Here is a 53571-nt window from a genome sequence, read left to right as displayed (position 1 = left end):
TGCTCGGCGCGCAATCGATCAACCCGAACTTCAAGGCCAAGATCGTCTGGGTGAACTCCTGGTTCGATCCAGGCAAGGAAGCCGACGCCGCCAAGGCGCTGTTCGACCAGGGCGCCGACATCATCGTCCAGCACACCGATTCCACCGCTGCCCTGCAGGTGGCGGAAGAGCGCAAGCTGCACGGCTTCGGCCAGTCCTCCGACATGATCAAGTTCGCGCCGAACGCCGCATTGACCTCGCTCACCGACGAATGGGGTCCGTACTACATCAGCCGGGTCCAGGCCGCACTCGACGGCACCTGGAAGCCCGACAATGTCTGGCTTGGCATCAAGGACGGCGCCGTCAAGCTCGCTCCGTTCACCAACATGCCCGACGACGTGAAGGCGATGGCCGAGGCAACGTCGAAGAAGATCGCCGACGGCTGGAACCCCTTCACCGGGCCGGTCGCCAAGCAGGACGGCACGCCGTGGCTCAAGGACGGCGAAGTCGCCGACGACGGCACGCTGCTCGGCATGAACTTCTATGTGAAGGGCGTCGACGACAAGCTGCCGCAGTAAGCCGGCAACACATCGAACGGGAAGGGCGCCGCAAGGCGCCCTTTTTCATTCTGCGGGTTGGGTGCCGGAAGGGGTCGGACGAAACCGCACCAGCACGGCATCGACCGCTTGGCCGAGCCAGATCTTGACCATGCGTTGGGCCGGTCGTTCGAAATGGTGCCAGATCGCCCACGAAACCTGGAGCATGAGAGCGACGCAGCCGAAAGCGGCGACCCATTTTCCGACCACAGGTGCCACGGCATTGATCGCGAGATAGCCGATGTTCTGGTGCAGGAGGTAGAGCGGGTAGGTCAACCCGCCCAGCGCCAGCGTCAGCGCGGACGGCCTGACACGGTTGCGCAACAGAACGCCGCCGATCAGCGCCGTATGCATGACGACATTGGCGGCCACGAGATGGGTCTGCGAAACGGCCATGCCATATTCATTGAGCATCCAGTGCTGCGTCACTGACAGCGTGCAGCAGGACAGCAGGAAGGCGGCCGCGAGCAGCAGCAAGGCTTTGGGCGAGCGGCCATGCGCATGGATGTGATGGACCAGCAGGCCTGCCGCGAAGAAGGGGCCGAACTCGGTGATGAACAGTAGCCTCAGTGCGCGACCGTCGACGAAGAACTCGTTCAGCGCTGCGATCGCCAGCCAGATGAGGATCAACTCCAGCTTCCATTTCTGGAAAACCCCTGACAGCAGCGCGAGCGTCACCCAGCCGTAGAAAACCAGCTCGAGCAGGATCGACCAGTAGACGCCATCCATGAAAGGCTGGCCCAGCGCCGGCGCGAACATCGACAGATTGGCGCCATATTGGCGCAAGGAGGTTGAGAACAGTGGCGCACCGACAGTGATGATAATCGCGAAGGTGATCGTCATGCAAAGCAGGAAGCCCGGATAGAGGCGGGCGAAGCGCGCGATTGCAAACTGTTGCCAATTGCGGTTCTCCGCCGACCAGGCAATGACGAAGCCGCTGATCAGAAAGAACAAATTGACGCCGAGATAGCCGTAGATGGCGACCGGCGCCACTGTCGGATAACCCTCGGCGAGAACGCCGCCGGCGGCGGAGCCGCGAAAGAAATAGTGGAAAGACACGACAGCCAGCGCCGCGGCCAGCCTCAGCAGGTCCAGCGTCGCGATGTAATCCGGCCTGCCAGGTTTGGTGTTCATCCGAGTTTCCGCATCCTGGAAACCATAAAGCAGGTCGCGGCCAAACAGGGTAAACGGCCGCAACTATCGCGAAATGTGGTAAATCGCGGTCTTTTCGTCGGACCGAGCGCCCGGCGCAATGTCTGCAACCCGGCTCCGTGACCGCCTTCACAGACGCATTTGCCTTTTACTTACATGTTCATTTTGCGGCCTGACGAAACTCGGCCGACGTTACTAATTTGAGCAGGAGAATGTCTTATGCAATTGAGCAAAAAACTCTTAGCCATTATCGGTAAGCGCATTCCCGCGATCTACGACGTCATCCCGCACGGACCACAGTGGCGGCTTGCGCAAATCGCACTCAATCCCCAGCCGCTCCCGCCTCACGAGCTGGGCGCTGCGATCGCCGACGAATTCGTGCGCTACGCATGGGGCGCCGAGCGAGGCGGGCTCGACATGAAAGCGTTGTTGAGCGACCTTGACGATTGGTGCCCCACGCGACCGAAGCTGCCGAAGCTTCCCCCGTGGTGGCCGCCCATTCCGGAGCCCGAGCCGCATCCCGAATGGTTCGTGGACTACCATCTGGGATTTGCCGCACGGCTGTCGGTGATAGCGGCCGGCTCGGCGGGCACGCGGCTGGACAAGACCCTCAATCAGGTCATCGATCGGTCCCTGGCTGCAATCGAGCAAGTGAAGCTCTGACGAAACGCTGCCAAAACGAGGGCGCCGCAAGGCGCCCTTTCGGCAGCTTGCGATCCCGCAGGGACTTGGCGAACCGGTTGATCTAGACCGCTGAACCGTAGAGATCGTAGGCGTCGGCGCGATCGATTTTGACGGTGACGATGTCGCCTTGGCGCAGCGGACGCCGCGACTGGATATGCACCGAACCGTCGATTTCGGGCGCATCGTATTTGGTCCGGCCCTTTGCCGACGTGCCATGCGCCTCGTCGATCAGCACCGGCAGGCGCTTGCCGACCTTCTTGGCCAGCTGCGTCGCCGAAATCTTCTGCTGGCGCTGCATGAAGCGGTGCCAGCGCGCTTCCTTGATCTCTTGCGGCACCTGTTCGAGGCCGAGATCGTTGGAACGAGCGCCCCTGACCGGCTCGTATTTGAAACAGCCAGCGCGGTCGATCTTCGCCTCATCCAGCCAATCGAGCAGCATTTCGAAATCCTCGTCCGTCTCGCCGGGGAAACCGACGATGAAGGTCGAGCGTATGGCGAGATCGGGACACACTTCGCGCCAGCCACGGATACGCTCCAGCGTCTTTTCGCCATGCGCGGGACGGCGCATGTTCTTCAGCACCTGCGGCGAGGCATGCTGGAACGGGATGTCGAGATAGGGAAGGATCTTGCCCTCGGCCATCAGCGGGATGACGTCGGCGACATGCGGGTAGGGGTAGACATAATGCATGCGCACCCAGATGCCGAGCTTGCCCAGTTCCTCCGACAGATCGAGGAACTTAGCCCGCACTTCGCGGTCGCCGAACATCGACGTCTGGTACTTGATGTCGATGCCGTAGGCGCTGGTGTCCTGCGAGATGACGAGGATCTCCTTGACGCCGGCCTTGGCCAGTTTTTCCGCTTCGCGCAGCACATCCGCCGCCGGCCGCGAGACGAGATCGCCGCGCAGCGCCGGGATGATGCAGAAGGTGCAGCGGTTGTTGCAGCCTTCCGAAATTTTCAGATAGGCGTAGTGGCGTGGCGTCAGCTTCACGCCTTGCGGCGGCAACAGGTCGATGTAGGGATCGTGGCTGGGCGGTGCCGCCTCATGCACCGCCGCCATCACGCTCTCGTAGGCCTGCGGGCCGGTAATGGCGAGAACGTTGGGGTGCCGTTCGCGGATCACGTCCGGTTCAGCGCCGAGACAACCAGTGACGATGACCCTGCCATTTTCCGAAAGTGCGGAACCGATGGCGTTGAGCGACTCGTCGCGGGCCGAATCGAGGAAACCGCAAGTGTTGACGACGACCAGATCGGCGCCGTCATGCTTGCGCGCGATCTCGTAACCTTCGGCGCGCAGGCGCGTGATGATGCGCTCCGAATCCACGAGGGCCTTCGGGCATCCAAGGCTGACGAAACTGACGCGAGGGGCAGACATAGCGGTTTTCCGGGTTTTCAGGATTGGCGGCGCAGTACCACACTTATTGCGGCATTGGTATGGGCGCGCCGCAGATGCGGCGAAACGCACGGCATCTGCCTTCGAAACGAATCTATCGAAACCGCGGAACGGGTGGCTTCAGCCCACCGCGGCGTTCACATGCGGCAACACTTCCACCACGCCGCGATAGACCATGTCGACCGCGACATAGAGGATGATCGCCAGGCCGATATAGGCGATCCAGCGGTGGCGATGCAGCAGCTTGGCGATAAAGCTTGCAGCCAGGCCCATCAAGGCAATCGACAGCACCAGGCCAATGACCAGCACCGGGAAATGATCGCGCGCCGCACCCGCGACCGCCAGCACATTGTCGAGCGACATCGACACATCGGCGACGACGATCTGCAGCGCCGCCTGGCCAAGCGTCTTGCGCGGCGCTTTGCCGGCCACCATTCTGTCGCTGTTGAGGTCGGAATCAGACAGCGCCTCGGTCGCCTCCAGCTCATCGGCATGGGACGTGCGCAGCTCGCGATACATCTTCCAGCACACCCACAAAAGCAGGATGCCGCCGGCAAGCAGCAGTCCGACGACCGCCAGCAGCTTGACGGTGATGGCGGCAAAGCCGATGCGCAGCACCGTTGCCGCCAGCACGCCGACGAGGATAGCCTTCTTGCGCTGTTCGGCCGGCAAGCCGGCGGCGGCCAGGCCGATGACGATGGCATTGTCGCCAGCGAGCACAAGGTCGATGGCAATGACCTGAAGCAGGGCGGTCAGGCTGGCAGCGCTGAAAATGTCCATCGACTGGAAGTCCCTTGCTCGTTGGCCGAGTGTGCGTCGTCGGATATCCCGACGCCCTAACGTGGATACTTCCTGCGCGTCAAGACACCGCCGGAAACAACATCAGCGCGTCAGGCTTTTGCGGCGGCAAAGCGGCGGACTACGACGATCGCCGACAGCGGGTGAAATACCGCTTCATCCCGGCAAATCCAATCGTAGAGGGCGAATTCTAGTCGTAGAGGTTGTATTTCGCCCAATCGGTTTCCGGGATCTCGTCGCCGATCCGGTAACGGAGCTGTAGCACTTCCATATGGTCCGGCGCCGTTTCGCATTTGAATTTCAGCCGGTACCACTGCCCCTTGCTGCGAAAGGCAGCCCCTGGGCTCTTGATTGCGTCGGCGCCCATTTCGGGCGTCGAAAAGGCGTAAGCGACGACACGATCGGCTTTGAATTTGCTGTCGTCATGCGTGATCCGATCCAGAACTTCGGCGTCACATCGCTGTTCGAGGCGGGTTTGCGGGTCTAGCTTCAGCAGGCCGGCGCGTAGCGCACTGTCCATCGCGAAAGCCGGAAAACCCAGCGTCACCGACGCCAGGACCATAAGGCAGAGCTTTTTCATGGGCGCGAGAAGCATCATATTTTGTCGGAGAAATCAACTATGTGCCGTTCTGGGGCGCGTCCGATCCGGTCAAACCATCGTGTTCGTGGGGAAGGGGCCGGCTCATGATCGGATCAGGAAACGGGGCAGCACGCGACTTCAACCGGCTGTAGAGCTGGGCAAGCCGCAGACGAGCAAGGGTCAACCCAGCGGCTTTGCCGATGAGTGCGGCAGCGGCGAGATAGAGCAGGATGCACCACCAGGCGAGGGCGCCGTCGAACCCCCTGAGTAGCCCGAGCAGTATGGATCCGACAAGGACGGCCATGACGGTGACCGAGCCCTGTTCGCAGCCGCAGGCGAAGTAAGCGCGGTTCAACGCGCGCTCGGTGCCTTCATCGGCGAGCGGGCCGGCCAGCCGGATGCGCCGGATAGCCGGCTTGCCGCTACGCAGCTGCTCCAGGCTGGCGAGGCTGTCTACTATGTACTCCATGGTGGTCTTCTCCCCAAAGCACGCCGCGTGCAGACGGCGGCGCGCTTCAAGCCCTTGTTTTCATGCATGCCACCCAGAACCGCTGCGCGCTTTCGGGCGACCTGCATCAGGGAAAGATCTTGTCGAGCGCTTCGGGCGTGGTGGTGATCCACTGCCACACCGCCTCGGCGTCGGCACGGGTGAAGTTGGCTTCGCCGCTGCCAAAACCGTAGTTGCCGATCGTCTCGCCCCAATTGGTGCCGAGCGCCGGCTTCCACATGATCTCGGCCGGGCTGGTGTGCCCGTCATGGTTCAGTCCGACATAGTGCCCGATCTCGTGGATCGCGACATACTGAAAGACGACTTCCGGGAAGCGGTCGCGGAAGGTGGTGCCGGTCGGGCTGCCGTCGCCCAGGGCCGGTCGAAACCATGAGGTCAGGCCGTGCAGGCTGGTGCTGACGTAACCGAAATGGGCAATCACCGGCACCACACGCAGGTCCTCGTCACGGTCGGGGCGACCCATCAGCCGCAACAGGTCTTGCTGCACGGCATCGTCGTTTTCGTCACTGGCGAGCGGGACGAAGCGGGACTCGGTCACCGCGACCTCGCCGATCGACGGCCATGTGAAGTTGATGCCGACCTGAAAACCCTTGCGCTGGGCAAGCTCCAGTCGATTGCGGAACGCATCCCGCTTGATCGGGTAGGCGGTGAAGGAAGGCACGGCGCCGGCGCCGAGTTCGAGGAAATCGTCGAGATCGGTTTTCGTCACCGTCGTCCTGGTGCCGGTGTAGACGACCTCGCCCTCGAATTGTTCCCAAGCCGCCTTACCCTGGCAGTCGGTGAAGCGCCCGGCGACAGCGTAAAGATTGAGGGCGCCGGAACGGTGCAATTCACGCAGGAACTCGCTGGAGTGAATTGCCATGCGACGCGGCGCCAGTTCCATGGGCACGCCGATCGGAGCGCCGCCCAGGCGTGCTCTTTCTTTCGAGCGCGCCAGCCGGTCCGGATCCTTGGCCAGTGCCGCCGACAGGGCGTCGTCGATGATGGTTTCAAGACCGCGTTTGTCGATGAGCTCGCGCGGGCCGACATAAAACACCATGCCGAGCAGGCGCGTAACACTGGTGATCACCCGCAGGACATTGAAGATGCCCAGTCCTTTCTGGATGCGGCACCAGTCCAGACTGAGGATGCCGATGACCAGATCGCGGATGCCTTCGACGGTATCGCGCACCCAGTCGACCACATCGGCCGCCCAGTCCAGCAGGCCTTCGAGGGCGCCGAAGATCGCGCCGAAGAAGGCGCAGGCGCCGTCGCCGAAAATGCAGAAGGTGCGGCCCAGCGAGCCCAGAAGGTCGCCGACCTCGTGCAGGATTTCGGCCACGTCATCGAGCAGCGACACCACCAGTTCGAACACATCGTCGACCGCGTCGACGACGTCGTTGACCAGGTCCCAAAGGGCCGAGAACGCCTTCACCGGATCCTCGAACAGGCAGACGAAGAAAGTGACGAGCCGGGTGATCACCTTCAGCACCAGTTCGACGACGATGCCGACAACCGTGGTGACGATCTTGCAGACAAGATGCGTGACCCATTTGCCGATGGTGATGACGACCCAGGTGACGACCCGGACCACGACGGTAACCAGCCAGCAGAACCACTTGTTGCAGCAGGCGCACCACCAGTCGCAGTCCTGCTCGCGGCAGCGCTTTTCCTGCTTGCTGACCCAATTCTCAACCGGCTGTTGCACCTGCTCCTCGACCCAGGTGGTCACATTCTCGCAGGCTTCGCGCGCCTCGGTGATGAACCGCTCCACGGGAGTGAGCACATTCTCAGTGATCCATGTCGACACTTCACGGCAGGCCATGACACTGTCCCTCCTTGGCCAGGCCAACCGCTGAAGTCCGATCAGCCTCGGCCCTCATCTGTGCCATCTAGGCGATCAAGCGTCTGTGACCTGCTTCTCAATCCAGCTCAGGGGCAGCACGCCAGATTGCCGACGGCGCGTGCCGATGCGGCGGGCCGGAATGGCGAATAATTCCGTATTCATTATTTTGCGCTAATAGATCCGTTCGCGGACCTTGGCTGGTCAGCGGGGGAGCACCAGCATGCAGCACAGCGCCACCTTCAACATCTTCCTGCCGATGGCGCTCGTCGTCATCATGCTTGGGCTTGGCCTGTCGCTGAAACTCCAGGATTTTTCGCAGGTCCTTTTGCGGCCGAAAACCCTGCTTGTCGCTCTTGTCGTGCAGATCTTCGTGCTGCCGGTCGTCTGCTTTGCCATCGTTTCCGTTTCGGCGCTGCCGCCGGCCATCTCGGTCGGCATGATGTTGCTCGCGGCCAGCCCCGGTGGGCCGACGGCCGTTCTCTATACCCATCTAGCCAAAGGCGACACGGCGCTCAGCCTGACGCTGACGGCGATTACCTCGCTGGTGGCGCTGGTTTCCGTGCCGCTGATCACCAATTTTTCGCTGCAGCATTTTTATGGCGCCGGACAGATCCTGCCGTTACCGGTCGACAAGTTCCTGCAGTTTTTTGCCATTGTGCTGGTTCCGGCTGCGATCGGAATTGCAGTTCAGCACCGTTATCCCACCCTGGCGGACCGCCTGGAGCGCCCGGTCAAACTGCTGGCGACGCTTTTCCTGGCGGCAGTCGTTATTTTTGCGGCGGTCAGCCAGTGGGACGTGATCGTCACCTGGGGACCGGTCGTCGGCCTTGCCGCCCTGGCCTTCAACCTCGCAAGCATGACGATCGGCTATGGCATACCGGTGCTACTGCACCTCGAAAGGCGGCAGGCGGTCGCCGTCGCCATGGCCACCGGCATCCACAACGCCGCCTTCGTCATCACGCTCGCGCTCAGCGAATTCCTGCTCAACAATGCCGAGATGGGAGTGCCGCCGGCCATCTACGCCCTGATTGCCTACATCACCGCCGCAGCTTTCGTGTTCATGTTGAACAGGTCGGCCAGATAGCCCAAGTCTTTGCAGACGGTTTGCCGCGGCGGCGCGGACACGCGATCCTCCTGCGAATGACGATCCAGAAGGCACCGGAAGGTGCTTTGCGCTCTGAAGGAGAACCGCTCAACTTAGAGATCGGGGTAGCCGGCACCTGCAACGGAGGTAGGCCAGCTGCGAGCCTCTAGGAAGGCCTTTTTTGCTGTTGTATCGGCGGAAGAAAGAAATTGCCGGCTGCTTCTGTCATTTGCAAAGAATCGGAATGGAGTTCTTAGCCATTCGTTCACTTATGCATGTCTTCTAATAAGATATGTCATTCAGCGTCTTCACCCGGGTCCTCTTTGTCTTGGGCCGCCTAAGTCGGGCCACGAACGCGAATGTTGCCATCATCTTTGCGTTCACCTTGCCGGTTGTGGTAGGCGCCGCGGCCTTCGGGGTCGAGACCTCCTATTGGTATTACAGCAGCCTCAAACTGCAGGCAGTTGCGGATGCCGCAGCTTATGCTGGCGCCCTGGAAAAGATTTCCGGCTCCAATAAGCCCACGATCATCTCCGCCGCGACGCTTTCGGCAACGTCCAATGGTTTTGTAACACCACCAGGGACAATTGGCGTTTTCACACCGCCGTCATCCGGTCCAAACGTCGCAAACAAGGCGGTCGAGGTGATCGTTCACCAGAACCTGGATCGATATTTCACCGCAGTATTCAACCAGGGGCCCGTTCCCGAACAGGCAAGAGCGGTGGCTCTCATCACGGACGCTTCAAAAGCCTGCGTACTGGCGCTCAATCCCTCCGCGTCGAAGGCGGCGCTCTTTTCCGGCAGCACAAATGTCAAACTGACCGGCTGCTCGGTCATGGCTGATTCGATTGCCGCGGATGCCATCAAGCTGCAAGGGTCGGCAGCTCTGCAGGCCGATTGCCTGATATCGGCAGGCGGCGTTTCTCTGAGCAACCCCGTAACGACCGTCTGCGCCGCGCCGATGACCCAGGCGTTGCCCGCCGCCGATCCTTTCGTGAATTTGCCGACGCCGGCAGCCACGAACCCTTGTCAGAACACCAAGCCGTCGACCCTGCAGCCCGGAACCTACTGCTCCGGACTGAGCTTGAGCGGCAATGTGACACTCAAGCCCGGTGTCTACGTCATTCAAGCCGGTGATTTCAAAGTGAACGCGAACGCCCACATTACCGGTACCGGCGTCACCATCTATCTGGCCGGAAGCTCGCGTGTCAGCATGAACGGAAACGCTTCAATCAAACTCAGCGCACCGACATCTGGCACCTATTCCGGGGTGCTGCTCTATGGCGACAGGACCAACCTTGGCGGGCAGAACACGATGAATGGAACCGCGGATTCCTTGCTGACCGGCGCGCTCTATTTTCCAACGCAGCAGGTCAATTATCTCGGCAATTTTTCCGGCACGGGTGGTTGCACGCAGGTCGTCGCCGACACGATACAGTGGTCAGGCAGCAGCACCATCAAACAGGATTGCACGGGCCTCGGAATGAAGGATATTCCGGCGACGCAGTCCGTGAAGCTTGTCGAGTAGCACGATGGACCGGCCTGCCGCCCGAATTCTGCGGAACCAGTCCGGTGTTGCCGCCGTGGAATTGGCGATGGTGCTGCCCATCCTGTGTTTGGTTCTGCTCGGTATCATCGACGGGTGGTCTTACGTCACGAGCTCATTGTCGATGCGCGCCGGCGTCAAGACGGCGGCAAATCTCCTGATGGCCGGCGCAGCCAACGACACGGCCACACAGGCGATCGCCCTTTCGAGTTGGGAAAGACATCCCGACGACGCACAGGTCACCATGGCGCGGCAATATATGTGCGGCAGTACGGTGGTGGATGCGTCAAGCCTCTGCGCCGGGCCGAAAGTGCCGTCGATCCTCGTCCAGATACAAGCGACAGCCACCTGGGTGCCACCTTTCGCTTTTGGCCGTTTCGTGGATCCCCGCACGATCACCCATCAAGAGGTGATCCGTGTCCGCTAGACAGACCGCGCGTGGACTGCGTCGAGACCGATCCGGCGGAGCGGCGCTGGAGTTTGCGCTGATCGCACCCATTCTGGTGATGCTTTTGTTCGGGATTTTTGCGTTTGGGTGGTCCTTGAATGCGGAGTCCAGCGTTCGCTACACGCTGGAGACGTCCGCACGTGCGCTGCAGCTGAAGAATTCGCTGACACAGAGCGACATTCAAACCATCGCCACGAAAAAACTGCTGACGTTGGGGTTAAAGGATGTCGTGGTCACGATCGTAATTGATGCCGCCAGCGGAGGTTTTCGCATGGCTCATCTTACCGCCAACTACGCCTATGTGATCGCGTTCCCGTATTTCGATCAATACCCCATTAATTATTCAACAACCGTCACCGTCCCGCTGGTCGCCAGCTAAAAGGTACCGCCGGCTTTCGTTGAGTTGGCGGCGCCCAACCCAGACCGTATGACGTCGATCCTGCGGATTCCATAGCCTGCCCATACAGAGAGACAGAGACTGAGAGAAGACCACAGACCGAGCGGAGAGGAAACGAAAACCGAAACTTACGAAAGAAGACTTTGAGACCTCCGCTTTGGAAAGAAGGTCAATCGCGATTTGTGCGGCTGGGATCGATCTTCACCATGCAGCCTGCGGCCTCGACAGCAGTTCGTATCCGGCTGTGCAACGCGAGATTCTCGGCCAGCATTTTTTGTGTGCGTTCCAGAGCGAGTTCGGTCCGGCTGATGCGCTGCCTGGCATTGGCAACTTCCGACGACAAAATATCGGCCGCCATCCCGTGGCCGTGGGGTTCCAAATTGTCCATGGGTTTCCAACTCATGACGACCGAAATCGTTCCCTGGTGTCGGGCGCAAAAATCCCAAATGAGAAGTCAATTGACGCTGCCGTGATGAATCGTCAGGCGCTTTTTGGCCTCGACTACGCGCCGTTGGGCGGACCTGATCCTGCAGCAAAGTGCGAGATTGAGGGCGACGCCAGCTTCCTCGTCCAACAATTCATTGGCGCGCTTCAGAGAGTTCTCAGCCCGTTTTATGCGCAGTCTGGCGTCGGCCGCTTCTATAGAGAAAACTTCAAACATTGTTCCGCTCCCTTCGCGGTTGCGGTCCCTTCAAGGGGGGAAACAGCCGCCGGTCGCATCAGTTCCGACCCTGCGTCACTCTGGCCGCTTGGGTTGACGGGGCAATGGACTCGCCACCGCCTGGATGCACTGAGCATTCGGAGCATGTTTTCTCCTGGCCTCTGATGTCGCGGGCTCCCGCGCCAAAGCTCCGGCCATGACGAGCGCGAAGCCGAAAACGAGCATGGCGGGGATGTGCTCGACGAACCGCACGACAGGGAAGAAGGCGAGCCATCGCTTGCCTGGACGAACCATATCGATCAGCGGCTCGCGGGGAAAGTCGACGCCACGGTATGGTTTGAAGACGGCGAAAAGGACGCCGGCGAGATGGCAGAGCAGCCGGACCACTACTGAAAAGGGTGCAAATTTGCACCCTTACCGCATGGCCCGCTGCCCTTACGGTAGCGGGCCTTTATCATTCAGGGCGTGATAAAATGTGCGGCGCGGCCCACCTCGATGTCGCGTCGCCTGTAGCGCCAGACCGCGCTGCCGTGCATTCTACAACGCAAAGCATCAAGGACTCGGGGACGGGTGGCAAGTTCGGTTGTAGAGATAAGCCGGTGCCGGAGCTTTAGGACGATGGATCAGGAAAGGCTTCTAGTCGCAGTCCTCTTAGCCGATGTGGTGGGCAGCACGCCGCTCTATGAGCGCATCGGCGACGATGCCGCTCTGCAGCAGGTCTCGGATTGCCTAGACGCGATACGCGAGATCGCCGTCCGGCACGGCGGTGATTTCATTCACTCGAAGGGCGATGACGTGCTTAGCCTGTTCGAGAGGCCAGAGGCGGCGCTGGGGGCCGTCCGTCAAATTAGCAGCCAGCTGACGAAAGGGGCGCTGACCACCCGGATCGGATTGCACTTCGGGCCGGTTATTCGCACGCGGGGCGAAGTATTCGGCGACGTTGTCAATGTCACCGCGAGGTTGTCCACCACGGCGAACCCGGGGGAGGTGCTGATCAGCCAGAGCTTCTTCGAATCCCTTTCCTCAGAGGGCCGCAGTGCCTTGCGGCTCCTCGACAAAATGCCCTTCAAGGGGAAGGAAGAGCCCTTCGACGTCTATACCCTGGGTAGCGACGATGGGGCCCTCACTACGCAGATCGCCAGCCGGGGCACCATTATCGATAGGCGGTTCGCCCCGCCAAGGCACATCAATCTGGTCATCCGGTATGGAGATCAGTTGCGATCTTGCCGCAACAACGAATTCGTGACCATTGGCCGATCTCCTGAATGCAATATCGTCGTCCTGCGGCCCTGGGTCTCAAGGCACCACGCGACCTTCACCATTTCGAACGGCAGGGCGGGACTTGTTGAGCGAAGCTCGTCCGGCACATTTGTGTCGACTGGACCCGACCATGAAGTGTTCGTGCGCCGTGAAGCCGTTCTACTGTTCGGCTCCGGCGTCATCTCGCCTGGACGGAGGTCGTCCCTCAGCGACGCTCAGATCCTTAGCTACGAAATTATCTCAGGCTGACCCGGCGAAGGCGGCCAGCAGTCAAACAACCGGGGTTTCCTTTTGGGGCGGTCGGCTGGACCGAGCACATAGACCAGCGCAAGGCCGGCATTGTCGAGACTGGCACATGGTACACGCCGGATGGAGAGCCCGATCTTGGCTGGACCGGCCATGGGCGTGGGTGCACTGCGGACGAACCCCGAGGCGATCGGGAAGGCAACGACGAGCGGGAGCAGACCGACAAGAAAGCTGCAAATTTGCAGGATTGGCCCGCTGCCGAGAGGTGGCGGGCTCTTTTTACTGGCACTATTCGCCGTCGTTGCGGACAAAATGTGGTTGACGTAACGTTAACTAGGCGCAATCATTACGGATTGTGCAGGGTGAGGGCGTTTCAATGAAACTCGTTGTTTTTGGCGTAGCAATGGTATTGGCCGCCACCGGAGCAGCTGTTGCGAAAGAGAAGAAAAAGGTGGCCACCGCTCAGGCTACAACCTCGTGTTCGGCAGCTCATATGAAGGCTGGCAGCAAGCCGACCCCGAAACTGGATTGCAAATCGACAGGCACCGTTGTTGCGCGACCGTCAAATCGGGCCGCAAGCTTCCTGGATCATTATCCGCGCTTAGGGTATGACACCGATCCGTGGATTCAAACTGGCTATTGACGGCGGCTTCGGGGCCTTTCTTTTGTCCAGCGCTGCCTCACGATGGCGGGTTTTTTCATTTCCGGTGGTCGCTGAAATACGCAAAGCCCGCCTTTCCCGCTCCGTCTAATGGTAGGACAGCGCCCTTTGAAGGCAGCCGCAACACCCCTAGCCGGTTCGCGCGCCGGGGGAGATTCTCCTTGCGATCGGCAACTGGCGATCGGTAATTGGCGGGAAGCCGTGGCCGTCACGGGACAAGGCCAACCGGTTCGTCGCACTTGTATACCGGGCAGCGGCCGTCACGGGTCGGGACATAGACCGACATCGGCACCTGAGGCCAGTCGCACTCGTTGCCGAATTGCCTCACATAGCGGTCATAGGTGTTGGGGCCGGTGGTCAACACCACGGCGCGCTGGCTCTGGATCAGTTGCTGGAGCTGCTGGCAGCTCATCGTGCGGGTGTCGGGCCGGGCCTCAGTGAGGCCGGTCGCGGCAAGCAGGATCGCTGCTGTCGTCAAAGCAGTTAGTGGGATGGACATGGGCGATATCCTCGGGCAGGGCATGCGAAACTCGCATCCCGGCCAGCGGTTCCGCAAGAGCCAGTTGGCCGTCTTTTTGCGGCGCAACCAAATGGCGCGTCGGCAAGCATGGCGATCGGGACATCCGCGCCGGTGGTGCGGCGCGGACGCTCAGAAGAGATACGCGATTGATTCCGGAGTATCTGTTCCGCTTAGGCATAAGCGGCTTCGGTCTTCCTCGCGCTGGTCTCTATCGGCGCGGTGAGATCCAGCACCATACGGCCCTCGATCTTACCTCCCTTGAGCCGCGCGAGGACCGAGTTGATGTCGCTCAACGGCGCCTTGGTGATCTCGGCCCGCACCTTGCCCTCGGCCGCAAAGGCAATGGCCTCGTCGAGATCGCGTCGTGTACCGACGATTGATCCGCGCAAGGTAATGCGCTTCAGCACGACATCGAAGATCGGCGTCGGGAATTCTCCCGCCGGCAGACCGACGAGGGCAACCGTACCCTTGCGGCGCACCATATGCACCGCCTGGGAGAAGGCGGGGGGCGAGACGGCCGTCACCAGAATGCCGTGGGCGCCGCCGCCTGTCGCCTTGAGGACATCGGCCACTGCGTTCGGAGAGCGGGCGTCGATGGCCACATCAGCTCCGCTGGCACGCGCCAGAGCGAGCTTGTCGGGCGTGACGTCGAGCGCCACGACCTTGAAGCCCATCGCCTTGGCATACTGGACCGCCACATGGCCGAGACCGCCTATGCCTGAAATCGCCACCCATTCGCCAGGACGTGCCTCGGTCTCTTTCAACCCCTTGTAGGTCGTGACGCCAGCGCACAGGATCGGCGCCATCTGGGCGAAATCGACACCAACTGGAAGGCGCGCGGTAAAGGCTGCCGAGGCGATGACATATTCGGCGAAGCCGCCATCGCAGCTATAGCCGGTATCGTGCTGATGCTCGCACAGCGTCTCCCAACCGGTCTCGCAATATTCGCAGCTCAGGCAGGCGTCGTGCAGCCAGGCTACGCCGACCGGATCGCCCTCCTTGAAATCTGTCACACCCGGCCCGAGCGCAGCCACAACGCCCGCCACTTCATGGCCGGGAATGAAGGGCGGCACAGGCTTCACCGGCCAGTCGCCGGAAGCGGCATGCAGGTCGGTGTGGCAAACACCGCAGGCGATAACCTTGACGAGCAGTTCACCTGGGCCCGGTACGGGCACCGGCACATCCTCGATCGTAAGCGGCTTGCCGAATGCCCGTACGACGGCGGCCTTCATCGTCTTGACCATGGATCCAACTCCTTTGTCGATGAGGGCAGACTAGGCACTGGGGCGGAAGGTGCTTTGACCGAAATCAATGTGCGTCTTGGGGCAGGGCATAAAGCTGGGGTTTCCGTGGCCTTGGAATGTTCCCGGGCATCAAGACAAGGAAATTGCCATGTCCCAGCACGCCCTCGAACTCGTCCGCTCCAAGGGAAATATTCCAGCCCGCTATGGCAACTTCATCGGTGGAAAATGGGTCGCGCCTTTGGACGGGCAGTATTTCACCGACTACAGCCCAATCAACGGCCAACGCCTCGTCGAGGTGGCGAAGTCGACGCCTGCGGACGTGGAAGCGGCGCTCGATGCAGCCTACAAGGCCAAGGACGGATGGGCGCGCCTGTCACCGGCCGAGCGGTCGCGGCTGCTCAACAAGGTCGCCGATCGGATGGAGGAGAATCTCGAGCTGCTGGCGCTGGCCGAAACGCTGGACAACGGCAAGCCGATCCGCGAGACGCGGAGCGCCGATGTGCCGCTTGCCATCGATCATTTCCGGTACTTCGCTGGTTGTATCCGAGCCGACGAAGGCTCCATTTCCACAATCGATGACGACACTGTCGCCTATCACTTCAAGGAGCCGCTGGGCGTCGTCGGCCAGATCATTCCCTGGAACTTCCCGCTGCTTATGGCGGCCTGGAAGATTGCCCCGGCGCTTGCCGCCGGCAATTGCACGGTGATCAAACCGGCTTCCAACACACCGCTAACGCTCTTGATCCTCGCCAATCTTACCGCGGACATCCTGCCGCCCGGCGTGCTCAACGTCATCACCGGCCCGGGCGGATCGGTCGGTCGGGCGATCGCCGCCAATCCGCGCATTTCCAAGGTGTCGTTCACCGGCGAGACGACGACAGGGAGGCAGATCATGGGGTATGCGGCAGAGCACCTGATTCCGCAGACCATGGAATTGGGCGGCAAGTCGCCAAACATCTTCATGGCCGACGTGATGGATGGCGACGACGAATTCTTCGACAAGGCGCTTGAAGGCTTTGCCCTTTTTGCTTTCAACAAAGGCGAGGTCTGCACCTGCCCATCGCGGGCGCTCGTCCAGGAATCGATCTTCGACAAATTCATGGAGCGCGCGGTGGCCCGCGTTGCAAAGATCAAGGTCGGCGATCCGCTCGATCCTTTGACGCAGATGGGCGCGCAGGCTTCCGGAGATCAGTTGACCAAGATCCTTGACTATATCGAGATCGGCAAGCAGGAGGGCGCCAAATGCTTGACCGGCGGCGAGCGCGCCCATCTCGGTGGCGACCTGGAGAAGGGCTACTTTCTGAAGCCGACTGTGTTCAGCGGCGACAACAGCATGCGGATCTTCCAAGAGGAGATTTTTGGCCCGGTGCTGTCGGTTACGACGTTCAAGACCGTCGAGGACGCGATCCGTATCGGCAATGATACCATCTACGGTCTGGGCGCCGGCGTCTGGTCGCGCAATGGTAACGACGCCTACAGGGTAGGGCGCGGCATCCAGGCCGGGCGGGTTTGGACCAATTGTTATCACGCCTATCCCGCCCATGCCGCCTTCGGTGGCTACAAAGCTTCCGGTTTCGGGCGGGAAAACCACAAGATGATGCTCGACCACTATCAGCAGACAAAGAATCTACTGGTCAGCTACTCGACCAAAGCGCAGGGGTTTTTCTGAGCGTTCAGTGATCGGGCCGGGAACTGGTTGGAATTGCGAAATCCATCCGGCCCGGCCCAAGAGCCGTGGAAGCTGCTTCGTTGTAAAATTCTCTTACTCAAAGGAAAGAAAGCTTTTCCCTACAGCTATTTGAATGGAGATCAGACCTGAGGAATATGGCGGAGGGAGTGGGATTCGAACCCACGGTGAGCTTGCACCCACGCCGGTTTTCAAGACCGGTGCCTTAAACCGCTCGGCCATCCCTCCAACTAGTTGTTCTGATTACGCTTTTTGAGACGGCGAGAGTTGGTCATTTGCCGCTTTGCTACGCACATTGCAACTATTTGGCTTTTCGATTGTCGCTTATAGCTGCCTGCAATGCCGCGTCAACTTGTTCGGCGGCGTCAGCCTGCATTCCCGGCATGACATGCGAATAAAGATCCAGTGTGATGCCGATCGACGAGTGTCCCAAGCGTTCGCTCGCGACCTTCGGATGAACACCGGCCGACAGCATCTGCGAGGCATGGGTATGGCGCAAATCGTGAAAGCGGATACGGGGCAGGGAGGTCTTTCCAAGCACCCGAACCCATTCATGTGTCAGCGACCTGGGCTGCAGCGGTGCACCATCGACCTGGGCAACGACAAAGCTGTCACCATCGGGCCGCAGACCAAGCCGGAGCTGTTCCTCGGCCTGCCGGATGCGATGTGCCTTCAGTTCGGCAACGACACTCGCTGATAGCGCCACGGTCCGCGCACGGCCTGACTTTGGCTCCTTGTATCGGACGCCATCGGTGGTTTGCTCGGCGCTTTCCACAATCGACATTTGCCTGCGATTGTCGCCAAGGTCGAGGTGTCGCCAGCGCAACGCGAGAATTTCGCCGCGGCGCAAACCACACGTTACCGCCAACAGAGCAGGAATGTACATGCGCATGGGTCGAAGCGTTTCCAGCATGGAAGCCGTCTGGCCGACATCATAGGCAAGCATCTTCTGCCGCTCGATCTTCGGCGGTGTTGTCGCTGTCGCTGGGTTGCGAGACAGTCTCTCCCACGTCACCGCTTGGCTTAGCGCTTTGATGAGGACGCGGCGGTAATGGTGGACGGTGCGAGGTGACAGCGGTGGCAGGGGCTTCGGCTGCTCGCCATCCTTCTTCTTGCGATGGTCCGTGCGCGGCTTCGTCAGCGCGGCGGTGAAGGCGGCGTCGATCTTGTCTGTCTTCAATTTGGAAAGGATCACGCTGCCGATCAGCGGCGCCAGTCCCTTTCTACAAATCTCGGTGTAGCGCTCGTGCGTCTTCGGCGCGACCGATGGCTTGATGAAACCCAGCCACTCGTCCAAAAATTCGGCTGCGGTCTGCTTGGTCGGCTCGACATACTGGCCTTGGGTAAGCGCCGTGATCAGACGGGAGCATTCGTTTTGCGCTTCACGTTTGGTGCCGCTGAAGCTATGCCACTTGCGCTTCTTCTTGCCGGTCTTCGGATCGGGCTCGCCGACATCGAGGATGATTGCCCACTTGCCGGGGCTGCGTTCGCGGATGTGGCCCTTCATAGTTCCCTATCCTCAAAATGGGATTTCGTCATCGAGTTCGCGGTTTGGCGTGGGCTTTGGCTTTTCCGGCGGCTTGGCTTTTTCTGGAATTGGCCATTCAGGGGCCGCGAGTTGTGCCGCCCTCAAGGCGGCCTGCATTGCCTTGCCGGCGGCAAAATAATCGCTCTGCTTTTGATCGTCATGGATTTGGATGAAGTCATCGATCCTCGGCCACAGAACGTCGATGTAGTGATTGATGAACGAGCCTCGGGCCTCCGACGTGTAGAAAAAAGGCCAGTGGGTCTTTGCAAAGGCCAGGCGACGTTCCTCCTCATAGGTCGGAAAGAATTCCGACCGCGCTGCCATCCGTAGCGCCCGACAGCCATCGCTAACATCCCAGAAGCGCTGCCAACCGTCTGGCGAATCGGGCCACTGGGGGTCGTTGACCAATTCCTGTGAAGCGGCCGCAACAATCGCACGCTCAACCACCGTAGTGATGTTCTGCCCCTTCAACCTGGAAAGGTATTCCAGAATGAAGCGGGTCTTGGGGTCCAGCCGGATGGTGAGCGTCTCGGTCTTTCCGCCGCGTGTCGCCTCTTTCGCCATCCCGTGCACTCCCGTTTAATGCCATAGCGCTACACCGCGCCTGCTCACATGGCAAGAAAAACCGGTGGATAGCGTGAAATACCTTGGGGAAAGCGCTCGCAAGCCCTTGTTAACCCTTGAACCTGTGGCTCTCTGGCTGTACTACTGGACTAGTGCGTTGGATGATCCGCGCGCAGAACAAAGCAGGACAGGCGACATGACCTTGGAAGACGCATTGAGCCGCCCGACCATTTCAATAACCGATGCCGGGGCGCTGTTTTACGGGCTGAGCCGCAACGGCTCCTATGATGCCGCCAAACGTGGCGACATTCCAACTATCCGCATTGGTAGAAAGATTGTTGTGCCTGTGGCGCCGGTCGCCAAGCAACTCGGTCTTCGCGCCACGGCGGGCATCAAAGAAGCGGCTTGAGCGTCGGTTTGCAGACCGCCGCTCAAGCCTGATCTGGACCAGATTATCGAAGTTCACCCCTGAAATCCGAAAGGAACAGACCGTGCATTCAATAACAGGCGAGGCGTCTCGCGTTAACCCGCAATCTGCGGCGAAGTCCGGGAAATACACAGTCTTGGTCAAGGTAATGCCAGATGGCGTTCCGATGCGCCTGGAAGGGCGCGTAGCATGGGCAATGCGGCAGCTTGTCAAAGCAGGCCAGACCGGATGTACCCCGATCACACATCCCGGCCCTAGGTGGTCCGACTACACCCACAAACTTCGCAAACTCGGGTTTGTCATCGAAACCGAATATGAAAGCCACGGTGGGCCGTTCGCCGGTGCCCACGGGATCTACAGACTGCATTCCCCGGTCGTGATCCTCGAAGACGCGGTGCAAGCTGCTTGAGCGCCCCCGCCAGCACTGCTCACCCGGCAGGGGAAGACACCAACATCCAGCGTGCCGCCAGATGGCTTGCGCTGGGCTCCGTCGATCGGCGCCACGCCATCGTGCCTCAGCTTCAATCTGAATTTCAGCTCACCGCCCTGCAAGCCGTTCAAGCGATCCATGAAAGCCGACTGATCTTGGCGAGGGCGACCTGATGAGCCAGCGTCGCGAACACTCCAGAGAAGGCTGGCTGATTCTGTCAGCCGGGCGGCCGTGGGACGATTGGGTCTATCCCACCGAAGAGGCGGCAAAGAGGACAGCCGAACGATGCGCCGTCGAGAAGGCCGACGTTGTCCAAGGAAAACGCCAAGGGTTTATCAGCGGGCCGAACCAATTCAGCTCCCGGATGCTGTTCGACCGGAAAAGGCGAACGCCATGAAGACGAAGCAGCAGGCTCCCGAGCATTGGACAAAGACTATCCGCCACACGCAGGAATGGCCTGCGTGGCGCGCTCTGTCGTCATCCGCGCAAGCCGCCTATCCGTGGTTCAAGTTCGAATGGCGCGGAGCCGACAAGAATAACAACGGCAAGATACGGCTGAGTGTCCGCCAGCTTGCTGAGAGGATGGGCGTTCGTCCCGATACCGCGGCCGAAGCCATTCGTGATCTGCAACGCAAAGGCTATCTCTTCCAAACGGAAGCTGCCTGCCTCGGCATCGACGGAGCCGCCAAGTCTCCTGCCTGGGAAATCACCGAACTGAAAATGCCGGGCACCGACAAGCAGCAGGATGGCCGCAAGCTTTACCGGGAATGGCAGGAAGGCCGCGATTTCCCGGTCCAAGGTGCCGGCGCCAACAATCCACGCGGCGCCAACGGCCGAAAAACAAAACCCCGTCATGAAAACCGTGACGGTCCTGTCCTGAAAACCGTGACGAAAATGGCGGTAGCGTCATGAAAACCGTGACAGCCCGTCCCAAAAAGCGTGACGAAAGCGGGGGTTCGCCGAGCCAAACCGTCACGGTTTTCGTGACATCCTTATTCTACCATAGCCATACAGCCGGAGGCGGACATGCAGCCGACCCTGTTTGACTGGTCCCCGCCTTGCCAAGTCATCATGTTCCCGATGGGAAAACGCGTAGGCCGCATCCGATCGACAGCAGAGAAGATGCTTGCGAAGCCGACTGACCGGGCCGCCGAATCGTACCGGGACCAAGTGACCGACGCCCTGTTGCGGCAAATGGCAAAGGCCGGCATCGCGGGCGACGAGCAAGATGAGCATTTGGGCGCGTTCTGGTCGGCCGTTGAGGCCGAAATCGTCCGCTTGACCTATCGCAGCAACCAGCCTGGCGGGGGTCATGTCGCATGATCAGCACGGGCGAAGAGGCGCGCTGTACAATTTTGTACCGACAAGATGACAATTTTGTACCGACAGGTGTCGCATGAATGACGATGCCGACGAATTTTCGGAACTGCAGTTGCAGCGGATGGCTGCGAAGCTGCTGGCCGGCTACCAGCCGCCAACGGCGCTATCCGGCCTCGGCGAAAAAGAACAGCGGATGGCGGCAAAGCTGCTCGGCGCCTCGAACGCGGAACGCCTGGCGCGCACCGGCGACAAGCCCTTCAAGTACCGCCGGCCAACGCACGTCATAGAATACCGCATGGCGGCATGGGGCTGGGCCGTGGACCTGATCGAAAACGGCAAGCGCCTGCCGTTCAAGTCGAACCTGGATGACGAGAAGCTGGCAATCGTCCTGGCGGCCATAAAGCAAAAGGGTGTGCCTATCCGACGTTTTGAAACCGAAGGCGAGAAGCAGGACCGACTTGAACGGGAACGGCGTCTGGAAACTAGCCCGACCGTCAAGGAAAGGCCGAAAAGCGCTCGCTTTGACATGCTCTACGAGCTGATGGATTTCCGCCCATGACGGTGATTGAGGGCGGCGGCGGCTTCGTCGTGGTCGACGGCGGCGAAACACTGGCCGGGCCGTTCCCGACCAATGCGGAGGCTTGGCGCGCGCTCGACCGGATGGAAGGCGAGCCGATCTCGCCAGCGGAAAAGCGCGCGGACTGGATTTCGAACAAGATCCTCTCCGCCGGCCCGGTGCCGATCGGCCCTAAGCAAAGCCGGAAGGAAAAGCGACAGGCCAAGAAAATGAAGCGCGCCGCAGCCAAGGCGCCAGCGTGGCTCCGGACGGGAGCAGCGGCCACCTTCGACCCGCACGGAAAGCGGGTCTTCCGCGAATGGCAGCTCGGAACATTCGGTGCGGCGTCGCCGGTCAGGAAGATTGACCCGGCTGACTATGTGGCAGGAAAGGCGGTCGAGAAATGAAGCATCGGCATCGATCAGAACACCGGCCAGCGCTCCCGTTTCACGCGTTCAGCAGTTTCAACAAAAAGGGCGGCAAGACGGTCGACGCCGTGGCGCGCAAGAGGAACCGCGCGTTGGATTTGTACTCAGAGCTGGCGACCTACGAGAAGATTGCGGAGTGTCTGGACATTTCGGTGACGACCGTCGTCCAGTACGTCGCACGGGCTCGGCAACAGGGCGATGTCCGGGCCAATCGATCGTTCAAGCACCGCGGTCGCCTGCAGGCATTACAGCGGCGGAAGTCGATCCGCGAAATGAAGGCGCTCGGCATGCCGGCTCGGGAAATCGCCAAACGGCTCGGCATCAACGTGCGGCTCGTCCAGATCAGACTGAAGGAAAGCGCATGACGCGCGACGATGAATGGAAGCGCATTTCGGCAATGGCCGGGCTCGACGAGGACGGCAGCATTCTGCCTCCGGCCGCAGATGGCGGGATCGATCGCTCGCCGAATCCGTGGTGGCGAAACCGGAAATGGAAGGGCGATCAGCCGAAAGGCCAGGAAGAGTGATGTCAGCACCAGCAGGAAACCAATTCTGGAAAGCGCGCAGCTCACATGGCCGCAACCCGATCTTCTCGACGCCTGACGAGCTTTGGGAGGCAGCATGCGAGTATTTCGAGTGGGTGGACGCCAATCCGCTCTATGAGGCCAAGCCCTTCGCCTACCAGGGCGAGGTGAAGATTGAGAGCCTTGCCAAGATGCGCGCAATGACGATCGACGGGCTTTGCATCTTCCTCGATATCGCTCGCAGGACGTGGGACGGCTACCGCGAGCGCGATGGCTTTCTGCCAGTCACGACGCGCGTAGAGGAAATTATCTTCACCCAGAAGTTTGAAGGGGCCTCGGCTGACCTGTTGAACGCCAACATCATCGCTCGGGATCTGGGCCTTTCCGACAAGACGGAGCTGTCCGGCAAGGGCGGCGGGCCGCTCGTCGTCCAGGTGCTGAAGCTGGCTGATGCGGTGAAACCCGATGCCGACAATCCAGCTTCCTCATAACGGCTGGCGGCCCCGCTGGTATCAAAAGAAGGCATGGGACACGTGGGAGCAGGGTTGTAAGCGTCAGCTGCTCGTATGGCACCGACGCGCCGGTAAGGACGAGATCAATCTGAACATGCATGCGGTTTCCGCCCATGAGCGGCCGGGAACGTACTGGCACATGCTCCCGGAGGCCGCCCAGGCGCGCAAAGCGATCTGGAATGCGATCAACCCGCACACAGGCAAGCGACGGCTTTTCGAGGCGTTCCCTGAGCCGTTGATCGAAAACATGAACGACAATGAGATGTTCGTCCGCTTCAAGGTCGGATCAACGTTTCAGGTCGTCGGGTCGGACAACTTCAACAGCCTGGTCGGCTCGCCGCCGGTCGGCATCACGTTCTCAGAATGGGCGCTCGCCAATCCAGCAGCATGGGCCTACCTGTCGCCGATCCTGGCGGAAAACGGCGGCTGGGCCTCGTTCATCACCACGCCGCGCGGCAACAACCACGCCAAGGGCATGCTCGACGCGGTGAAGGGCAACGTCTTTCACCCGGTCACGAATCCGCGCGGCTGGTTCAGCGAAGTCCTGCCTGCCAATGTCACTGGCGCCATCGACGAAATCAGTATTGAGGAACAGCGCGTGATCTACACGGGCCTGTTCGGCAAAGAGACGGCAGACCTTCTGATCGACCAGGAGTTTTACTGCTCATTCGCTGGCGCACTGATCGGCTCCTACTGGGGCTCGGAAATCGCGAGAGCGGAGCGCGAGGGCCGCATAGGTGGCGTGGTCGAGGTCGATCCAGACTATCCGGTTCATACCGCGTGGGATCTGGGCAAGGCGGCAAACAACCCAATTTGGTGTTTCCAGGTCATCCACGGCGTCCCGTACATCGTCGATTTCTTCGTGCCGGAAAGCGAGGACATCGCCGATTGGTGCAAATGGCTCGACAGCAAGGTCTACCACGGCAACGACTATGTTCCGCATGACATCCTGCATCCGCAGTGGGGAACCTCACGGACGCGCCTCCAGACTCTGAAGGAACATGGCCGCAAGCCCAAGATGGTCGGCATGGCCAGCTTTGCCGATGGCGTCAACGCCGGCCTGCAGACGATCAAGGTTGCCCGCTTCGCCAACAACGAGCGTGTGAACGATGGCCTGGAGGGGCTGAAGGTGTTTCGCCGCGAATACGACGAGGACAAGAAGGTCTTCATCAACACCCCGGTAAAGAATTGGGGCGAGCACTACGCGTCGGCGTTCCGCTATCTCGGGCTGTCCTGGAAAGAAGCTATCGTGGCCACGGTGAAACCGAAGCCGGAGAGCAAGGACACCTATACGGCGATGCCAGATGGATCGATTCGCAGCACCCAGACGGTCAAGGAAGCCGTTGAGGCGATGATCAGGAGGCGACGGACCGGGAGATGATATTCGGAGTGGCGTCTGGTGATAGCACTCCAATTCGGCCAACTTCGAATGGCTGACCATTGGAAAGTGAAAGGGTCACAACAATATCGCCCGTTCTATCCACCGAGAAAACAGACGCACCCAGAATAAAGATTGTTGGCCGACTGCCATCTCTGACGTGAACCACATTCTCATTTTGGATACAAGGCGTACCATTCGGGGCTGTCGCAACGATTTTGAACGGATGGGTGCCAACTTCCAATCCGACCACTGTGACCCAAAGAGCCAATGTCACAAATGACGGAAAGTTTGGCGGGATCATATCGCCGGAATACACGCCAACGAGAATATGTTTACTGGAAATTTCTTGACGTATATCGTCACAGAATATTGTCGTACCACGCAGGTTATTCACTGCGCCATCTCCATCTCACGCATCGTACCTGCTAAGATAATGGTATTAGCGCTATTAGACGACGCAAAGTGTGACGGCGATATAATCGCCATATTCGAAGCGGGTTGATTTCGGGTATTATCGGGTTGTTCCAAGTCTATATCGAATAATGGGTTACCCCGCATAGCCCAAACCAAGAGAGCCACAGACTCCAACGTGAGGTTGCTGTAGCCGGACAGCCAGCGATGGATTTGAGATCTGTTGACGCCCAACTCAGAAGCAATCGCCTGTTTGGTGAGCTTCATAGACTTCACGCGGTTCGTGAAGGCAGCTTGCAGCCGACGGCCTACCAGAGCCACGAACGAGGCAACAGCCTCATCCTTCGGATCTAGGGTAAAACGCCCACTGGGTTCTTCACTCTGAAACGACATCATCTTCTCCAGCTCCGGCGAGATATTTAGGTTCGTCCAGTTCGATAGCCTTCCGGGCCTCGATAACGGCGATCCGATGCTTCTCATAAAGCGATTTGTCAGCTTTGAGGTCCTTGAACAAAGCGCCTGAGACAGCGACGAAACAATTAGGCTTGTGGAACCAACCAAAGAAGCGCAGGTCGGGCGTGCGAAACTCCCAAACGTCATCGGTTAAAGGTCGCATCTTTCGAAAGGCCTTTGTCCCGATCATTGGCTTCCCTGAGATGTAATCTCTCAGAATGCTTTGCGCTTGAAGGGCAGGTCGAATGTCTTCCGGATAAAAAGACGTAGCTCCCAAAACTGGCCCCTTCAACCATGCCATAAATGTTCGATAAGCGTAAAACCACCGGTCTGCATAGTCACCACGAGCGAGTTCGAGCTCCACCAGGAGGAGCACATCGCCTTTCTCTAGCTGCTCGATTGTTGCCATATAAGTCAACAACAAAAGATTGACAAGATAATGACTGGTGTTCGATTCGGCAGTTTTTTCGCCACGTGCCCTCCCATGTCTTTGCCGACGATGTGTTAGGCCGCTCCTAGCGCGATTCCAAGCGGCTTATGATTTCGTGCTGCTAATTTCAGTCTGCACTCCAGCCCAACGATTGGAGCGCCGATGCCTCGCGCTGGTGGAGTATACTCGGCCCCTCCGGGGACCACGGCCACGCCGAACACGACCGTCCAGAGCGCGCCGTACAATGCGCTGGTGGCCGATCTTGTCGCCGATGCCAATGCGGCCAGGCCAGTATCTGCCGGCGGCTCCGGGTCGTCCACCGCAGTGGGTGGCAACGACAATTTCAACCTGTACGGCGCCGACATGGCGTCGGCCGCAACGCTCAATCTGGCGAACTCGACCGGCTCGATTATCAACGTGACGGGTACGGTCACGATTACCGCGCTCGGGACGCTCGCGGCCGGTGCCGAGCGCGAATTGGTGTTCCAAGGCATCCTGACGTTCACGCACAACGCAACCAGCCTTATTCTGCCAGGCGCGGCGAACATCACCACAGCGGCCGGCGACGTGGCCAGGGTTAGGTCCAAGGGCTCAGGCAACTGGCTATGCGTCAGCTATCAGCGTGCTAGTGGTGCGCCGCTCGCCATTGCAGCATCGGCAACCATCGTCACGCCAACACTAACGCTAAAACAGAGCGCCGCGCCGACGCCGACTGCCGAAGGCGATATCCAGTGGGATACCGACGACAATGTCTTGCTCATCGGCGATGGCGCTGCCGCACAGACCTTCGTTCCGTTCCCCGCATCGGTGGTCGCTGGCGACCTCTTCTATGCATCAAGCGCCAAAGCTCTAGTCAGGCTCCCCAAGGGCACCGCCGGGCAGGCACTGCTGATGAACGCAGGCGCGACGGCGCCAAGCTGGGCAACGCTTCCATTCACAAAGTCGTTCGAAAGCGCTCAGCAGACGATCACGTCCGCAGGCGCCCTCACAATCGCTCACAGTCTCGGCGCATCGCCTAAGCTTGTCGTAGCGGCGCTTCAGTGCGTTACCGCCGAAAACGGGTACGCAATCGGTGAAGAAGTCACCATGGAAATAGGCAAGCATGACGGTTCCCCGGCTCGCGGGCTTTCGGTGAAAGTGGATGCCACCAACTTAACGGTCCGGTACGCCAGCGACAGCGGTTGCTTGGAGTATATCCACGGGACAACCGGCAACAATGTCGCCCTTACCAATGCTAACTGGAAACTCGTCTTGCGGGCTTGGGCGTAGGGCCATGGATCGCAATTTTACTCACGCGCTCGCGCTGATTCTGAAATCCGAAGGCGGCTGGTCCGACAATCCGGCCGATCCCGGCGGCGCTACGATGAAGGGCGTCACGCTCGCCAATTTCCGCCGCTTCGTAAAGCCCGATGCCACCAAGGCCGACCTGAAGAAAATCACCGATGCCCAGCTGTCGACCGTCTATCGCCGCTTCTACTGGGACGCAGTGGCCGGTGCCGAACTGCCCGATGGCGTCGACTACGCGGTATTCGACTTCGCCGTGAACAGCGGGCCTGGTCGCGCGGCGAAGTATCTGCAGGCCGTGGCAGGTGTTCCGCAAGACGGGCGCATCGGCCCAGCGACCATCGCCGCGGTGAAGGCAAAGCCGGCCGGTGTCATCATCGACGCGCTCTGCGATGACCGTCTGGCGTTCCTGAAGCGTCTTCCAACATGGCCGGTGTTCGGTAAGGGCTGGAGCGACCGCGTGTCGTCCGTGCGCGCTCAGGCGCTCAAGATGACGGTGCAGCCGGCAGCGGCCCCGCCAGCGCCCGTTCCTCCCACTATTCCCGCTCAACCAACGCTTGCCGCCCCTGTGGCGCCTCCTGCGGCCCCGCCAATTGTCTATCCCGCACCTACACCAACGACAGATACCGTGACGGTCGAACGCAATTGGTTCTGGCGCCTGTTGTTCGCCATCGTCGGCGCAATCTTCAAGAGGAAATGATGATGGAAAATGCAAAGCCGTGGTGGCAGTCAGTCGCGGTGTGGGCGGGTGTTTTCTCGCTGCTCAACTCCGCCGGGCTCGCCGGGATCAACATCGACTTTTCGACCGGCGATTTCACCGGAAACATCCATGAGCTGGGCGCGTCGCTGATCGGGTTCGCCATGAGCGCCGGGATGATCTGGGGCCGAATCCGGGCCACGACAAGGCTGCACAAATGAGCGCGGTCCTCGCCTGGCTGTTCAGCGCCGTGATCGGCAACAAGGTCATCATGACCCTTTTCGCAGGCGTCGTCGGCTCGATCGGGATCTATATCGCGGGCGGTATCAACCGCGCGAAGAAGGATAGAGCCCAGCAGGCCGCCAAAGAGCTTGCCGCTGCCCAGGACCGCCTAGAAATGGACCGTGAGGCTACAGCAGCGGAGCGCAACGCCGCCGGCATGACGGACGCTGATGCAAGAGCGGAGGCTGAGAAATGGGCCAAGCGTTGAAAGCTCTCTGCCTCTGCCTGGTGCTCGCCGGCTGCGTCACCTCGGCGCCGGTCGACAATCCCCGGCAAGTCTGGTGCGATCACAACAAGCCGCGCCGGCCGTCTTCGGCTGTCATCGCGGCTATGACCCGGCCAGAGCTGGACGAAATGAACGCCTTCAACGGGCAGGGCGCCAGATGGTGCGGGTGGAAGCCCAATGCATGAATTCTTCGATCTGCTCGGGATCAAAGGCCCGGTCGTGGCCGCTGGGCTGGCTGGGGGCGTCCTAAGAGCGCTTTCGCGTCATCGGTACAAGATCCGCGAGATGGTGGCATCGCCGATCTGCGGTGCGCTGGCGGCTGCCTATCTGACCTTGCCGGTGGTGACCTATTTCAAGGCGACGGGCTTGCCGATTCCGGACCCAGCCGACGATACTACGACACTCGCCGCGGCCTTCCTGATTGGCGTCTCGGCGATGTGGATCTCGGACATCCTGTTCGAATTCATCGTGCGGAAGTTCAAGCCCGCGCAGAAGGAATGAAGGGCATCCCACTTGTTAGGGATCGCGCAAGGCTAGCCTCACTCCGAGTCGCAAGAGTGGTAGAGGCGGTCAAGTCCATCCATAATGGTATCGTATCGAGACCGGTTGTCGCCCCTGCAAGTGAAACCTTGGCTATCAATGTCGTTTAGTCGATTCAGATAACCCTGACTAAAAGCGTTGTTTGCAGAGCTTTCGCCGTCATCGTCTTCCGTGCAGATGATAGCAATACGCTCGAATTTGACCTTGAGGCGATGCGCCATCTTGGATGCGTCACACGTCTCGAAGTCAGCTGCAACGGAGCCCATTTTTTCGCCGAGGCCCTCGATTTCTGATTGTGGCGGTCCGGCGAAAGCCGGCAGCGGCGCGAGAAAAACTGCAAGTCCAAATGAGATGGTTATTACTTTCCGCATGATAATTCCCCCCTAATTCTCTTCTTTTCTGGCACCTTAGATCGTATTGGGCAAGAGGCAAGGCAGACGGCTCTACCTGACTAATTGCGCTTGGGCAGTGTACATAGATAACATTAGAAAAAACTAATGTTGTTCACTTATGCCAGGTGTGTTATGTCTATCAGCGGTTGAGGTAGGGGAGGAAGCCATGCCTGCGCTGAAGCTGCTATTCGCAATTGCGGTCGCGATACTCCTCAGTTCTGGACCTGCTTTCAGCCAGTTCAAATCTTACATATGTCCACACGTGTCTAGAGCAACTGAGTTTTGGTCGGACCGGATGAAGCTGACTCGCACCGACACCACTATCGGACCAATTGGTCCTCTCACCGAATCCACTTATAAATTCGAAGGGTTCTCTCCCAGGATTGAGCAGACTTTTCACAACAGGTGTACCAAAAACAGCGATATTCAGCCGGCTCGAACCTATTTTAATATCGATTTTACGATGGTTCGAAGATTTGTTCTGACTGATCCGATCCAAAAGGATCCTCCGGGGTTCTTGATCTCGTACATGTTCAAATCATATATTGACCCGGTGAAGTCACAACTTGGTGGGCAGACATTGTGGGGGATTAAGTTCTTCGACAAAAACGACAAAGAGATAATCTATTTTAAGATGAATACCAAGCCGGAACCAAATTGTACTAATCCGCGTCCGGTATGGGTTTCCCATACCTTTGAGTTTCCGGTAAAGTTTCTCTACCTGTGGGAACAGATTGATGCGTTCCGCGTCTCCACGTTGCCCTTCGATACTTTGGGTCGTTGCGAACATAATTGACAATCGTAGCGAACATTCGGAGCCCGATTCCAAGCGGCTAATCTTTTCGCGCGCCGGGCGGCCATTGTGCCGGCATGGCCAAATCGGACAAGCGAACGCCCGAAGAGCAGAAGCAGGGGCAGGCCCTCCGCGACGAGGGCTCCAAATGGCTTGCGCGCATCGATTCCGCCACCAAGCTTGAAAAGCAGTGGATGGACGACGCCGAAAAGGCCGTGAAGGCCTTCACGGGCGAAACATCGAACCGCGACTACAGTTCGTCGACGCCGCTCGGCAACACCTACGATTTCAACATCCTTTTCGCCAACGTCGAAACCATCGTGCCGGCGGTCATCAACAGTCCGCCGCAGCCGGACGTACGCCGCCGGTTCAACGATGAAGATCCGGCCGCGAAGGATGTCGCCATCATTATCGAGCGGTCGATCAAGGTCCAGGTCGACGACAGCAAGCTTCAGGTCGAATTGGAGGGCCAGGCACAGGATGGATTCCTTGCTGGTCGCGGCGTGGTCAGGCTTCGTTTCAAGAGCGATTTCATAAAGGACGCGAAGGATGAAATCGCGGCCGATGACGCGGATTCAAATACTGGCGCTTCAGAGGCTGGAGACGAGCCTGGGAGCGGGGAGGAATATTCAGCGGCATCTGGCGGCACTCCTGCGGCAGGCCCATCCGAACGCCTCGCCAACGAGCGCATCGAATTCGAGGCCGTAAGCTGGCGCGACTACCGTCACGGCCCGGCCAAGCGCTGGCAAGATCGACCGTGGGAGGCGTTTCGCTTCTGCTTGTCCCGTGAGGACGAGGATACCGCGTTCGATTCCGCCATGATTGGTATCCAGACCAGCGACCAGGAAAAGAAGGCGCGCGGCGAAGCCGACAGCGACCTGACCGGTTGGGAAATCTGGTGCATCAAGACGCGCAAGGTCTATTTCGTCGACGATAACGGCGTGATGCTGAAGACGCTGCCCGACCCGCTTGGCCTGACGAATTTCTACTGCATTGGTACGCCGGTCCAGCCGATCGAACTCACCGGCAGGCTGATGCCGGTCAACCCCTTCTCCGTCTATTGCAAGCTCGCCGACGAACTCGACTTGGCGACCAAGCGCATTGCCGTCATCACCAACCACATGAGGGTCAAGGGCTGGTATCCGGGCGATGCTGGCGACATCGCCAACATGCTGGCGGCCGACGACACTGAATTTGTCGCGATCGGCAACGCTGAAATCTGGGCAGCCAATGGGGGGCTCTCAGGAGCGGTCGCGTTCTGGCCCGTGGAAAAGTTCATCCTGGTGCTGCGCGAGCTGTACGCGTCTCGCGAGCAGACCAAACAGGCAATTTACGAGATCACGGGGATCTCCGACATCGTGCGCGGTGCTTCGAAGGCCGGCGAGACGCTTGGCGCGCAGCAGATTAAGACGCAATGGGGCTCGCTGCGGATCCAGAAGATGCAGCGCATGATGGAACGCGGCGCGCGCGACCTGTTCGCGATGATGTCCGAAATCATCCCGGCCAAGTTTTCGCATGAAACACTGCAGCAGATGACCGGCGTCCAGCTTATCCCGACCCAGCAGGATCTGACACCAATCCAGCCGCCGCCATCACCGCCGCAGGGCGCCCAAGTGCCGCCGGAAACGATGCAGCAATATCAGCAGGCCGTGGCAGCCGCACAGATGGCTGAAAAGGCCCGCCGGGCCAAGCTTGCCCAGATGCAGGCCACCCAGCAGCTTTTGGGTCAGAAGCTTTCGTCCATGTACCGGATTGATGTCGAGAGCGATTCGACGGTCAAGGCCGACCTGTCGCGGCAGAAGGCCGAAGCAGCCGAGTTCCTGCAAGGTGCCGGCGCCTATTGGGCCGCTGTCGGTCCGCTGGTCCAGTCTGGTGCGCTGTCGAAGGAAGTCGCGGTCGAAATCTTCGCCGCGAACTCGCGCCTGTTCAACCTCGGCAAGTCGGTCGAGGACGTGCTTGAAAAGATGGTGACCGATGCCAAGGCGAAGGCCGCAAACCCTCAGGCACCACAGCCTAGCCCCGAACAACAAAAGGCTGAAGCGGAAGCGAAGACGCGAGAGGCGGACGCGACGGCAAAAGCGGTTGATTTCAAGGCCAAGCAGGAAGCGAACGCCCAGGATATGCAGTTCAAGCGCGAACAACATGACATGACCATGAGGGAAAAGCAGTTCGATCTGCGCTCGAAACAGATCGGCGCTGCCAAAGACCAAAACCAGGCGCTGGTCGCTCAGGGCATCGTTCCGCCTCCCATACAAATCGACCCGATCGGCGGCGAGGCCGTGCTGAAGGAACTCGCCACCCAGCGCGAGCAGTTCGCCCAATTCATGGCGGCGGTCGTGCAGGCCCTGACCGCGCCGAAACAGGTCGTGAAGGACGCACAAGGCCGCATCTCCGGCGTGGTCCCGATGATGCAGCAGCAGCCCCAAACCGCAGGAGCGCCAAATGGCTACAACCAGTGAAGTCGAAGTAGGAATGGCGGCAATCGCCGCGCGTCTGAGCGATCAGCGTCAGGTGATGATCAAGGTCAAGGCGAACGCCGGCACCGCGTCGACGGCGCTTGCCGCCATCCCGAATGACTTTGCCGATGTCATCGCCACGGTGACCGCCTACGGCACCAGCAACGCCTACGAGGCGACGATCAAGGCCCAGCTTACGAAGATGACGGCCGAGTTCAACGCCCTGAAGGCCAAGGCCGATGCCGTCGCAGCGGTGGACCTGAACAGCTAATGTTCGACGGGCAATTCTACCCGATGCAGCCGATCCAGTTCATGGATGGCCTTCTGGCGCCTATCATCGGGCAAAATCAGTACAAGACCTTCTTCTCTGAATACGCCGTAGGCGCTCAACCATCCGATTGGACGCGGCGTTTCGATCTCACGGGTTGGACCGCACTCGTCCAGACATCTTCTGGGTCGCTCGCAGGCAAAGCACTACGTTGGACGAAATCGGGAAGCCCAACACGCGGCCTTTTGTCATGGGACAAAATTCCTGCGGTCGCAGACGTTGAAATCCTGATGCGCTCGCGGGCGATCACTTCGTGGTCCGCTGGCAACGATTTTGCTCAGGCTATTGTTCGAGGTTCCGGCGTTGGCACTGCATGGACATTTTACGCGGGCATCCTCGCGACATCGAGCCTCAACACTCTCTACAAAGACTATCTTGTAAAAGGCGTAGCCGGCACAGCTACTACATTGGGCACACAGCCGAATGGGCCAGCGCCGAACTATACGGTAAATTCTTGGATTTGGAGCAGGTCCAGATTTATCGGCACATCTCTTCAAACGAGAATTTGGCATGATGGCGCGAGTGAACCCGGCACTTGGGACCTATCCCAAACGGACTCCGCCGTCACAGCGGGCGGATGGGTCGGCATAGGCAACAATTTCCTTGATCCGAACGCAGAGATCGATTTTTTCAGCGTCGCCTTGAACGGCGACACAGCGCTGGGACCATGACATGAGGATTCCGAGCGGCAAAACCGATCAGCTGATTTTCTTCGTCGCGGTCGATAGCGTCGACCTCAAGACGCGCAAGACCGGCCTGACCACGTTTACGGTCTATCGCAGTCGCAATGGCGGCACCGCGACCGTCTACACGACGCCCACCGTTGCCGAACTTTCTGCGGCGAACATGCCTGGCGTTTACTCGCTGACGATCGACGAGGACACCACGATTGCCTCGACATCGGATGCGGAGGAATACTGCGTCCACATCACGCAGGCCAGCATGGCGCCGGTGACGCGCGTCATTGAGCTTTTCCGCCGCGACACGACGACCGGCACCACCGCTTTGGTCGACAGCAACGGTCGCGTCGACGTGATCAAGATTGCGGGCACCACGCAGACCGCGCGCGATATCGGCGCAAGCGTCCTGCTGTCGGCAGGCACTGGCACCGGCCAGCTTGATTTCACTTCGGGCGTGGTGAAGTCGAACATGACGCAGCTGCTCGGCACCGCTGCGGCGACGCCTTCGACAGCGGGCATTATCGAGGTGAACCTGAAGAACATCGCAAACGCCGCTATCGCTACCGGCACCGCACAGCTTGGCGTCAACGTGGTGAACGCTGGCGGCACTGCATGGGGCTCCGGCGCCATAACGGCGGGCTCGATCGCCACTGGCGCGCTGACCTCCGCCAAGTTCGCAGCGAACGCCCTCGATGCTGTCTGGTCGACCGCTACACGCCTGTTGACCGCCGGCACGAACATCGTCCTTGCCAAGGGAACCGGCGTGACCGGCTTCAACGATCTGGACGCGCCGGGCGTCCGTACTGCGGTCGGCCTGGCTTCGGCTAACCTGGACACCCAGCTTTCCACGCTGTCGGGCAATGACACCACCATCAATGGCAACGTGCTGGCCGTTAAGTCGAAGACCGACAACCTGCCAGCAGCTCCTGCCGCAGTCAGCGACATCCCGACCGCAAACGCCAACGCCGATGCGCTGCTTGACCGTACGGCTGGCGTAGAGACTGGTCTGACGGTCCGCCAGAGCTTCCGGTTGTTCGCCGCCGTGCTGCTCGGCAAGGCAAGCGGGCTTGGCACCGGCACGGCGATCTATCGCGACACGAACGACACGAAAGACCGCATCAACGCTTCGGTCGACGCCGATGGCAACAGGTTGGCGGTGATCCGGGACGCGAGCTAAGTGTTCGGCGATCGGTATTTTGGAAAGCGCTACTTCGGCAACCGCTATTTCGGGCCGGGATCAGACAGCGCGCCGCCGCTCCATCCGCCGGGCGGTGATCCGGGGATTTATTGGCGCCCGAAAATCTATGTGGATCGGGACTGGAATCCGGTCGACATCCATCGCAATCCCGAGCTTGTTCCCGAACTCGCCGAACTGCTGGACCTCTCGCCGGAAGTCCTCGCCGCTTTGCTTCGCGGCATACCGATAGAACAGCCACATCAGGCCGATATGTCTGCGCTGCTGGACGCCAAGATGGGACGAATGCTGATTGACAGACAGTTGCAGGCGATAGCAGACGATGAAGCGATCATTGCGTTACTGCTCGCCTCTTGAATACCAAGCGGACGCGCTAGTTTCCAGTCCTTCGACAGCGCGCACATTTACAAGTCCAGCAGATCGTGTCTATCTTGCTCATTGTATTGGCGCTTGGGGGGAATAGTCGATGCGTAAGAATTTCGGCCTCGTGGCGGTTTCGTTGCTTTTTCTGCTATCTGCATGCGCCACTGGCGGGCAGACTACGACAGGAAATGCTGGAGGCGGTACCGTTACCGTCTCGCCGGAAGTAGGCGATGTCTGCTTGGGCCAGACCGCCAATTGCACCCAAAAAGAAAAGGAAGCGGCGGAAAAAGCTGCCGCTGCTGCGCCTGTCACGCCGGCGCCTGCAACTCCTGCACCAGCCACCCCGGCGACACCGTGATGCGCTATTCTGTGGCCGCTGTTGGAATGTTGCTGTTGGTCTCCGGCTGCGTCGAAGGCGGAAACACTACGACGGGAGACGCTGGTGGTGGGAGTTTGACTGTCGCTCCCAAGGTCTACATTAACCAAGGTGGCGGCCAGCAACAGCAACAGCCACAACAGCAATATTCCTATCGATGCGTCACGCCTGTCACGATGTGCCCTATGCCGCAGCCTGGGCCGGCCGGCGGACCTTGCTGGTGTCCGACTCCTTACGGCCCCGCGCAAGGTCAGATTGGCTAGATCGCCGCAGACGCCACGCGCCTAATTTCAAACGGCTAATCTTTTCGCAGCGATAGGCTGCACCCTCCGTCCTGTCTGCAAACGGGACGGAAAATGGCGCGGTACGTATTTCGAAACGGCATCTTCGTTGATCGGCAGACTGGTGCGCCGATGGAGAAGCCTTTTGCCGGCCAGATCACCATGCCGCACGTGGTGTCCGACATCCCCGAATATCGCTCGCCGGTCGACGGCACTCTCATCGGATCGCGTTCCCAACGTCGGGACGATCTGAAGAAACACAATTGCGTCGAATACGAGCCAAGCCTTGGACCGACCAAGGGGCAAGCAAAGTTTCGCAACCCCGAGTTTTGCAAGAAACGCGGGATCCAGGTGTCAGAGGAATTCCGAACATGACTGCACTGCTTGAAGCCGCCACCGATCCAGGCGCTGCCGCCGCTGTCGTCAACGACGCGGCGCTGGCCAAGGACAATTCGGGCGGTGACGCCGCCCTTGAAGCCATCTGGAACAAGAACGAGCGCGACAACGGCGCGGAACGTGAAGCCGGCAAGTTCGTCAGCCCAGACCCTGACAAGCGGGCTGCTGCGGCATCGCCGAAAGGCGAAGATGGCGGGGAACCGGCTGGCGATGGTCTGACGCCTGGCGCCGGTGCGGTTCCCCTGCCTGATAACTGGAAAGGCCTTCAGGGCGCCGATGTCGTCAAGGGCGCATGGGAGAAGACGCCCGCCGAGATTCGCGCCTTCGTCGCCGCCCGCGAGCAGGATTTGCAGGGCAGGCTTTCCGAGCATGGCCGGCAGATGTCGACCTTCAAGCCTATTCAGGAAGTGCTGGAAAAGAACGCGCGGTATTTCGATCCGAACACCGGGAAAAAGGTGGCTGACGGCAAGGTCGTCACCCACGCCCAGGCGGTCGAGTACCTGTTCAACGTGCAGAACGCCATGGAGGCGGCGCCCGTCCAGACAATCATGGATATCATCGACCGGTACGGCATTCGCGACAAAATCGCGGCCACCTTCGGTCAGACCGTCCAGCAGGGCGAGACAGAATTGCGGCAGGAAATCGCCGGGCTTAAGCAGATGCTCGCATCTGTCCATAACCCCGCCACGATCGACGACCGCATAAACCAGAAGCTTCAGGAGCGCGTCGACCAGCAGTCGGCCGCCGACGAGGTGAGCCGCTTGGCATCAGACAAGCCGCTCTACTCCGAAATTCCTGAAGTCGACATGGTTGAAGCCATCCACAAGGCGCGGAGGAAGCTTGGCGACGCCGCCTCGAAAGAGGCCGTTTTCACCATGGCTTATGACATGGCCGTGAACGCCGATCCCGATCTCAGGGCCAAGGCAGCCGCTGCGAAACCAGCCGCTACCAATGGCGCCGCGAAGGTCGAAGGCGCTCGACGGGCCGCCGCTGTCAACATCCCCTCAACAGCATCGGGCAAGGGCCGGGTTCTCACCGAAGACGAAGAGCTGGCCGCTGTCTATGAGCGCAATCAAAAAGGATAAAATCGATGGCAGGTCCGTCGACTATCTTCACTGAAATGGTGTCCACCACGCTGCGCAACAGCGCGACGGAGGTTTCCGACAACGTTTCGAAGAACAACGCACTTCTCAACCGGCTGAAGAAGAAGAACAAGATCCGCGACCTCGACGGCGGCACCGAAATTCAGGTGCAGCTGGAATACGCCGAAAACAGCACCTATCAGCGCTACGCCGGCCTCGACACGCTGAACACCAACGGTTCGGATGTCGTCACGTCCGCGAAATACGACTGGTGCCAGGTGGCGCTGCATGTCGTGTCGAGCGGCAAGGAACTTCGCCAGAATTCCGGCAAGTTCGCGATGATCAACCTCGTCAAGACCAAGAAGGCGAACGCGCTGAAGACCGCCGCGAACAACTTCTCCGTCGACCTCTACTCGGACGGCTCGCTGTCCAACCAGGTCGGCGGCTTGGCGAACATCATCCAGACCAACGGCCAAGGCATTGTCGGCGGCATCGATGCCGGCACGTGGACGTTCTGGCGCAACAAGTTCAAGGAAGCGACGGGCACCAATACCGCCGCGACCCCGAGCGCCGCGAACGCCGCCGCCTTCACTGCCGACATGGGCTCTCTGTGGCTCCCGCTCAACCGCGGTGCCGACAAGCCCGACCTGATCATCTTCTCGCAGGACTTCTACGTCCTCTACGAGACCGGTCAGCAACAGCTCCAGCGGTACATGGATGCCGACATGGCTCAGTCCGGTTTCATCGGCCTGAAATACAAGACCGCTGACGTGATTTTCGACGACAACACGAATTTCACGACCACGGCAGAGAAGGGCTACTTCCTCAACTCTGACTACCTCTATGTCGACCAGCACAAAGAGGCTCAGTGGACGCAGGACGATGACAAGCGTCCGGTCAACCAGGATGCCGTGGTCATTCCCTTCTACTGGATGGGCAACCTCGTCTGTTCGAACAGGTCGCTTCAGGGCGTCCTGATTGACGCGGCATAAGGAGCGAAATCATGACCTCTTTTGTTGGAATGGACGTTACCCGAACCTACACCGCAGCCCAGCTGACCGGTGCGGATTCGGGCAAGGCTCCGAAGCTGAACGACCTCTACGAATCGTATGACGGCAAGACCTACCGGTTCGTGAAGTACAACCAGGGTGCCGGCGCTATCGCCGCCGTCATCAACAACGCCGTGGGCTTCTACGCTCCCGGCGGCACCTCGACCGGCGTCACGAACGAAGTCACTTCGGACGTGTCGGACACGGCTGCAAACGGCGCTGGCGTTCTCGCTGGCGCGCCTGGCAACGGTGAATTTGGCTGGATCCAGGTCAAAGGCCCGGCAACGCTGAACACCGCCCTGGTGTCCGGCGCCTCGGGTCAGGCTCTGGCCTTGTCGGTCACCACTGACGGCACTCTCAAGGTTGCCGCCGCCGTCACGGAAACGGTCTGCGCATATTCGATCCTGTCGGCATCGAAAATCATCATGTGCGCCTTCCCGTATTGATCGACCAACGGGCGGGGCTCCGGCCCCGCTCTTTCCCTTCAACCATAGGAGGCCAGCATGGCCAAAGCACCAAAAGCAGATGCCCCTGTCGAATGGGATGGCCTTGGCCAGTTCCGCAAGCTCTGGAACGGCGGCGAGCATCGCAGGGCCTTCGAACTCGCGAAGGCTGCCGAGCTGTCGGAAGACGATTGGGCGGTCCTGCACGGCGAATTCCCCGAGCTTCTCGATTTGATCAACAGCTAAGGGCGAGGCCCTTCAGGAGTCAGAAAAATGGCCGATACCGATGTCCCGCAAATCCGGGTGATTTCCTTCAAGACGAGCTACGTCCAGTTGCCTCTGAAGGGTGATCCGGTCACCGAAAAGTGCGACCTGAAGGGCTACAAGCTCGACGCCAGCGGCCGACGCCTGACCGAGCTGCAGGAAGAGGATTGGGTGACCTATTCGCCCAAGCACTCGCCGCTGGCCACCAGGACGACCGAGCGCGTTCGTCTGATGATCCCGGACCCGGAAAAGATGGGCAACGACCAGGACGGCGAAAAGCTGCGCTTCATGACCTATCGCTGGAACCAGATCGAACCGGCCTATCTAGCCTTCAAGGCCGGCCGTGACATCCCGATCAACGGCACGCCGCTTGCTGCCTGGGCCGGCGTCTCGCCCGAGCAGGCTGACGTTCTTCGAGTTTCCGGCATCCGCACGGTCGAGGAAGTGCGCGACATGACGGAAGGCCAGGCCGACAAGGTGCACCTGCCGAACATGCGTGACATGCGAAAGCAGGCCAAGCTGTTCCTCGAAAACACCGATGTCGCCAAGGCTGCGGAGCGCGAGGCTGCGAAGGATGCGGTGATCGAGGAAATGGCCGCTCAGAACGCCAGCATGGCCGAGCGCATGGCCGCAATGGAAACGTTGCTTGAAGAGCGGACCAATCCGAAGCCCAAGGCCAAGGACGCCGCTTAAATGTCCATCCTCGACGTGGTGAAGGGTGCTGCGACTGTCCTCGGCCTCGACGTGCCGACGCTGGTCTATGGCGCCACCACGCGAGAGATGGTCGAGATGCAGGAACTGGCCAACGTCATGGCGTTGGAAATCGTCGACGCCTTCGACTGGCAGAAGCTGCTTGTCCTGAAGACTTACACCGGCGACGGTCTGGCGGTCGATTTCGATCTTCCGACCAACTATGAGCGGATGCAGAAAACATCCTCGCTCTGGTCGTCCCGCTGGCTATGGGCAACCAGTCACCTGACCAGTCCGGATCAATGGATTGAGCTTCAGGTGACGCCGATCGCCACGGTGAACGGCTACTGGATCATGTTCGGCGGACAGCTTCACCAGTGGCCGGTGATGGCCAGCGGCGAGACGGTCAAATTCTTCTATGTCTCAAATGAAATCGTTGCCGCCAGCAACGCATCACTGAAAACGGCCTTCACCGAAGACGCCGACACGTTCAGGCTTTCCGAACGCCTGCTGAAGCTCGCCATCATCTATCGATGGAAGCAGAACAAGGGTCTTGCCTACCAACAGGCCCTGGACGACTTCGAAACGCTGAAGCTCCGGGAGATCGACAAGGATCCCGGTTCGAAGCCGGTTGTCTCCGGCATGCCGCCGGTTAGCTGGCGCGGTCGAAACGCGGCATGGCCCGGCACGGTCACAGGTGCGCCGTGAAGATGGAACGCTTTCCCGGCCGCCGTAAGGCCGTCCCCGTCCAAGCAGCGGCGCGGGCGCAGCCGTATACCTTTGGCGCGCCTGTCGCGGGCTGGGTGACAAACCAGAGCCTGGTGAAGTCCAAGCCGTTTTCGGCCCAGACGCTGGAGAACTGGTTGCCGACCTCAACGGGCATCGCCATGCGCGGCGGTTCCATCAAGCGCGCCACCATCGGCGTTGTTCCGGTCGAAAGTTTCATCACCTACAATGCCGGCGGCACCAAGAAGATTTGGGCTTGCGACGCGACCACCATTCGCGATGTGACATCGCCGGCCGATCCAGTTACCCCGCCGGCCGCATCGGTCACCGGGCAGACTTCTGGCTATTATGCCTATGTCAATTTCACCACGTCCGGCGGCTCGTTTGTCGTCGCGGTGAACGGGACCGACTTCCTGCAGCTCTACAGCACTACGTTCGACTGGTCGGCGGTGAATGGGCTCGCCACCTATCGGCTGAATTTCGACACCCAGACTGTCAACTATGTCTCCGCCCAGACCATCACCGGCGGCACCAGCGGCGCGACCGCGACAGTCGTCAAGTCGATCGACAATGGCGCGACCGGCTCGCTGTACATCCAGAACATCGTCGGCACCTTCCAGGACAACGAGACCATCACCGGATCGATCGCTGGCAGTGCAAAGGCGGATATCCCGGCCGGCGTTGTCCAGATTTCCGCCGCCATCACCGGCGTGACGACTTCGCTCCTGTCTCATGTCTGGCTCTATCGAAACCGCCTGTTCTTCATCGAAGGCGGTACGATGCGCGCGCGCTACCTGCCGGTCGACAGTGTGACGGGCGCAACGGGTTCGCTGAACCTGTCGGGCATTTTCCAGCGCGGTGGCTCTCTGCTGTTCGGTGCCACCTGGTCGCTGGATGCTGGCGACGGCATCGACGACAAATGCGTGTTCGTCACCACCGAAGGCGAGGCGGCAATCTTTGAAGGCTCCAACCCGGCCGGTGCGACCGCTGCTGAGTGGAATTTGGTCGGGCGCTATGATCTGACCGCCCCTATGGGCAAGCGCGGCACGATGCGCGCGGGTGGCGACCTGATCGTTGCCACGAAAGAGGGCATGGTCCCGATTTCGGCCGCGATCAACAAGGATGCAGCGGCGCTGTCGCTGGCGGCAATCTCCCGCAACATCGAACCGGACTGGAAGCGCGAGGCTGCTCGCCGGCTTGCCCTGCCTTGGGAAATCATCAAATGGCCGGACATGAACTATGCGATTGTCTCGCTGCCGATCACGTCGACAGGTCAGGAATCGTGGTCGTTCGTGGTCAATCTCGAAACCGGCGCCTGGTGCAAGTTCGTCGGCTGGGCCACGCGATGCATCGAACTGCATGACAGTCGGCTGTTCTTCGGCACCAACGAAGGGCTGGTGTTTGAGGGCGAGATCAACGGCAACGATAACGGCCTGCCGATCTACTACACCTATGTCGGCAACCCGGATCACATGAAGTCGCTTGGCGCGCTGAAGACCGTCCACCAGGCGAGGCCGACCTTTCTCAGCGCGACGCCGTACAACGCGCAAGTCTCGTTTTCGGTCAACTACTCCGTATCGTTGCCGCCGGCACCCGTGGCGGCCGATGGCGGTACGGCGGACCTTTGGGATTCCGGCCAGTGGGACGTGATGCTTTGGGACCAGACGGCGCCCACGGCATCGATCGGCGGCGGTCAATGGCTGTCGATCGGCAAGAGTGGCTATGTCGTCCAGCCTCAGGTGCAGATCACCGGGTTTCTCAACCAGCGGCCGGTAACGGAGTTTGTGCAGCTCGATTCAACCTTTGAGATTGGAGCTGTCGTTGTCTGATTACGCCATCACCATCGAGAACTTCAAAGAGGCCTGGCCCGAACTCGAGCCCATGTGCCGGGCGCACTACGGCGAGATGCAGGCGCGCATGGCCGGCGAGGGGATGACCATCGGCGAATTCAAGCCGCGCCTCAATGTCTACGGCGGCGCCGGGCATCTGCTCTGCTTCGTGGTCCGGACCGTCGAAGGCGAGGCCGTGGGGTACGCCTTCGTCTGGGTCACCCAGGACATGCACAACAGCGAGATGATCGGCCAGGAGGATACAATTTACATGCGGCCGGATCATCGAAACGGCATCGGACGCCGTTTCACCAGGCATATCCTGGCCGAACTCAAAACGCGCGGCTGCGTCAGGGCGCACGTGACCATCGCCACCGACCTACGCGTTGCCAAGATGTGCGAGCGCGTCGGCTTCAAGCGGTCGGCCATCGCCATGACCTACTTCCTTCAGGAGGCCTGACAAAATGTGTGCACCCAGCGCGCCGGAACCGCCGGACCCGAAAGAAACCGCAGCCGCGTCGACCGGAACGAACGTTTCGACCGCGATTGCCAACGCGAATTTGGGCAACGTCAATCAGGTGACGCCTGACGGCTCGCTGACCTATGACCAGACCGGCACCTACATTCAGAAAGACCCCTACACGGGGCAGAGCTACGAAATCCCGCGTTACACCGCGACCCAGACGCTTTCGCCAGAGCAGCAGGCGATCAAGGCTCAGTCTGACGCCGCAAAGCTGAACATGAGCAAGCTCGCCAGCTCGCAGTCGTCGTTCCTGAACGACTTCCTCGCCAAGCCCGTCGACCTATCGAATGATGCGACCGAAGCGCGTTTGATGGATCTCGGCATGAAGCGCCTTCAGCCGGCGCTGGATGCTCGTCGCCAGGCCAACGAGGCCGATCTGATCAACCGTGGCATCCGACCCGGTTCGGACAACTATGCTCAGGCCCAGAACACCCAAAATCAGGGCGAGAATGACGCCTACAATTCGTTGCTGCTGTCCGGTCGCGGTCAGTCGGTGCAGGAGGCTCTGGCCCAGAATTCGGCGCCGATCAACAATCTGACCGCGCTGCTGTCCGGCTCGCAGGTTAGCCAGCCGAATTTCGTCAACGCCAACATGCCGACCATCCCGACGACCGACACTGCCGGTCTGATCAACAAAAACTACGATCAGAAGCTCCAGGCGTGGCAGCAGGATGCCGCCAACTCAAACGACCTGTTTGGCGGGCTCTTCGGGCTCGGAGCGAATCTGATCAAGTTCTCGGATCGTCGCCTGAAAAAGAACATCCGCGCCATCGGCACCTATGCCAACGGCCTGACGAAATACGTCTTCGAATATCTCTGGGGAGATGAGCAACAGACCGGAGTCATGGCCGACGAGGTTCGGCACTATCGGCCTTACGCGGTCACCCGGATCAACGGCTTTGATGTCGTCGACTACGAAAGGGCGTTGGCATGAGCGTGCAGCCGTCTTTCATCTTCGGTGGCGACACTGGCGTGAAGACGCCGGAAGACCTCGCGCGCCTTCGCGCCATCGCCGACGCCCTTCGCGGCCCGGTGGCGCCCAAGACGGTCGGTCAGGGCCTGTCGGCAATCGGCGAGGCCCTTGGCTATCGCATGGCCGACAGCCGCGCCACGAATGCGGCGGCCGACTGGAAGAAGGGCGGGGATAGCGTGTTCTCTGCCCTGTTCGGCGGCGGCGGCGCTGGAGATGCCAAGACGGCGGCGGCAGGACCGGCAGAGACATCGGTGGCGTCTCCCGGCCTTGGCGGCTCTGCTGGCCCGGCTCCTGACCTGTCTGGCAACGATATCTATTCCGGCTTCATGGACACGGTGAAAGGCAAGATCACCAATCCGAACGCCTTGGCGGCGGTCGCGGCTACCGGAAAAGCGGAAAGCGGCTTTTCTCCCGGAAATGCTTTCCGCTCGTGGTCCGATCCCAGCCAGAGCGGGCAGGCAGGCGCTGCCGGCGGCATCATGTCGTGGCGGGCCGAACGCCTCGCCAACATGAAGAAATTCGCCGCTGACAATGGCGGTGACCCAGATCGGCCGTCACCACAGCTTCAGGCAGCATACTTCCTCCAGGAAGATCCGGGCCTGATCGACCGACTGAACGCGGCCAAGAGCCCGGCCGAAGCCCAGCAGTTGATGAACAACGCCTGGAAGTTCGCCGGCTACGATCGACCGGGCGGCGAAGCTGGTCGACGCATCGCGCTCGCCAATTCCTTCGCCTCGCAATTCAGCGGTTCGCCATCGGCGCCGGTGAACGTCGCGAGCCTCGACCCGTCCGCCGGCATGGCCTCGACCGCGCCGGGCGGTGCTGTTGCTGCCGCATTGGCAGGGCGCCCTGTTCCGCAGGAGTACGCCAGCAAGGGCGTCACGCAAGACCAGTGGGACAAGATGAACGCTCCCGACGGCGCGCCGCAAGGCAATGCCGTTTCGGCCGCTCTCGCTGGCAAGCCGCCTGTTCAGGCTGTCCAGTCGCCGCGCGCGGCAGATGGCGGCGCACCTGTGGCCACGCCAGCCCCTGTTGCCGCCCAGGCGCCCGGCGGCGGCGTCAAGGTCGCGGGCGGTGGCCCGACCGTTCAGCAACTCATGCAGGCCGCGACTGATCCACGTCTCAGCGCCGAACAGCGCGGCGTGGTCGGCATCCTGCTTAAGCAGAAGATGGCGGAATCCGACCCGGCCACGCAACTGTCGATGGAGAAAGACCGCCTCGATATGGAGAAGACCCGCATCGAAACGGAGCGCCTGAAAAACCCGCAGATGACGCCGGCCGAAAAGGCGCGCCTCGACTTCGACGAACGCAAGCTGAAGGTCGACCAGGACAAGTTGATTGAAGTTGGCGGCTCGCTGGTCGACCCGAACACGCACCAGGCCGTCTACACCGGCCAGCAGACCGATTGGGAAAAGCTGGACGATGGCACGCTGTACAACAAGCGCACCGGCGAGACGAAAGCCGTTGCGGCCGCACCGGGCGGCGGCGAAGGCAACATGTTCAAAGGCAACGCGGTCGACGCCCAGGCTCTGAATTGGCTGGTCAACAACAACAAGGTCACACGCGAACAGGCGGCCCAGATCGCGGCCGGCAAGACCATCACCGACCCAACGACCGGCGCAATGATGTTCCTGACGCCTTCCGGCATCGTGGCCCAGATGCCTGGCCAGAAGCCGCAACCGATCGTGCCGCCGACTGATGCTCAGCTGGCAGCTGCACCTGGCCCGGCTCAGGCGGCACCGCCTGCCGCGCAGACCGCTCCGGCGCCAGTAAGCCCGCGTGCTGACGATACCGGCGCACGGCCTGGTATTATCCCCCTGACCGACCCGAAGCTGGTCAGGCCAACGGAAACCCAGCGCAACCGCAAAGCGTCGGTTGACCAGGCTTTTGATGCGATCAACGGCGAACTTGATCGTTTCACCGAACTGGTCGGAAAGACCGGTATCGAAGCTATGCCCGGGAAGGACAAGGACAACCTGAACACGGTTCGTCAGGGCGTCATGTTGCAGCTGAAAGAGCTTTTCAATCTCGGCGTTCTGAACGGCCCCGACCTCGGGCTGATGGAAAAGATGATCTATGATCCGGTCGTCGATCCTCTGAAGGAAGGCGGCTTGGCCAACATGCCAGGGCAGCTCTATTCCGCTGTCACTGGCGACGCCAAAGACCGCACGATGAACAGCGTTGCCGAACTGAAACGGATGCTGGAAGGGATCAAGGCATCGGTCGGCAAAACCATTGTTCCGCCCGAGAGCACCACGCAAGGCATCGGCGCCGACAACCCCTACAAGTCCCGCTATGGGCTCGACTGATGGCTGACCTCGCTCGCATCAAAAACAATGTGGCCAAGATGGCGTCGCAGAATGCGCCCGTCGAGGACATTGACGGCTACATTGCCAGCGAAGGCGTGACGGTCGATGACGTTCGGAATTTCAAGGGCGCCGGCTCGTCGGTGAGGGTCGACCCCGACACCAACCAGCCACCCGGCGTTCCTGCCTTCAATCCCGATGTTCCTGGCTACAATGTCAAAACCGGAGAGATCGACCATACCGACCCTGTGGACAAGGTGGGCGCTTTCTCGATAGGCGGGCTTCGTGGCATTCCCATTGTCGGACCGTCCGTCGACAAGGCGTCGAGCGCACTCGCTGCTGCCATGCAGATGCCATTTTCCGACAAGAGCTTCGGTGAACTGTATGACCAGAACAATCGCTATGGTGATGCAGTCGTGCGAGACAACCCGCACACTGCTACCGCAGGCAGCGTTACAGGTGCTGTAGCGGGCACTCTCCCGGCCATGGCCGCGGCTCCGGACGCTTTTGGCATTGGCGCGGCGTCGATGCCTGCGAAAATGCTGGCCAGCACAATTACTGGCGGCACCATCAACGCAGCGGACAGCGCGATCCGATCCGGCGGCGACCCTTGGGAAACCACTAAAGGTGGACTGGTCGGAATGGGCACCGGTCTCGCTGCGCCTATCCTTGGCCCGCTCGTCGGCAAGGGCGCGAAAGCGGTCGCCGACAAAATCAACCTGGGCGCAGTCGCTCGCGCGCTCGGGCTCGACAAGAAAGCATTGTCGCTTATGGCGGATGCTGCTCGCCGGGATGCTCTCGACGCAACCACGCCGGCCCAACTCGCCCAGCTTGGCCCGGATGGGATGCTTCTCGACCTTGGGCCGAATATGAGGCACACCGCCGCCGGCATCGCCTCGCTTCCGGGCGAAGGCAAGAACATCGTTCGTGGCGCCATCGAGGCGCGGGACGCTGGCGCAAATCAGCGCATCCGGGGGGCGCTAGACCAGGAGCTTGGCCCTGCGCCGATCCCGTCCCGCATCAATGCTGGCATCGAAACCAACCAAACGGCCTTGTCGCCAGAATATCGTACGGCCCTTGAGAACTCCGGACCGGTCGATACCTTGCCGATCGCCCGCTACCTCGACCGCGAGGCCCAGGCCCTGCGCGGCGACGCGCAGAAAGGCATCCAGCGCATTCGGGCCATGCTCGACCACGTAATTACGCCGGAAGAAATCGGGAGGGCGCGAGCAACTGGCGCGCCACCTCCGGTCGCCGGCCTCGAAACCAATCCGGCCACGCTGCTCGAGACGCGAAAAGCCGTCGATGGCATGTTGGAGACTGTGACCGAGACGAACGCCCGAAATGCGCTCACCACGGCGCGCCAGGCGATCGACGACGAACTTCGCGCATCCGTCCCCGGAATCAAGGAAGTTGACGCGAAATATGCGGAGCTGGCGCGCCAGCGCGAGGCGGTCGGCCATGGTCAGCAGGTGCTTTCGAGCGGCAGGGAATCGCCTCGGCCGGCGGAGCTTGCTGACGAATTTCGGCAGGGCGCGCTACCGCAAGGAATGCAGGTCGGCCCGTCTGCCGTTCCAGTTCGGCTTCGGGAAGGCGCCCGCGCTGAGATAGAACGCATCGTCGGCACCAATGCGAACGACCGTGTTGCACTTCAGCGGCTGATCAAGGGCGAAGGCGATTGGAACCGCGACCGCCTCACGACGCTGTTCGGCGCCGACCGCACGAAAAAGATTATCGATCTGCTCGACCGGGAAAAGCTCTTTGCTGATACGTCGCAGATCGTCACCCGCAACTCGGAGAGTGCGGCCCGCATTGCTGCCCAGGACGCGCTCACAGGGGAGACCGGGCGAGGCTTTGGCATCCCGCAGGCCTACATGGCTGGCGGCGCGCCTGGTGCAGCCCGCGCCGCCGGCTATAAGGGGGTCGAGAAGGTTGTGGATGCGCTTCGCGGCCTTAAGAATGAAAAGGCGCTGTCGCAAATTGCTACGTCATTAACCAGCGGCGGCCGACAGAGCGCGGTCTTGAATGCACTTATGAAAGTGAACGCGGGATCTCCGCTGCAGCAGTCACAGGTCGATCGTGTCGCGCGGGCTCTTTTGTTGTCCTCTGCCGAACGTCGCTGACCGGTCCATCCAGATGCCAATGGCGAACATGAACAAGACCACAAGGGCGCCGCACAGAGCGCCATAGGCGAATTGAGGGGTCATCTGGTCCAGAAACCAGCCAAGGCCCTGGTGAAGTACGGCGAGGACCACGACCGTGATCACGGCGGCTATCAGTTGAAGGACGGTGTTCCTGGACATCGGCTGTACATAAGGTGATTTCGACGAAAACGGAAGGTCCGCACCAAAGCCACGGCTCCGGTCAATGATGGTTCTCGTGCGCCAGCATCCTATTCATAATCGCGATCCGCCATTCTTGCATATACCGCTTCGCTCCATTCCTCCTCGCTCCATTCCTCCTCGGTTGGTGGAGCAGGCTCTTCACGAGGGGTAGGGCCTTCGCAATAGAAATCCTCCAAAAGCAAGAATGCCTTTCCCAGTTCATTTACCGTCATTGCAAGTGTGTGCACATCTACCTCGCCGGAGTAGTTTTTGGGAGGCTCTGTGTATGTGTGGTCCGCCCAAGGAAAAAGCGCATCAAGCACCAAAGCCAATGACCGACTCGATGCATAGAACGGGATATCGAATTCTGCAGTCGCGTCCGGATCGCCGAAGCATATTTCCGCGCCGCGAAAGTTCAGGCTTTTGTTGATCCACTCCTCAATTCGAAGATAGGCCTCGCCTTCTTCGGAGGCGCGCCTTATCAGATCGACGTCGAGGGCCATCCTCTGCCGCCTCGTGCTTTCGGGATCGGATTTTGGAAGGCTGTCGAGAATGGTCTGTGCCGAATCGACAGTCAGCTTTGCATGCGGCGAGATTTCTATCGACCATGAGCCATTTTTCGTAACCCTAGCCCGGTGTCTTTCTACTCTAGTCCAAAGCATTTCGCCGGTTTTCGGGTTGTGCAAAATGAGTATCAACGGAAGCGCGTGCCGTTCCCAATATGCGAGATGACGCGGTTCACCATAGTACACATAGGCGGCGCCCCGTTTCCGAAAGTACGAGAGGCCCGACTTGATCTGAAGGGCGATTAGCTGACCTGTAGCGTCTTCTTCGACCACAGGTTCGACATGAGCGTCGATGCCAATATCGCTCTCTAACTGCCTTCGGAAGATCCATCCCATGGATAGGAATACCGTCTCCACGGCGTTCACCCCTATCTGCGCAGTGTTATCCGTGTTCGCCACTTTCGGTCATTCCTTTCGACAACCTCGCGAGGGTCCAATTTCTGGTCGCTTTCGGGATAAACAGCGCTGAGCGCTATCACCCAATTCGGGGAAAGTGGGCTAGGGCGACTGTTAAAAATATAATGGTCGGCCACCTGAAAAGGAAGGTGGCTCCCGCCGGTGGGCCTCCGTTCCAGCGATAGACCCTGACGTTGCCGACGATGCTTGCGAAGGTATTTCAGCAACCGCTAACGGAACCGAGACGGACATGCGATATTGAATCAAATTCGATGTAGCGTGGGGCGTTGCGATGTGTAGAGGTTCCGGCGGTGATCGGTTGTCCTTCATCGAGCCGTTGATGCCGACCTTGGTGGAGAAGCCTCCCGAAGGTGACGGCTGGACTCACGAAGTCAAGTTCGACGGCTACCGTTCGCAGATGATCATCGACGAAGCCGGCACCCGCATTTTCACCCGGCGTGGCCTGGACTGGACGTCCAAGTATCGCGACCTTGCGGCGGCCGGAGCTGAGCTTAGCGTCGAAAACGCCATCATCGACGGCGAGATCATCGTGCTGAACGGCAAGGGCCTGTCGGACTTCGCCGAACTGCGGAAGGCCATTTCCAGGCGCCAGCATGACCTCTATTTCGTGGCGTTCGATCTGCTGCACCTCAACGGCCACGACCTGCGAGACATGTCGCTGGAGGACCGGCGCGAGATCCTGGCCGAGATGATCCCGTCCGGCGGTCGCATCCAATTCAGCGAAGCGCTGCCAGGCACTGGCGCGGCGGTGTTTCACTTGGTCGACCAGGCCGGGCTGGAGGGGATGGTGTCGAAGCGCAAAGACAGTAAGTATCGCAGCGGCCCGTCGACCAACTGGCTGAAGGCCAAATGCTACGAGATCGGCGAATTCGAGCTGCTTGGCGTCGAGCGCGAGGCAGGCAAGCCAGCCTTTGCCTTGATGGCAGAGCGTGGCACAGGGCGCTATGTCGGATCGGCTTTCATCACCTTGAACAGGGAATTGCGCGAACGGCTCTGGCAGCGCGTACAGGACCACCCAGGGACGGCGCCGAAGGGCATGAAGCGGCCGGCGACGCAATGGGTGAAGCCGGGACTTATCGGCCGGGTAAAGCACTTGCGCGGAGAGGAAGATTTGCGCCACGCTTCCTTGCAAGACTTCCGAGAGGACGACACAGATGGCCGTGGCTAAGAAGGACCAGGAACGCGTCACCTATGCATGGATGTACGGCGCCCAGGCGCTGAAGGATGGCAAGGAGCGTGTGGTGCCGCCTTACTGGGAAGAACACGCCGAATCCTGGCTTCAGGGCTATGACGGTGTGCCATCGGCCGCGATGGGCAAGACCCAGGCTGTCAGTGACGAGATGGAAGCCGAGATCGACCAAGCCGCCGTTGAGCGCCCGGAATGAGCGCGCTCGTGGCCTAAATGGGTTGGCCGAGGCAACGGCCTTTACCTGGCAGGGCGCCAAACGTCTGTGCGGGGGAATCTGTGAATCCCCCTGCTGTTCTCATCCGTGAGTAGTGGTGCTCCAGATCAGCCAAGCCACTACCATCAGAAATACAAGCCGACCAAGAGTGACAAGTTGAAAACTCTTTCTCATGGCTTCGGCTAGGTCTTTAAGTTCCGCCCTCATTGGATCGCGAGGGACGCACATAGCGAGGGAACCGACCCAGTAGTGACACAGGAAGATAACATGGTAGGCTTTGAACAGAGGTCGGTGCAAGGCGAACTCCACCACCTTGATCACATAGCTCAGGTTGGGGAAGGCAAAACGGATATAGTGGGTTTCAAACGCCTTGAACGCTGTGGGCTGCTCGTTGATCTCCCGGACCGTAGCGATGTACTGCCGCGACTGCTCGAAGAAGCTCATAGTTAGGCTGCGCTGAGACTCATAAAGATATTTCTCCGACACCAGCCCGTGCATGATGTCCACAGCAGCGAATTCAAAGTAGACGAGGGCCTCCCGGATGTCCTTTTGTAAAGTCGGCGTTGATGGCGTCGCAACACCATAGGCCGGGAACGGAATCCGCGCCTTAAGATAGGGATCGGAAAGACTTCTGAGGATAGGGTAAATCGGATGGGTGTCAGCAAGCAGGTACTTGTTTGCTTTTTCGCGACGGAACGCGTTGGTTGATTGTCGGGCTGATATGTACCAGCCGAGGACTATCAGGATACCCGTGAGGAGAACCGCATACCCGTCTGGGATTTTTACTATAGATGTGTGCTCACCAAGCCCGATCAATTGGCCAAGAAACTCGCCCATAACGAAAAAAGCCCCCGCTACATTGCAGAGGCTTTTAGCGCATTTGCAGATCGAATTAAATGATGATGATGTCTTTCATGCGGAATATCCTCCAGCCTGACGTTCTCGCTTGTGTATGTAGGCTATCATATGCGTGAGGACCAGTGAACAAAAAATGAACAGGCGAAATCCATTATGCGCCTTGCCAATACCGACTGGACAAGGAATATAATCCTCCCGTTGCGGCGATCCCCTCAAACGGAGTTCGCTACCATGGCCAGAACTAAACTTTCCAAGCAACTTTCACAGGCTGAAATCGAGCGCTTCCTGAGCGAGGCGGAGCGGTTACACAAGAGCATCGTCCAGCCGCTGCTATCGCCTAGCTGCGAACACTACCGAGCGCTGCAAAACACGCATGAAGCGCTGTTGAAGACGGTGCGAGACATCACCGGCAAGGATGCGCCGTTCATCCGATGGAACGGGACAGGACCGGTGAACTAGCGCCATTCCCCTACGGAACCATTCTCTGCTATGTCCGTTGGGTCGCACGGAAGGGACAACCCGCAAAATGGTTGACGACACCGGCGACGGAGGGCCTTGCTCGTCGTTTGGCACGTGAATCCGGCATTACTGAAGCAGAGGCCCACGAGCTTATCGCCCTTCTAGGACCGCACAATTGGTCTTCGCTTGTGCGCGAGGCGCGGATTTTGATGAAGCGCTAGCGCCCTACATCAGTTTGGCCATTTCCTCTATCGCATCCCATCCGTAAATCGAACCGGGCTTGGTAACGATAGTGGCGCGTCGAGGCCGGTCTGACAGCGGGATGGCCAACGCGTATCTAATCGCCTCTGATAATGTGGGGAACGGCACGCCGGCAGAACCTGGCTCCGCAAACCAAGTTGCAGGATCGATCAATCTATGGGGCACAGCTTTCCTACCTTGGAGGGCCAGAAAGCTTGAGCTACCTCATACGCCATATCTGTCCAACGCACTCCCCTCATGAGTGGGGACAGTTGCGAATTTATAGGTCCATCGACCCCGGCGTATCAAGGGGAGAAGGGCGCTAGAGCAACAAAATATAGGCGCCCATCCCGGCCATCAGCAGGCTCGCGGCCATGCTTGCCGGCCACATACAGGGGGATTGCGTTACTTATCATCCTTGCCAGCGCGTCGAGTGTAGCGAAACAGCAATGCGCACCAAATCAAGCCGGCGCCAATAAATACCAGCGACGCAGGCAGCTGATCCATTATCTTGTAGATGCCGCGCCAACCGGCCTCTAACGTGCCCCAGGACACACCGAGGCCTAAAATCATTTGGTTGGCGGAGAATGGCACCCAACGCGCGTCCTTGAGATATTCAAGCACCTGCGCAGCTATTATTACAGTGCCGAACAAAAGAAGCGAGCCGGCCGCGACGCACTGGTACCCGCGGACGTAAGAGCCGGAGGCCCAGTTCTCAAGCTTTTCCCAGTAAGAAAAGATAGACGCCATTAAAATCGCCTTTCGAAGCCTATCGATCCCGGTTGGGTAAAGTCCGAATCAACTACGCCCTGACGCATCCCATTGATCAAGTCATCCGATACAGCCGGCTTTGCCTGTTTGCAAACGGCCTGCGCGCTAGCTTCGCCCCGCGAGGGCG

General features: G+C 60.0%; 67 protein-coding genes and 1 tRNA gene (1 of these 68 cut by a window edge). 48 read left to right on the top strand and 20 right to left on the bottom strand.

All coding sequences use genetic code 11. The features are described from left to right. A protein-coding gene (locus AC1D0N_RS20180) for a BMP family ABC transporter substrate-binding protein (protein ID WP_477246937.1) crosses the window boundary here: on the top strand, positions 1 to 557 show its 3' portion. It extends 511 nt beyond the left edge of the window; the window shows 557 of its 1068 coding nt (coding positions 512–1068); its start codon lies beyond the left edge, outside the window; its stop codon occupies positions 555 to 557. 45 nt (positions 558 to 602) lie between these two features. Here the strand turns inward: AC1D0N_RS20180 and AC1D0N_RS20175 are convergent, their stop codons facing one another. Next, positions 603 to 1709 (bottom strand): acyltransferase family protein, encoded by a 1107-nt coding sequence (locus tag AC1D0N_RS20175; RefSeq protein ID WP_477246935.1) that lies wholly within the window; start codon positions 1707 to 1709, stop codon positions 603 to 605. 237 nt (positions 1710 to 1946) lie between these two features. On the opposite strand from AC1D0N_RS20175, the gene AC1D0N_RS20170 reads away from it, so the two are divergent. After that, a complete protein-coding gene (locus AC1D0N_RS20170; RefSeq protein ID WP_477246933.1) occupies positions 1947 to 2390 on the top strand; it encodes a hypothetical protein in 444 nt (147 codons plus the stop codon). An 82-nt stretch (positions 2391 to 2472) separates the two neighbouring features. Here the strand turns inward: AC1D0N_RS20170 and rimO are convergent, their stop codons facing one another. The 5 genes from rimO to AC1D0N_RS20145 form a co-directional block, all read right to left on the bottom strand. Next, a complete protein-coding gene (rimO, locus tag AC1D0N_RS20165) occupies positions 2473 to 3786 on the bottom strand; it encodes a 30S ribosomal protein S12 methylthiotransferase RimO (protein ID WP_477246931.1) in 1314 nt (437 codons plus the stop codon). 138 nt (positions 3787 to 3924) lie between these two features. Continuing rightward, on the bottom strand, positions 3925 to 4584 hold the full coding sequence (locus tag AC1D0N_RS20160) for a TerC family protein (RefSeq protein ID WP_477246929.1): 660 nt from the start codon (positions 4582 to 4584) through the stop codon (positions 3925 to 3927). 208 nt (positions 4585 to 4792) lie between these two features. Further along, positions 4793 to 5200 carry a DUF930 domain-containing protein gene (locus tag AC1D0N_RS20155; protein WP_477246927.1) on the bottom strand — a complete coding sequence of 136 codons (408 nt, stop codon included), beginning with the start codon at positions 5198 to 5200 and terminating at the stop codon, positions 4793 to 4795. Between the two features lie 19 nt (positions 5201 to 5219). Then, positions 5220 to 5651 carry a hypothetical protein gene (locus tag AC1D0N_RS20150; RefSeq protein WP_477246925.1) on the bottom strand — a complete coding sequence of 144 codons (432 nt, stop codon included), beginning with the start codon at positions 5649 to 5651 and terminating at the stop codon, positions 5220 to 5222. Positions 5652 to 5757: 106 nt separating this feature from the next. After that, on the bottom strand, positions 5758 to 7494 hold the full coding sequence (locus tag AC1D0N_RS20145) for a hypothetical protein (RefSeq protein ID WP_477246924.1): 1737 nt from the start codon (positions 7492 to 7494) through the stop codon (positions 5758 to 5760). 241 nt (positions 7495 to 7735) lie between these two features. Here AC1D0N_RS20145 and AC1D0N_RS20140 point away from each other — a divergent pair, with 241 nt between their 5' ends. The 4 genes from AC1D0N_RS20140 to AC1D0N_RS20125 all read left to right on the top strand — a co-directional run bounded on the left by AC1D0N_RS20140 (position 7736) and on the right by AC1D0N_RS20125 (position 10972). Next, on the top strand, positions 7736 to 8599 hold the full coding sequence (locus AC1D0N_RS20140) for a bile acid:sodium symporter family protein (RefSeq protein ID WP_477246922.1): 864 nt from the start codon (positions 7736 to 7738) through the stop codon (positions 8597 to 8599). A 292-nt stretch (positions 8600 to 8891) separates the two neighbouring features. Next, positions 8892 to 10127: a pilus assembly protein TadG-related protein gene (locus AC1D0N_RS20135; protein WP_477246920.1), complete on the top strand. Its 1236-nt coding sequence runs from the start codon at positions 8892 to 8894 to the stop codon at positions 10125 to 10127. 4 nt (positions 10128 to 10131) lie between these two features. Next, on the top strand, positions 10132 to 10572 hold the full coding sequence (locus AC1D0N_RS20130) for a TadE/TadG family type IV pilus assembly protein (RefSeq protein WP_477246918.1): 441 nt from the start codon (positions 10132 to 10134) through the stop codon (positions 10570 to 10572). Beyond that, a complete protein-coding gene (locus AC1D0N_RS20125; RefSeq protein WP_477246916.1) occupies positions 10562 to 10972 on the top strand; it encodes a TadE/TadG family type IV pilus assembly protein in 411 nt (136 codons plus the stop codon). Before AC1D0N_RS20130 ends, AC1D0N_RS20125 begins: the two co-directional genes overlap by 11 nt. A gap of 187 nt (positions 10973 to 11159) precedes the next feature. On the opposite strand, the gene AC1D0N_RS20120 is transcribed toward AC1D0N_RS20125, so the two are convergent. Together AC1D0N_RS20120 and AC1D0N_RS20115 are read right to left on the bottom strand one after the other, a co-directional pair. Beyond that, positions 11160 to 11378 (bottom strand): hypothetical protein, encoded by a 219-nt coding sequence (locus tag AC1D0N_RS20120; protein ID WP_477246914.1) that lies wholly within the window; start codon positions 11376 to 11378, stop codon positions 11160 to 11162. 66 nt (positions 11379 to 11444) lie between these two features. Then, positions 11445 to 11651: a hypothetical protein gene (locus tag AC1D0N_RS20115; RefSeq protein WP_477246912.1), complete on the bottom strand. Its 207-nt coding sequence runs from the start codon at positions 11649 to 11651 to the stop codon at positions 11445 to 11447. A gap of 234 nt (positions 11652 to 11885) precedes the next feature. Here AC1D0N_RS20115 and AC1D0N_RS20110 point away from each other — a divergent pair, with 234 nt between their 5' ends. The 3 genes from AC1D0N_RS20110 to AC1D0N_RS20100 all read left to right on the top strand — a co-directional run bounded on the left by AC1D0N_RS20110 (position 11886) and on the right by AC1D0N_RS20100 (position 13800). Further along, entirely contained in the window at positions 11886 to 12044 is a 159-nt protein-coding gene (locus AC1D0N_RS20110; protein ID WP_477246911.1) for a hypothetical protein, read from the top strand. 225 nt (positions 12045 to 12269) lie between these two features. Further along, positions 12270 to 13160: an adenylate/guanylate cyclase domain-containing protein gene (locus tag AC1D0N_RS20105; protein ID WP_477246909.1), complete on the top strand. Its 891-nt coding sequence runs from the start codon at positions 12270 to 12272 to the stop codon at positions 13158 to 13160. 373 nt (positions 13161 to 13533) lie between these two features. Continuing rightward, the gene (locus tag AC1D0N_RS20100; RefSeq protein WP_477246907.1) at positions 13534 to 13800 is read left to right on the top strand and encodes a hypothetical protein; all 267 of its coding nucleotides are present in this window, start codon (positions 13534 to 13536) and stop codon (positions 13798 to 13800) included. Positions 13801 to 14026: 226 nt separating this feature from the next. Here AC1D0N_RS20100 and AC1D0N_RS20095 read toward each other — a convergent pair whose 3' ends face one another. Continuing rightward, positions 14027 to 14317, bottom strand: coding sequence for a hypothetical protein (locus AC1D0N_RS20095; RefSeq protein WP_477246905.1), 291 nt, complete (start codon positions 14315 to 14317; stop codon positions 14027 to 14029). 191 nt (positions 14318 to 14508) lie between these two features. Further along, positions 14509 to 15582 carry an alcohol dehydrogenase AdhP gene (gene adhP, locus AC1D0N_RS20090; protein WP_477246903.1) on the bottom strand — a complete coding sequence of 358 codons (1074 nt, stop codon included), beginning with the start codon at positions 15580 to 15582 and terminating at the stop codon, positions 14509 to 14511. Positions 15583 to 15730: 148 nt separating this feature from the next. Here adhP and AC1D0N_RS20085 point away from each other — a divergent pair, with 148 nt between their 5' ends. Further along, positions 15731 to 17251 (top strand): aldehyde dehydrogenase family protein, encoded by a 1521-nt coding sequence (locus AC1D0N_RS20085; protein WP_477246902.1) that lies wholly within the window; start codon positions 15731 to 15733, stop codon positions 17249 to 17251. A gap of 156 nt (positions 17252 to 17407) precedes the next feature. On the opposite strand, the gene AC1D0N_RS20080 is transcribed toward AC1D0N_RS20085, so the two are convergent. From AC1D0N_RS20080 to AC1D0N_RS20070, 3 genes are all read right to left on the bottom strand, one after another. Continuing rightward, positions 17408 to 17497: transfer RNA gene (locus tag AC1D0N_RS20080), tRNA-Ser, on the bottom strand. A gap of 73 nt (positions 17498 to 17570) precedes the next feature. Further along, a complete protein-coding gene (locus tag AC1D0N_RS20075; RefSeq protein ID WP_477246901.1) occupies positions 17571 to 18776 on the bottom strand; it encodes a tyrosine-type recombinase/integrase in 1206 nt (401 codons plus the stop codon). A 12-nt stretch (positions 18777 to 18788) separates the two neighbouring features. Beyond that, the gene (locus AC1D0N_RS20070) at positions 18789 to 19361 is read right to left on the bottom strand and encodes a hypothetical protein (RefSeq protein ID WP_477246899.1); all 573 of its coding nucleotides are present in this window, start codon (positions 19359 to 19361) and stop codon (positions 18789 to 18791) included. Positions 19362 to 19425: 64 nt separating this feature from the next. On the opposite strand from AC1D0N_RS20070, the gene AC1D0N_RS20065 reads away from it, so the two are divergent. The 10 genes from AC1D0N_RS20065 (at position 19426) to AC1D0N_RS20020 (ending at position 24938) form a co-directional block, all read left to right on the top strand. Continuing rightward, entirely contained in the window at positions 19426 to 19770 is a 345-nt protein-coding gene (locus AC1D0N_RS20065) for a hypothetical protein (protein WP_477246898.1), read from the top strand. Between the two features lie 166 nt (positions 19771 to 19936). After that, positions 19937 to 20197, top strand: a complete 261-nt coding sequence (locus AC1D0N_RS20060) for a winged helix domain-containing protein (protein ID WP_477247194.1) — start codon at positions 19937 to 19939, stop codon at positions 20195 to 20197. A gap of 306 nt (positions 20198 to 20503) precedes the next feature. Further along, positions 20504 to 21130: a hypothetical protein gene (locus AC1D0N_RS20055; RefSeq protein WP_477246896.1), complete on the top strand. Its 627-nt coding sequence runs from the start codon at positions 20504 to 20506 to the stop codon at positions 21128 to 21130. 114 nt (positions 21131 to 21244) lie between these two features. After that, entirely contained in the window at positions 21245 to 21541 is a 297-nt protein-coding gene (locus AC1D0N_RS20050; protein ID WP_477246894.1) for a DUF6074 family protein, read from the top strand. Between the two features lie 73 nt (positions 21542 to 21614). Beyond that, the gene (locus AC1D0N_RS20045) at positions 21615 to 22097 is read left to right on the top strand and encodes a hypothetical protein (protein WP_477246892.1); all 483 of its coding nucleotides are present in this window, start codon (positions 21615 to 21617) and stop codon (positions 22095 to 22097) included. A 29-nt stretch (positions 22098 to 22126) separates the two neighbouring features. After that, on the top strand, positions 22127 to 22501 hold the full coding sequence (locus AC1D0N_RS20040; protein ID WP_477246890.1) for a hypothetical protein: 375 nt from the start codon (positions 22127 to 22129) through the stop codon (positions 22499 to 22501). After that, positions 22498 to 22887, top strand: a complete 390-nt coding sequence (locus AC1D0N_RS20035) for a helix-turn-helix domain-containing protein (protein ID WP_477246888.1) — start codon at positions 22498 to 22500, stop codon at positions 22885 to 22887. The genes AC1D0N_RS20040 and AC1D0N_RS20035 overlap by 4 nt, the downstream gene beginning before the upstream one ends. Further along, positions 22884 to 23048: a hypothetical protein gene (locus AC1D0N_RS20030; RefSeq protein ID WP_477246887.1), complete on the top strand. Its 165-nt coding sequence runs from the start codon at positions 22884 to 22886 to the stop codon at positions 23046 to 23048. The genes AC1D0N_RS20035 and AC1D0N_RS20030 overlap by 4 nt, the downstream gene beginning before the upstream one ends. Then, positions 23048 to 23536, top strand: a complete 489-nt coding sequence (locus AC1D0N_RS20025) for a DNA-packaging protein (protein ID WP_477246885.1) — start codon at positions 23048 to 23050, stop codon at positions 23534 to 23536. Before AC1D0N_RS20030 ends, AC1D0N_RS20025 begins: the two co-directional genes overlap by 1 nt. Continuing rightward, positions 23511 to 24938, top strand: coding sequence for a hypothetical protein (locus AC1D0N_RS20020; RefSeq protein ID WP_477246884.1), 1428 nt, complete (start codon positions 23511 to 23513; stop codon positions 24936 to 24938). Before AC1D0N_RS20025 ends, AC1D0N_RS20020 begins: the two co-directional genes overlap by 26 nt. On the opposite strand, the gene AC1D0N_RS20015 is transcribed toward AC1D0N_RS20020, so the two are convergent. Genes AC1D0N_RS20015 through AC1D0N_RS20005 form a run of 3 tightly spaced genes read right to left on the bottom strand, consistent with a single transcriptional unit; the run spans position 24913 to position 26211 of the window. Beyond that, positions 24913 to 25332 carry a DUF6941 family protein gene (locus AC1D0N_RS20015; RefSeq protein WP_477246882.1) on the bottom strand — a complete coding sequence of 140 codons (420 nt, stop codon included), beginning with the start codon at positions 25330 to 25332 and terminating at the stop codon, positions 24913 to 24915. The two genes, AC1D0N_RS20020 and AC1D0N_RS20015, sit on opposite strands and share 26 nt — an antisense overlap. After that, positions 25329 to 25742 (bottom strand): helix-turn-helix domain-containing protein, encoded by a 414-nt coding sequence (locus tag AC1D0N_RS20010; protein WP_477246880.1) that lies wholly within the window; start codon positions 25740 to 25742, stop codon positions 25329 to 25331. Before AC1D0N_RS20010 ends, AC1D0N_RS20015 begins: the two co-directional genes overlap by 4 nt. After that, the gene (locus AC1D0N_RS20005) at positions 25726 to 26211 is read right to left on the bottom strand and encodes a hypothetical protein (RefSeq protein ID WP_477246878.1); all 486 of its coding nucleotides are present in this window, start codon (positions 26209 to 26211) and stop codon (positions 25726 to 25728) included. Before AC1D0N_RS20005 ends, AC1D0N_RS20010 begins: the two co-directional genes overlap by 17 nt. Positions 26212 to 26484: 273 nt before the next feature. Here AC1D0N_RS20005 and AC1D0N_RS20000 point away from each other — a divergent pair, with 273 nt between their 5' ends. Genes AC1D0N_RS20000 through AC1D0N_RS19975 form a run of 6 tightly spaced genes read left to right on the top strand, consistent with a single transcriptional unit; the run spans position 26485 to position 29222 of the window. Beyond that, a complete protein-coding gene (locus tag AC1D0N_RS20000; RefSeq protein WP_477246876.1) occupies positions 26485 to 27501 on the top strand; it encodes a hypothetical protein in 1017 nt (338 codons plus the stop codon). 4 nt (positions 27502 to 27505) lie between these two features. Next, the gene (locus AC1D0N_RS19995; protein WP_477246874.1) at positions 27506 to 28216 is read left to right on the top strand and encodes a glycoside hydrolase family 108 protein; all 711 of its coding nucleotides are present in this window, start codon (positions 27506 to 27508) and stop codon (positions 28214 to 28216) included. A gap of 2 nt (positions 28217 to 28218) precedes the next feature. Then, positions 28219 to 28434, top strand: a complete 216-nt coding sequence (locus AC1D0N_RS19990; protein ID WP_477246872.1) for a hypothetical protein — start codon at positions 28219 to 28221, stop codon at positions 28432 to 28434. After that, positions 28431 to 28703 carry a hypothetical protein gene (locus AC1D0N_RS19985; RefSeq protein WP_477246871.1) on the top strand — a complete coding sequence of 91 codons (273 nt, stop codon included), beginning with the start codon at positions 28431 to 28433 and terminating at the stop codon, positions 28701 to 28703. The genes AC1D0N_RS19990 and AC1D0N_RS19985 overlap by 4 nt, the downstream gene beginning before the upstream one ends. Further along, the gene (locus AC1D0N_RS19980; protein WP_477246869.1) at positions 28688 to 28906 is read left to right on the top strand and encodes a hypothetical protein; all 219 of its coding nucleotides are present in this window, start codon (positions 28688 to 28690) and stop codon (positions 28904 to 28906) included. Before AC1D0N_RS19985 ends, AC1D0N_RS19980 begins: the two co-directional genes overlap by 16 nt. Continuing rightward, positions 28899 to 29222, top strand: coding sequence for a hypothetical protein (locus AC1D0N_RS19975; RefSeq protein ID WP_477246867.1), 324 nt, complete (start codon positions 28899 to 28901; stop codon positions 29220 to 29222). The genes AC1D0N_RS19980 and AC1D0N_RS19975 overlap by 8 nt, the downstream gene beginning before the upstream one ends. Positions 29223 to 29260: 38 nt before the next feature. Here the strand turns inward: AC1D0N_RS19975 and AC1D0N_RS19970 are convergent, their stop codons facing one another. Beyond that, a complete protein-coding gene (locus AC1D0N_RS19970; protein ID WP_477246865.1) occupies positions 29261 to 29632 on the bottom strand; it encodes a hypothetical protein in 372 nt (123 codons plus the stop codon). Between the two features lie 187 nt (positions 29633 to 29819). Between AC1D0N_RS19970 and AC1D0N_RS19965 the strand changes: the two genes are divergently transcribed. The 19 genes from AC1D0N_RS19965 (at position 29820) to AC1D0N_RS19875 (ending at position 48529) form a co-directional block, all read left to right on the top strand. Then, the gene (locus tag AC1D0N_RS19965; protein WP_477246864.1) at positions 29820 to 30449 is read left to right on the top strand and encodes a hypothetical protein; all 630 of its coding nucleotides are present in this window, start codon (positions 29820 to 29822) and stop codon (positions 30447 to 30449) included. Positions 30450 to 30523: 74 nt separating this feature from the next. Next, a complete protein-coding gene (locus AC1D0N_RS19960) occupies positions 30524 to 32905 on the top strand; it encodes a hypothetical protein (protein ID WP_477246862.1) in 2382 nt (793 codons plus the stop codon). Between the two features lie 13 nt (positions 32906 to 32918). Then, positions 32919 to 33173, top strand: coding sequence for a hypothetical protein (locus tag AC1D0N_RS19955; protein ID WP_477246860.1), 255 nt, complete (start codon positions 32919 to 32921; stop codon positions 33171 to 33173). Continuing rightward, positions 33173 to 33901 (top strand): hypothetical protein, encoded by a 729-nt coding sequence (locus AC1D0N_RS19950; RefSeq protein ID WP_477246858.1) that lies wholly within the window; start codon positions 33173 to 33175, stop codon positions 33899 to 33901. Before AC1D0N_RS19955 ends, AC1D0N_RS19950 begins: the two co-directional genes overlap by 1 nt. Position 33902: 1 nt before the next feature. Continuing rightward, the gene (locus AC1D0N_RS19945) at positions 33903 to 35087 is read left to right on the top strand and encodes a hypothetical protein (protein WP_477246856.1); all 1185 of its coding nucleotides are present in this window, start codon (positions 33903 to 33905) and stop codon (positions 35085 to 35087) included. Continuing rightward, on the top strand, positions 35088 to 35462 hold the full coding sequence (locus tag AC1D0N_RS19940; protein WP_477246854.1) for a hypothetical protein: 375 nt from the start codon (positions 35088 to 35090) through the stop codon (positions 35460 to 35462). A gap of 109 nt (positions 35463 to 35571) precedes the next feature. Next, a complete protein-coding gene (locus AC1D0N_RS19935; RefSeq protein ID WP_477246852.1) occupies positions 35572 to 35826 on the top strand; it encodes a hypothetical protein in 255 nt (84 codons plus the stop codon). A 374-nt stretch (positions 35827 to 36200) separates the two neighbouring features. Further along, on the top strand, positions 36201 to 36500 hold the full coding sequence (locus AC1D0N_RS19930; protein WP_477246850.1) for a hypothetical protein: 300 nt from the start codon (positions 36201 to 36203) through the stop codon (positions 36498 to 36500). After that, positions 36497 to 37606: a hypothetical protein gene (locus tag AC1D0N_RS19925; RefSeq protein WP_477246848.1), complete on the top strand. Its 1110-nt coding sequence runs from the start codon at positions 36497 to 36499 to the stop codon at positions 37604 to 37606. The genes AC1D0N_RS19930 and AC1D0N_RS19925 overlap by 4 nt, the downstream gene beginning before the upstream one ends. Positions 37607 to 37611: 5 nt before the next feature. Beyond that, on the top strand, positions 37612 to 38595 hold the full coding sequence (locus AC1D0N_RS19920) for a phage major capsid protein (protein WP_477246846.1): 984 nt from the start codon (positions 37612 to 37614) through the stop codon (positions 38593 to 38595). Positions 38596 to 38606: 11 nt separating this feature from the next. Further along, positions 38607 to 39098 (top strand): hypothetical protein, encoded by a 492-nt coding sequence (locus AC1D0N_RS19915; protein ID WP_477246844.1) that lies wholly within the window; start codon positions 38607 to 38609, stop codon positions 39096 to 39098. A gap of 57 nt (positions 39099 to 39155) precedes the next feature. Then, entirely contained in the window at positions 39156 to 39341 is a 186-nt protein-coding gene (locus tag AC1D0N_RS19910) for a hypothetical protein (RefSeq protein WP_477246842.1), read from the top strand. A gap of 27 nt (positions 39342 to 39368) precedes the next feature. Further along, positions 39369 to 40052 carry a hypothetical protein gene (locus tag AC1D0N_RS19905; protein ID WP_477246841.1) on the top strand — a complete coding sequence of 228 codons (684 nt, stop codon included), beginning with the start codon at positions 39369 to 39371 and terminating at the stop codon, positions 40050 to 40052. Next, entirely contained in the window at positions 40053 to 40757 is a 705-nt protein-coding gene (locus AC1D0N_RS19900; RefSeq protein ID WP_477246839.1) for a hypothetical protein, read from the top strand. A 95-nt stretch (positions 40758 to 40852) separates the two neighbouring features. Further along, on the top strand, positions 40853 to 42604 hold the full coding sequence (locus AC1D0N_RS19895) for a hypothetical protein (protein ID WP_477246837.1): 1752 nt from the start codon (positions 40853 to 40855) through the stop codon (positions 42602 to 42604). After that, entirely contained in the window at positions 42597 to 43064 is a 468-nt protein-coding gene (locus AC1D0N_RS19890) for a GNAT family N-acetyltransferase (RefSeq protein ID WP_477246835.1), read from the top strand. The genes AC1D0N_RS19895 and AC1D0N_RS19890 overlap by 8 nt, the downstream gene beginning before the upstream one ends. Positions 43065 to 43164: 100 nt before the next feature. Beyond that, a complete protein-coding gene (locus AC1D0N_RS19885; RefSeq protein WP_477246833.1) occupies positions 43165 to 44061 on the top strand; it encodes a tail fiber domain-containing protein in 897 nt (298 codons plus the stop codon). Then, positions 44058 to 46409 (top strand): phage tail tip lysozyme, encoded by a 2352-nt coding sequence (locus AC1D0N_RS19880; RefSeq protein ID WP_477246831.1) that lies wholly within the window; start codon positions 44058 to 44060, stop codon positions 46407 to 46409. Before AC1D0N_RS19885 ends, AC1D0N_RS19880 begins: the two co-directional genes overlap by 4 nt. Next, positions 46409 to 48529 (top strand): hypothetical protein, encoded by a 2121-nt coding sequence (locus AC1D0N_RS19875; protein WP_477246830.1) that lies wholly within the window; start codon positions 46409 to 46411, stop codon positions 48527 to 48529. Before AC1D0N_RS19880 ends, AC1D0N_RS19875 begins: the two co-directional genes overlap by 1 nt. 269 nt (positions 48530 to 48798) lie before the next feature. Here AC1D0N_RS19875 and AC1D0N_RS19870 read toward each other — a convergent pair whose 3' ends face one another. Further along, positions 48799 to 49695, bottom strand: coding sequence for a DUF4365 domain-containing protein (locus tag AC1D0N_RS19870; RefSeq protein ID WP_477246828.1), 897 nt, complete (start codon positions 49693 to 49695; stop codon positions 48799 to 48801). Between the two features lie 337 nt (positions 49696 to 50032). Between AC1D0N_RS19870 and AC1D0N_RS19865 the strand changes: the two genes are divergently transcribed. Continuing rightward, positions 50033 to 50881: an ATP-dependent DNA ligase gene (locus tag AC1D0N_RS19865; RefSeq protein WP_477246826.1), complete on the top strand. Its 849-nt coding sequence runs from the start codon at positions 50033 to 50035 to the stop codon at positions 50879 to 50881. After that, entirely contained in the window at positions 50868 to 51098 is a 231-nt protein-coding gene (locus tag AC1D0N_RS19860) for a hypothetical protein (protein ID WP_477246825.1), read from the top strand. Before AC1D0N_RS19865 ends, AC1D0N_RS19860 begins: the two co-directional genes overlap by 14 nt. Before the next feature lie 99 nt (positions 51099 to 51197). Here the strand turns inward: AC1D0N_RS19860 and AC1D0N_RS19855 are convergent, their stop codons facing one another. Beyond that, the gene (locus tag AC1D0N_RS19855) at positions 51198 to 51953 is read right to left on the bottom strand and encodes a DUF4760 domain-containing protein (RefSeq protein ID WP_477246823.1); all 756 of its coding nucleotides are present in this window, start codon (positions 51951 to 51953) and stop codon (positions 51198 to 51200) included. A gap of 252 nt (positions 51954 to 52205) precedes the next feature. On the opposite strand from AC1D0N_RS19855, the gene AC1D0N_RS19850 reads away from it, so the two are divergent. After that, entirely contained in the window at positions 52206 to 52433 is a 228-nt protein-coding gene (locus AC1D0N_RS19850) for a hypothetical protein (RefSeq protein ID WP_477246821.1), read from the top strand. Between the two features lie 645 nt (positions 52434 to 53078). Here the strand turns inward: AC1D0N_RS19850 and AC1D0N_RS19845 are convergent. Then, the gene (locus tag AC1D0N_RS19845; RefSeq protein WP_477246819.1) at positions 53079 to 53423 is read right to left on the bottom strand and encodes a hypothetical protein; all 345 of its coding nucleotides are present in this window, start codon (positions 53421 to 53423) and stop codon (positions 53079 to 53081) included. Between the last annotated feature and the right edge of the window lie 148 nt (positions 53424 to 53571).

It is taken from the genome of Mesorhizobium sp. P2_E10 (assembly GCF_056404235.1).
Note: the sequence above shows the minus strand (reverse complement) of the source record. Positions and strands in the feature narration are given on the sequence as shown.

Excerpts from the sequence above, each read along its gene's own strand:
- AC1D0N_RS19875 (WP_477246830.1), top strand. The coding sequence starts at position 46,409 with ATGGCTGACCTCGCTCGCATCAAAAACAATGTGGCCAAGATGGCGTCG.
- AC1D0N_RS20095 (WP_477246905.1), bottom strand. The coding sequence starts at position 14,317 with ATGTCCATCCCACTAACTGCTTTGACGACAGCAGCGATCCTGCTTGCC.
- AC1D0N_RS20120 (WP_477246914.1), bottom strand. The coding sequence starts at position 11,378 with ATGGACAATTTGGAACCCCACGGCCACGGGATGGCGGCCGATATTTTG.
- AC1D0N_RS19990 (WP_477246872.1), top strand. The coding sequence starts at position 28,219 with ATGGAAAATGCAAAGCCGTGGTGGCAGTCAGTCGCGGTGTGGGCGGGT.
- AC1D0N_RS20025 (WP_477246885.1), top strand. The coding sequence starts at position 23,048 with ATGTCAGCACCAGCAGGAAACCAATTCTGGAAAGCGCGCAGCTCACAT.
- AC1D0N_RS19845 (WP_477246819.1), bottom strand. The coding sequence starts at position 53,423 with ATGGCGTCTATCTTTTCTTACTGGGAAAAGCTTGAGAACTGGGCCTCC.
- AC1D0N_RS19975 (WP_477246867.1), top strand. The coding sequence starts at position 28,899 with ATGCATGAATTCTTCGATCTGCTCGGGATCAAAGGCCCGGTCGTGGCC.
- AC1D0N_RS20105 (WP_477246909.1), top strand. The coding sequence starts at position 12,270 with ATGGATCAGGAAAGGCTTCTAGTCGCAGTCCTCTTAGCCGATGTGGTG.
- AC1D0N_RS20085 (WP_477246902.1), top strand. The coding sequence starts at position 15,731 with ATGTCCCAGCACGCCCTCGAACTCGTCCGCTCCAAGGGAAATATTCCA.
- AC1D0N_RS20175 (WP_477246935.1), bottom strand. The coding sequence starts at position 1,709 with ATGAACACCAAACCTGGCAGGCCGGATTACATCGCGACGCTGGACCTG.
- AC1D0N_RS20100 (WP_477246907.1), top strand. The coding sequence starts at position 13,534 with ATGAAACTCGTTGTTTTTGGCGTAGCAATGGTATTGGCCGCCACCGGA.
- AC1D0N_RS19865 (WP_477246826.1), top strand. The coding sequence starts at position 50,033 with ATGCCGACCTTGGTGGAGAAGCCTCCCGAAGGTGACGGCTGGACTCAC.
- AC1D0N_RS20155 (WP_477246927.1), bottom strand. The coding sequence starts at position 5,200 with ATGATGCTTCTCGCGCCCATGAAAAAGCTCTGCCTTATGGTCCTGGCG.
- AC1D0N_RS20005 (WP_477246878.1), bottom strand. The coding sequence starts at position 26,211 with ATGGCAACAATCGAGCAGCTAGAGAAAGGCGATGTGCTCCTCCTGGTG.
- AC1D0N_RS19850 (WP_477246821.1), top strand. The coding sequence starts at position 52,206 with ATGGCCAGAACTAAACTTTCCAAGCAACTTTCACAGGCTGAAATCGAG.
- AC1D0N_RS19905 (WP_477246841.1), top strand. The coding sequence starts at position 39,369 with ATGGCCGATACCGATGTCCCGCAAATCCGGGTGATTTCCTTCAAGACG.
- AC1D0N_RS19955 (WP_477246860.1), top strand. The coding sequence starts at position 32,919 with ATGGCGGCAATCGCCGCGCGTCTGAGCGATCAGCGTCAGGTGATGATC.
- AC1D0N_RS19910 (WP_477246842.1), top strand. The coding sequence starts at position 39,156 with ATGGCCAAAGCACCAAAAGCAGATGCCCCTGTCGAATGGGATGGCCTT.
- AC1D0N_RS20145 (WP_477246924.1), bottom strand. The coding sequence starts at position 7,494 with ATGGCCTGCCGTGAAGTGTCGACATGGATCACTGAGAATGTGCTCACT.
- AC1D0N_RS20170 (WP_477246933.1), top strand. The coding sequence starts at position 1,947 with ATGCAATTGAGCAAAAAACTCTTAGCCATTATCGGTAAGCGCATTCCC.
- AC1D0N_RS19995 (WP_477246874.1), top strand. The coding sequence starts at position 27,506 with ATGGATCGCAATTTTACTCACGCGCTCGCGCTGATTCTGAAATCCGAA.
- AC1D0N_RS20115 (WP_477246912.1), bottom strand. The coding sequence starts at position 11,651 with ATGTTTGAAGTTTTCTCTATAGAAGCGGCCGACGCCAGACTGCGCATA.
- AC1D0N_RS20020 (WP_477246884.1), top strand. The coding sequence starts at position 23,511 with ATGCCGACAATCCAGCTTCCTCATAACGGCTGGCGGCCCCGCTGGTAT.
- AC1D0N_RS20160 (WP_477246929.1), bottom strand. The coding sequence starts at position 4,584 with ATGGACATTTTCAGCGCTGCCAGCCTGACCGCCCTGCTTCAGGTCATT.
- AC1D0N_RS20140 (WP_477246922.1), top strand. The coding sequence starts at position 7,736 with ATGCAGCACAGCGCCACCTTCAACATCTTCCTGCCGATGGCGCTCGTC.
- AC1D0N_RS20070 (WP_477246899.1), bottom strand. The coding sequence starts at position 19,361 with ATGGCGAAAGAGGCGACACGCGGCGGAAAGACCGAGACGCTCACCATC.
- AC1D0N_RS19860 (WP_477246825.1), top strand. The coding sequence starts at position 50,868 with ATGGCCGTGGCTAAGAAGGACCAGGAACGCGTCACCTATGCATGGATG.
- AC1D0N_RS19965 (WP_477246864.1), top strand. The coding sequence starts at position 29,820 with ATGCCTGCGCTGAAGCTGCTATTCGCAATTGCGGTCGCGATACTCCTC.
- AC1D0N_RS19935 (WP_477246852.1), top strand. The coding sequence starts at position 35,572 with ATGCGTAAGAATTTCGGCCTCGTGGCGGTTTCGTTGCTTTTTCTGCTA.
- AC1D0N_RS19985 (WP_477246871.1), top strand. The coding sequence starts at position 28,431 with ATGAGCGCGGTCCTCGCCTGGCTGTTCAGCGCCGTGATCGGCAACAAG.
- AC1D0N_RS19945 (WP_477246856.1), top strand. The coding sequence starts at position 33,903 with ATGAGGATTCCGAGCGGCAAAACCGATCAGCTGATTTTCTTCGTCGCG.
- AC1D0N_RS19970 (WP_477246865.1), bottom strand. The coding sequence starts at position 29,632 with ATGCGGAAAGTAATAACCATCTCATTTGGACTTGCAGTTTTTCTCGCG.
- AC1D0N_RS19915 (WP_477246844.1), top strand. The coding sequence starts at position 38,607 with ATGACCTCTTTTGTTGGAATGGACGTTACCCGAACCTACACCGCAGCC.
- AC1D0N_RS20075 (WP_477246901.1), bottom strand. The coding sequence starts at position 18,776 with ATGAAGGGCCACATCCGCGAACGCAGCCCCGGCAAGTGGGCAATCATC.
- AC1D0N_RS19960 (WP_477246862.1), top strand. The coding sequence starts at position 30,524 with ATGGCCAAATCGGACAAGCGAACGCCCGAAGAGCAGAAGCAGGGGCAG.
- AC1D0N_RS19855 (WP_477246823.1), bottom strand. The coding sequence starts at position 51,953 with ATGGGCGAGTTTCTTGGCCAATTGATCGGGCTTGGTGAGCACACATCT.
- AC1D0N_RS20035 (WP_477246888.1), top strand. The coding sequence starts at position 22,498 with ATGAAGCATCGGCATCGATCAGAACACCGGCCAGCGCTCCCGTTTCAC.
- rimO (WP_477246931.1), bottom strand. The coding sequence starts at position 3,786 with ATGTCTGCCCCTCGCGTCAGTTTCGTCAGCCTTGGATGCCCGAAGGCC.
- AC1D0N_RS19930 (WP_477246850.1), top strand. The coding sequence starts at position 36,201 with ATGGCGCGGTACGTATTTCGAAACGGCATCTTCGTTGATCGGCAGACT.
- AC1D0N_RS19920 (WP_477246846.1), top strand. The coding sequence starts at position 37,612 with ATGGCAGGTCCGTCGACTATCTTCACTGAAATGGTGTCCACCACGCTG.
- AC1D0N_RS20130 (WP_477246918.1), top strand. The coding sequence starts at position 10,132 with ATGGACCGGCCTGCCGCCCGAATTCTGCGGAACCAGTCCGGTGTTGCC.
- AC1D0N_RS19950 (WP_477246858.1), top strand. The coding sequence starts at position 33,173 with ATGTTCGACGGGCAATTCTACCCGATGCAGCCGATCCAGTTCATGGAT.
- AC1D0N_RS20010 (WP_477246880.1), bottom strand. The coding sequence starts at position 25,742 with ATGTCGTTTCAGAGTGAAGAACCCAGTGGGCGTTTTACCCTAGATCCG.
- AC1D0N_RS19880 (WP_477246831.1), top strand. The coding sequence starts at position 44,058 with ATGAGCGTGCAGCCGTCTTTCATCTTCGGTGGCGACACTGGCGTGAAG.
- adhP (WP_477246903.1), bottom strand. The coding sequence starts at position 15,582 with ATGGTCAAGACGATGAAGGCCGCCGTCGTACGGGCATTCGGCAAGCCG.
- AC1D0N_RS19900 (WP_477246839.1), top strand. The coding sequence starts at position 40,053 with ATGTCCATCCTCGACGTGGTGAAGGGTGCTGCGACTGTCCTCGGCCTC.
- AC1D0N_RS20045 (WP_477246892.1), top strand. The coding sequence starts at position 21,615 with ATGAATGACGATGCCGACGAATTTTCGGAACTGCAGTTGCAGCGGATG.
- AC1D0N_RS20150 (WP_477246925.1), bottom strand. The coding sequence starts at position 5,651 with ATGGAGTACATAGTAGACAGCCTCGCCAGCCTGGAGCAGCTGCGTAGC.
- AC1D0N_RS20060 (WP_477247194.1), top strand. The coding sequence starts at position 19,937 with ATGCCAGATGGCGTTCCGATGCGCCTGGAAGGGCGCGTAGCATGGGCA.
- AC1D0N_RS20055 (WP_477246896.1), top strand. The coding sequence starts at position 20,504 with ATGCGCCGTCGAGAAGGCCGACGTTGTCCAAGGAAAACGCCAAGGGTT.
- AC1D0N_RS19925 (WP_477246848.1), top strand. The coding sequence starts at position 36,497 with ATGACTGCACTGCTTGAAGCCGCCACCGATCCAGGCGCTGCCGCCGCT.
- AC1D0N_RS20030 (WP_477246887.1), top strand. The coding sequence starts at position 22,884 with ATGACGCGCGACGATGAATGGAAGCGCATTTCGGCAATGGCCGGGCTC.
- AC1D0N_RS19980 (WP_477246869.1), top strand. The coding sequence starts at position 28,688 with ATGGGCCAAGCGTTGAAAGCTCTCTGCCTCTGCCTGGTGCTCGCCGGC.
- AC1D0N_RS20050 (WP_477246894.1), top strand. The coding sequence starts at position 21,245 with ATGCAGCCGACCCTGTTTGACTGGTCCCCGCCTTGCCAAGTCATCATG.
- AC1D0N_RS20135 (WP_477246920.1), top strand. The coding sequence starts at position 8,892 with ATGTCATTCAGCGTCTTCACCCGGGTCCTCTTTGTCTTGGGCCGCCTA.